Raw genomic sequence first — 57,098 nt, forward strand, 5'->3', positions numbered from 1 at the left:
ATCCCCGACCTCATCCGGTTCTTCCTGGGCGAAGAGCCGATTTTGAAGAACGTGCCGACCTGGCGCTGCCGCGAGGCCGAGCATCTCCAATACGTGCTCGATCACCTGGGCGAGCTGGTGGTGAAGGAGACCCACGGCTCCGGCGGCTACGGCATGCTCGTCGGCCCGCATGCGAGCAGCGCGGAGACCGAGGCTTTTCGCGCTCGCCTCAAGGCCAATCCCGAGGGTTACATCGCGCAGCCGACCTTGTCGCTTTCGACCTGCCCGACTTTCGTCGAGAGCGGGGTGGCGCCACGCCATGTCGACCTGCGCCCCTTCGTGCTGAGCGGTTCCGACGGTGTGCGGATCGTGCCGGGCGGGCTGACGCGCGTCGCCATGCGCGACGGATCCCTGGTGGTCAATTCGAGCCAGGGCGGCGGGTTGAAGGATACCTGGGTGATCGAGTGCTGAGCCGGACCGCCGACAGCCTGTTCTGGCTCTCCCGTTACATCGAGCGCGCCGACTACCTGGCCCGCACCATCGAGGCGGCGGCGCGGCTTTCTTCGCTGCCGACCTCCTATGTCGGCGAGAACAACGAGTGGGAGAGCGCCATCGCGACCGCCGGCTGCGGTCCGATCTTCCACGAGCATCACGAGATCGCGACCGGCGAGACGGTGGCGCAGTTCCTGATCAATTCGCCGCACAACCCGGCCTCGATCGTCAAATGCTTCGAGATCGCCCGCACCAATGCCCGCGCGGTCCGCACCGCGCTCACCAGCGAAATGTGGGACGCGATCAACGGCGCCTGGCTTGAGCTCCAAAGCCTTAAGCCCGCCGCGCTGGCGCCGAACGCGCTGCCGAAATTCCTTGCCTGGGTGAAGCAGATCTCGCTGCTGGTGGACGGGTCCGGCTATCGCACCATGCTGCGGAACGACGCCTATTGGTTTTCCCGGCTTGGAATCTTCATCGAGCGCGCCGACAACACCGCCCGCATCCTCGACGTGAAGTATCACATCCTGCTGCCTGACGACACCACAGTCGGCGGCGGCATCGACTATTCGCAATGGGCGGCGATCCTGCGCGCGGTCTCGGCACTCACCTCCTATCACTGGGTCTACCGCGAGAGTCTCAAACCGTGGCTGATCGCCGACCTCTTGATCCTCAATCAGCAGATGCCGCGCTCGCTCGCCGCCTGCTATTCGAACATCGTCGCCAACCTGGACGAGATCGCCGGCGCCTATAACCGCGCGGGGCCGGCGCAGCGCTCGGCGCGCGCCATCAACCGCCAGCTCGGCGCCACCAGGATCGAGCAGGTGTTCCAGAGCGGTCTGCACGAGTTCATCACCAACTTCATCGGGGACAACAACAAGGTGGGCTCGGCGATCAGCTCCCAATACCTGGCTTAGCATGGATAGAATCATTGCGTGGCACCCCCACCCAACCTCCCCCGAAGTCGGGGGAAGGGAATCATAAGCATGCGCATTCGCATCCATCACGAAACCGCCTATACCTACGACCGTCCGGCGCAGTCCGTGATCCAGATCCTGCGCCTGACGCCGCGCGATCACGAAGGCCAGTATGTCCGGCGCTGGCGGATCGACCTCGACCATGGCGGCGTCTTGCGGCAACGCGAGGATGCTTTCGGCAACATCATCCATGTGCTCTCGGCCTCGGGCGAGTTCGCCCAGTTCAGCCTGTCGGTCGATGGCGAGGTCGAGACCCAGGACACCGCCGGCATCGTGCGCGGCGCGACCGAGCATTTCCCGGCGGCGCTGTATCTCCGCGAGACCGCGCTCACCAAGCCCGATGCGGCGATCATTGATTTCGCCCGCACGGCCGCCGGGAAGGCCAGGAACGGTCCGCTCGACCGGCTGCACAAGCTGCTGGTCGACCTCCACGACCATATGATCTTCGAAGTGGGCGCGACGGATTCCGGGACCTCCGCCGTCGAGGCCTTCCAGGCCGGCCGCGGGGTCTGCCAGGACTTGAGCCATGTGTTCATCGCCGCCGCGCGGGCGATCGGGATTCCCTGCCGTTATGTCGCCGGCCATCTGTTCCGCACCGACATGGCGACGCCGCAGGAGGCGGGACATGCCTGGGTCGAGGCGCATGTCGGCGAGTTGGGCTGGGTCGGCTTCGACCCAGCCAATGGGATCTCGCCGACCGATTCCTATGTCCGGGTCGCGATCGGGCTCGATTACCTGGGGGCGGCGCCGGTCCGGGGCGCCCAGGTCGGCGGGTCCGACGAAAAGCTGGCGGTCGCGGTCACGGTCGATCAAACTGCGCAGCAACAGCAACAAGGCTAGAGTCGATCCGGCTATGACCTACTGCGTCGGCCTCCTGGTCAAGGAAGGCTTGGTCCTCATCTCCGATACCCGCACCAATGCCGGCATCGACAACATCGCCTGCTTCCGCAAACTGCACCTGTTCGAAGGACCGGACCGGATGCTGGCGATCTCGACCTCGGGCAATCTCTCGATCTCTCAGGCGGTGCTGGGGCTCTTGAGCGAAGGTTTCTCGAATCCCGAGACCGGCGAGACCGAAACTCTCTCCAAGGCGACCAGCATGTTTCATGCGGCGCAGATGGTGGGGCAGGCGGTGCGCGAGGTCTACCGCGTCGATGGCCCGAGCCTCGAGCAGCATAACTCCAACTTCGACATCGCGCTGCTGTTGGGCGGCCAGATCAAGGGCCGCCGCCTGCGCCTGTTCATGATATACGCCGCCGGCAATTTCATCGAGGCCACCGCCGACACGCCCTACCTGCAGATCGGCGAGCATAAATACGGCAAGCCGGTGCTCGACCGCGCGGTCACTTATGACAGCGAGCTCTACGACGCGCTGAAGATCGGGTTGATCTCGATGGATTCCACCATGCGCTCCAACCTCGGCGTCGGGCTGCCGATCGACGTCTTGGTGCTGCGTCGCGACACCTTGAAGCCGGAATTGAATTACCGGATCGACGCGGAGGATCACTACTTCTCCGATCTCCGCCACCGCTGGTCGGAGGCGCTGCGCGAGGCGCATCTCGCCATTCCCAAGCCGCCCTATAGAAACTAGCGCAGATAGGGATCCAGCACCGGCAGGCTGACCACAACCGCGAGCGCGATCAGCACTACGGCCACGCGGCGGAAGAGTTTCGGATCCGCCTTGCCGAAGAAGCGGCCGCCGATCGCCAGTCCCACCGCATAGCACGGGATCATCGGCACCAGCACCGGGATCAGGTCCCGGGTGAAGACGCCGGCCAAGGCGTAGGAGACAACCGCGACGAGGCTGGTCACCGCGAAATAGACGAAGATGTTGGCCCGGATGGTCTGCGGCGGGAACGGCCCTGACATCCACAGCACCACGACCGGCGGACCGGAGAGCTGGATCAGGCCGGAGAGGAAGCCGGAGGTGGCGCCGGTTGTCAGCGAGACACCGACTTTTGGGATGCCGTGATAGCGCCAGCCGGAAAGCGTGATCGCGAGCAGGCCGGCGATGATCGGCACCATGGCCCAGCGGATCGGCGTCGGGTCAACCGTGGTCAGCAGATAGGCGCCGACCGGGATCATCAGCACGGCGCCGAAGGCGACCGGTGCCACCGTGCGTGGCTCGCAGATCCGGATCGACTTCAGGATATAGGGGATGGTGAGGATGCCGTCGGCGACCAGAATCGAGGTGGCGCCGATCTTCGGGCCGTAGAGCGCGCTGACGAAAGGAATCATGATCATGCCCGCACCGAAGCCGACGAAGCCGCGCACCGCGCCGGCGATCAGCGCGAGGCCGGCGACGATCCAGAAGGCGTGATCCAGGCTGGGCAGGAAATCCATCACGACGGCACTCTTTTCATTTCCCTCCCCCGAGATCGGGGGAGGGTGGGGAGGGGGTTGATGCAGCCGTGAAGGCTGTCTTCGCAGATGCGATGGGTGATCCCAGATTCTTTTTTCATCATGACGTGACAGCGCTGGATCATCCAGATGTGTCTCGGTTATCCACAGCGCTGCTGCATCAACCCCCTCCCTAGCCCTCCCCCAATCTTGGGGGAGGGGATAAGATCGATCATCAAACTGATTGCTCGAGTCCCCAATGCCGCACGCCGATTTTGTCCATCTCCGGGTCCATTCCGCCTATTCGCTGTCGGAGGGCGCGATCACGCCCAAGGCCCTGGCGGAGCTGGCGAAGCGGGGCGAGATGCCGGCAGTGGCGGTGACCGACACCGGTAACCTGTTCGGGGCCATGGAATTCGCCGGTTACGCCAAGGATGCCGGCGTGCAGCCGATCACCGGTTGCCTGCTGGGGATCGCGCGGCCGGACCAGGACAAGAATGCGATGAGGCAGCCGGCGCCGGACCGGCTGCTGCTGCTGGCCCAGAACGAGGCCGGCTACGGCAACCTGATGAAGCTTTCCTCCAAGGCCTTCATCGCCAGCGAGCCGGGCACCGTCGCGCATATCGCGCTCGCCGATCTCGCAGGTCATACCGATGGCTTGATCGCGCTGACCGGCGCTCCTTCGGGCCAGGTCGGTCGGCTGCTGGGAGACGGGCAGGGGGAAGCGGCCGAGGCGGCCTTGCAGCACCTGATGACCCTGTTCCCGGGCCGGCTCTATGTGGAGCTGATGCGCCATGGCACCGAGATCGAAGAGCGGATTGAAGCGGCGCTGATCGACCTCGCCTACAAGCTCGATCTGCCGCTGGTTGCGACCAACGACGTCTACTTTTCCGACGAGGGAATGTATCTCGCCCATGACGCGCTGCTCTGCATCGCCGAGGGGACCTATGTCGGCGAGAGCAACCGGCGACGCGTGACCCGCGAGCACCGCTTCAAGTCGGCGGGCGAGATGCGGCGGCTGTTCCGCGACATCCCGGAGGCCTGCGACAACACGCTGATCATCGCCCGGCGCTGCGCCTTCATGCCACCCAGCCGCAAGCCGATCCTGCCGCCCTTCTCGGACAAGGGCGACGAGATCGAGATCATGCGGCAGAAGTCGCGCGAAGGCCTCGATGCGCGGCTCCAGGTGATGGGGCTCGACGAGGCGGCGGCCAAGCCCTATCGCGAGCGGCTGGAATTCGAGCTCGGCGTCATCATCCAGATGGGCTTTGCCGGCTACTTCCTGATCGTCGCCGACTTCATCCAATGGGCCAAGGCGCAAGGCATTCCCGTAGGCCCCGGCCGCGGTTCGGGCGCCGGCTCGGTGGTCGCCTGGGCACTCACCATCACCGACTTGAACCCGCTGCAATGGGGCCTGCTGTTCGAGCGCTTCTTGAATCCAGAACGCGTCTCCATGCCGGACTTCGACGTGGACTTCTGCCAGGACCGCCGCGACGAGGTGATCCGCTACGTCCAGCAGAAATACGGCCATGATAGGGTCGCGCAGATCATCACCTTCGGCAAGCTGCAGGCCCGCGCGGCGGTGCGCGACGTCGGCCGCGTGCTGCAGATGCCCTATGGCCAGGTGGACAAGCTTTGCAAGCTGATCCCGAACAACCCGGCCAACCCGGTCAAGCTGAAGGACGCGATCGCCGGCGAGCCGGCGCTGGAACAGGCGATCAAGGAGGATTCCGCGGTTGCCAACCTGATGCAGACCGCGGTCAAGCTCGAAGGCCTCTATCGACACGCCTCGACCCATGCGGCGGGTGTCGTGATCGGCGACCGGCCCTTGGACGAGCTGGTGCCGCTCTACCGCGACCCCCGTTCCGATATGCCGGTCACCCAGTTCAACATGAAGGACGTCGAGAAGGCCGGCCTGGTCAAGTTCGACTTCCTCGGCCTGAAGACGCTGACCGTCATCCAGACCGCGGTGAAGCTGCTGAAGCGGCGCGGGATCGAGCTCAATATAGACCACATTCCGCTCGACGACGCGAAGACCTACCAGCTCCTGGCCAGCGGCGAGGCGACCGGCATCTTCCAGCTGGAAAGCTCGGGCATGCGGGACGCGATCCGCAAGCTGAAGCCCGACCGCTTCGAGGACATCATCGCCATGGTGGCGCTCTACCGCCCCGGCCCGATGGACAACATCCCGAGCTTCATCAACCGCAAGCACGGCAAGGAAGAGCCGGACTATCTCTACCCGAGCCTGGAGCCGATCCTGAAAGAGACCTACGGGATCATGATCTACCAGGAACAGGTGATGCAGATCGCCCAGGTGCTGGCCGGGTATTCGCTGGGCGGCGCCGACCTGCTGCGCCGCGCCATGGGCAAGAAGATCAAGGAAGAGATGGAGGCGCAGCGCAAGACCTTCGTCGACGGCTCGGTCGGGAAGGGCGTCAAGTCCGAGAAGGCCGGCGAGATCTTCGATCTCGTGAACAAGTTCGCCGGCTACGGCTTCAACAAGAGCCATGCCGCGGCCTATGCGCTGGTCGCCTACCAGACCGCCTGGCTGAAGACCAACCACCCGGTCGAGTTCTTCGCCGCCTCCATGACCTACGACATGGGGAACACCGACAAGCTCAACGTCTTCCGCCAGGAATTGCAGCGGCTGGGCATCAAGCTGCTGCCGCCAGACGTCAACCGTTCGGAGCCGACCTTCGCGCCGGAAGAACTGCCGGACGGCAGCTTCGCCGTGCGCTATGCGCTGGCCGCGATCAAGAATGTCGGCGCCGGCGTGGTCCAGGGGATGTTCGAGACCCGCCAGAAAAGCGGCGCCTACAAGTCGCTCGAGGATTTCTGCGAGCGGATCGACCCCAAGGGCTTGAACAAGCGCCAGTTGGAGAACCTCGTTCTCGCCGGCGCCTTCGACAGCCTCAACCGCAACCGCCGGCAGGTCTACGATTCCGTCGAGCAGATGCTGCGGCAGTCGAACGCCGCCCATGACGCCAAGGGCTCGGACCAGAACAACCTGTTCGGCGATGCAGCCTCGGTGCGGCTGACCCTGCCGTCCGTCATGGACTGGCCGCCGATGGAGCGGCTGCAGCAGGAATTTTCGGCGATCGGCTTCTACCTCTCGGCCCATCCGCTGGATTCCTACGGCATGGGGCTGAAGCGGCTGCAGGTCGTCTCCTATGCCGAGCTGCTGCAGCAGCGCGGCGTCACCCGCGCGAAGATGGCCGGCATCGTGGTCGGCAAGCAGGAGCGCACCTCGCAGAAGGGCAACCGCTATGCCTTCGTGCAGATGACCGACGCCTCCGGCATCTACGAGGCGACGATCTTCTCCGAGCGGCTGGTCGAGTATCGCGAGCTGCTGGAACCCGGCCGTGCCCTGCTGCTGACCGTGGATGTGCGGAGCGAAGAGGAGAATCTCCGGCTGATGGTGGCCGAGGCGCAGGGGCTGGACAATGCAGTCGCCGCGACCGCAGCCGGCCTCAAGATCTTCCTGCGCGACCCGACCCCGGTCTCGGGCATCAAGCAGATTCTCGACCGGGCCGGGAAGGGGAAGGGCAAGGTGCAGATATCCCTGGATCTGGCCGATCTCGGCTGGGAGACGGACCTGACCATCAAGGGCGGATTCGCCATCTCCGGCGCGGTCCGCAGTGCGATCAAGGCGGTGCCCGGGGTGATGGATATTCAGGACGCTTGAGCGCCGGCTGTCGCGAGTCGGAGTAGGAAAATTCTCACAACCAGCAAGTCCGCCCGCGGTCCGGAAGAATCCCTTCAAAATTGCGGCGTCGAAAGCTATAAAGCTGCACAACTTGCAATTTTGTTCAGCCGAACATGCGCATCCGATACATTTACTCGGCTTGCATCGCCATAGAAACGCCGGATGTGAGGATCCTGTGCGATCCTTGGTTCACGCAGGGCGCCTATGACGGCTCCTGGTATCAGTATCCGAAGATTGAAGATCCCGTGGCCACGATCGGGCCGGCTGATCTCATCTATGTTTCCCACATCCATCCGGACCATTACGATCCGGCTTTCCTGCATCGATACCTTGACGCCTATCCGGCAGCGCGTTTGGTCATCGCCGAACAGGAGCCGGCCTTCCTGCTGCGGAAGATGCGACGAGACGGCTTCGAGCCCCTGATCGTCGACGAAATGGCATTCGGCGGAACGCGGGTCGGTATCGTTCCGAATACCAGCGCCATCGTGAACATCGATACCGCGATGGCGGTGACACATCGCGGTCAGGCGATCGTCGCCATGAACGACAATCCCTTCGACCCGGTTCAGATCGAAGCGCTGCTGAAATTTTGTGCCGGCTCCACCATCGAGGTTGCGCTGATTCCGCATTCCGGCGCGGGGCCGTTTCCGCAGACCTTTGCCTTCGAGAACCAGGCCGAACTCGAGCGCGCAGTCGCGGGCAAGCGCGAGCAGTTCCTCAACCTGTATACGCGGTACGTGCGCGCGCTCGATCCGCGCAAGGTCATCCCCTATGCCGGCCAGTATTACCTCGGTGGTCCATTGGCCGGGCTGAATCACCTGCGCGGCACGACCGACGCCACCGAGGCGGCTGCGCTCTACCCTGACAAAAGCGTCGTTCTCGCCGATGGTGGGCAGGCCTACTACGATACCGAAACCGGCGAGGCATCGGCGGTCCGCACAAGGCCATATGACCCGGCGGAGGTCGAAGCCTATCTGACCGCGCTGCCGTTTGCCGGCTATGACTACGAACGGGAGCTGCATTTCACGGAAGGCCGGCATCTGCCGCTCCTGCCGCTCCTGGAAACCGCACAGCGGGCAGCCAAGCGCCGGGTTCCGGTGCGTCAGCCCTATTGGCTATGCTTCGCGCCCAGCGACCAGGACGGTTATTTGTGCTTCAATGTCGCGGAAGACGGACCCGTCCAGCGCTTGAAGGACGTATCCCATCTCCAACCCCGGTGCGAGATCGAGATCGACGTGCGCTATTTCTTCGGGCTGCTGAGCGGCCTCTACCACTGGAACAACGCGGAAGTCGGATCGCACTATCGATCGCGGCGGACGCCGGAGGGGTATCGCCCGGAAGTCTACCGCCTGCTCGACCGCCTGCACGTGTGACGGCCGACTGAAGCGATGCTTTTCAATTCGATTGAGTTCATCTGCGTCTTCCTGCCGGCAACGGCGCTTGCCTTCTTCCTGCTCGGCCGGTTCGCCGGGGCTTCCGCCGCGAAGCTGGTCCTGATCGCCGCATCCTGCATCTTCTATGCCTGGTGGATGCCGGTCTACCTGCTCCTGATTCTGGCCGAGATCGTGTTCTGCTACATCGTCGGCCAACTGCTGTTGTCCGCGCGCTGGAGCGACACCGCCCGCAAAGCCATCGCCGCGGCGGCCATCGCCGTGATCCTGTTCGTGCTCGGCTACTTCAAATACGCGCATTTCCTGGTCAACACGGTCAACGCGCTCGGCGGCACCGAGTTCGTCCTGGCCGCGATCATCCTGCCGCTCGGCATCTCGTTTCATTCCTTCCAGCAGATCGCCTATCTGGCCGACTGCTATCGGCGGAGGGCAGAGCGGACCAGCCTGCTCGACTACTGCCTGTTCGTGACCTTCTTCCCGCAGCTGATCGCCGGCCCGATCGTCCATCATAACGAGATGCTGCCGCAGCTGCGGCAGGCCGGGCTAAGTCGCCCGGTCTTCCTCAACATCGTGACCGGCGTTTCCATTTTCAGCCTCGGCCTGTTCAAGAAGACGGTCATCGCGGATGCTCTGTCGCAGATCACCGTGCCGATCTTCACGGCGGTCAACGCCCACGAACCGCTGACCTTCTCCGAGGCCTGGCTGGGTGCGCTGGCCTTCACCTTCCAGCTCTACTTCGACTTCTCGGCCTATTCGGACATGGCGGTGGGGCTGGCGCGGATCTTCAACCTGAAGCTCCCTGTCAACTTCTTCTCGCCCTACAGGGCCGCATCGATCACCGAGTTCTGGCGCCGCTGGCACATGACCCTGTCCCGCTTCTTGCGCGACTACGTCTATATCCCGCTCGGCGGCAACCGCCATGGCCGGACCCGGCAGTTCATCAACCTGATGCTGACCATGCTGATCGGCGGACTGTGGCACGGCGCCGCCTGGACCTTCGTGGTCTGGGGCGGGCTGCACGGCCTCTTTCTGGTGGTGCACCGGCTCTGGGTGCTGGCGCTGGGCGAGCGGCGGCCGAAGGGGAGGGCCTGGACCCTGTTCGGCTGGCTCCTGACCATGCTGGCCGTGACGATCGGCTGGGTGTTCTTCCGCGCCGCCGATTTCACCGGGGCCAGCAACATGATCGCCTCGATGTTCGCGCCGTGGAGCGAAGGCGCCTTCGACATGCCGCGCTTCCAGGAGTTGCTGCTGGACGGCTGGTGGCCGGTGGTGATTGCCGCGGTGATTGCCTTCCTGGCTCCCAACACGACCGAGCTCTTCGCCCGATACCAGCCCTCGCTCTTCCCCTCGGAATTGCAGCTCCGGGAATGGATCGTGGCACGGGCACTGCGCTGGCGGCCGCAGCTGCGCTGGGCGTTTGCCTACGCGTTGCTGTTCGGGCTTGCCTTCATTGCCATCTTCGGGTGGCAATCCGAATTCCTGTACTTCCAGTTCTAGGCCGGGGCATGGCGTATCAGCAGGCTGCCAATCCGGAGAACGTCACCGCCGAGATCCCGTCGCGGCGTCGGCTGGTGGGCTATGCGGCCCTGTTCGCCCTCGTTGCGGTTGCGGTTATCGGCGCGGTCGGCGGAATCAACTATTTCATCGACGTGAACGACGTCTTCCAGCGCGGCAATCGTGCCTCGGATCGCGTGGTCCGCGCCTATGTCGAGGCCGCCCGCGGGGCCGAAATCGGCGTCCCCTTCTCGGAGGAGGATAGGCCGGTGAAGCTGCTGCTGGGCAGCACCTCGACCGCCGACTGCCTGATGATCGGCTCCAGCCATGTGATGATGTTCCGCCGGGACAACAATCCGATCCTCGCGGCCGATTGCAAGCGGATGGACAATCTCGCCCTGATCAGCGCGTCCTACGAGGACCTGCTGACCATGCTGGGCGTCGCCGCCGCCAATCCCAACACCAAGCATGTCTTCATCAACATCGACGCCTTCACCTTCCAGCGCGAGATGCACAAGAAGTGGCAGAAGAACGCCGGTGCCTTCCTGAAGGCGCGAGAGACCTTCGGCCTCTCGCCGGACGTCTATGCAAAGATCGGCGCCGTCCCGATCGACAACTTCTTCTCGCCGCTGTTCAGCTTTCGTTACTTCGACAACAACCTCAAAGGCCTGAAGCGGCTGTTCAAGACCGGGCAGAAGGACTTCGATCTGAAGCCGTTGACCGAGGCCGATCTCCAGACCACCACGGTGCTGCGTCCTGACGGGAGCATGGGCCTGCCGGCGGAGTTCAAGCCCACGCCGGACGATGCCGAGATCGGAGCCGGGGCCGCCCGGATCAAGGAGCCTTTTATCGACCCGGCCGTAAGTCAGGAAATGATGCAGGCCCTGATCGGTCTCAGCGGGATGGGCAAGAAGGTCACGGTCGTTATGACGCCACTCCATCCCAAGGTGTGGGAATGCGGTGCCCCCCTGGTCTGTGAATGCCTGAGGGAGGTCGAGCCGGCCATTCGGCGACTGGCCGCGGCCGCCCGCGCCGACGTCATGGGCTCGTTCGATCCCAAGGCCTTCGGTCTCAGCCGCAGCGATTTCACCGACGACCAGCACCTGCGGTCCGGCTCGGTCCACAAGGTGGGCGTTGCCACGGCCGCGGCGGCTCCGTAAGTATTGGTATCAACTAATTGTTTCTAAAGCATTACGGCAGTCGCGTAAGAGCTGGTCAACAGCCTGCCGCAGTGCGGGAATCCCGCTGGACTTCCCGGCACTTATCCACTACTTAGGCCGCGCTTGAAAACGCATGCGGGTGCGCGCGCTGTCGGGGAGAAATCCCGGCAGACCACGCTCCGGTGCTCAGTCATTGACTGGGTCACTCCACCCGCAGAGGCATAACCGGAAAAGGACTAAAACAATGGCTTTGCCATCCTTCACGATGCGCCAGCTGCTGGAAGCTGGCGTGCACTTCGGTCACCACACCCGCCGCTGGAATCCCAAGATGGCGCCCTATCTGTTCGGCGTCCGCAACGGCATCCACATCATCGACCTCGAGCAAACCGTCCCGATGCTGGACCAGGCCGTCAAGGCCGTGCGCGACGTCGCCGCCTCCGGCGGCCGCGTGCTGTTCGTCGGCACCAAGCGGGCGGCTTCGGACAAGGTTGCTGACGCGGCCAAGCGCTGCGGCCAGTACTACGTCAACCACCGCTGGCTGGGCGGCATGCTCTCCAACTGGAAGACCATCTCCAACTCGATCAAGCGCCTGCGCGACATCGACGAGAAGCTGGAGAGCGGCGAAGTGGGCGGCCTGACCAAGAAAGAGCAGCTCATGATGACCCGCGACCGCGACAAGCTCGACCGGGCGCTGGGCGGAATCAAGGACATGGGCGGCCAGCCGGACATCCTGGTGGTGATCGACACCAACAAGGAAGCGATCGCGGTCCAGGAAGCCAACAAGCTCGGCATCCCGGTGGTGGCGATCCTGGACAGCAATTCCTCGCCGGCCGGCATCACCTTCCCGGTTCCGGGGAACGATGACGCGATCCGCGCCATTCAGCTCTATTGCGACCTGTTCTCCGGCGCGGTGCTGGACGGTCTGCAGCAGGAGGCGATCTCCACCGGCCGGGACATCGGCGAGTCGGCAGAGTTGCCGGCTGAGCAGCTCCCGCCTGCGGAATCCGCCGGTAGCGAAGCCGCCGCTGCGAACTAAATATGTCGTCATCAGCGGCGGATTCGGAGCGCTTGATGAGGCTCCGGTCCGCCGCTTCTGACGTGATCAACATCGAGATTTGAGGAGATAAACCATGGCCGAGATCACCGCCGCGCTGGTCAAGGAACTGCGCGAAGTTTCGGGCGCCGGCATGATGGACTGCAAGAAGGCGCTGGCCGAGAACGGGGGCAACCTCGAGCAGGCGGTCGACTGGCTCCGGAAGAAGGGCCTTGCCGCTGCCGCCAAGAAGGCCGGCCGCGTCGCCGCCGAGGGCCTGGTCGCCGTCGTTTCCGGCGACAAGAAGGGCGTGCTGCTGGAGGTCAATTCCGAGACCGATTTCGTCGCCCGGAACGACCAGTTCCAGGGCTTCGTTTCGGCCGCCGCGGCGCAGGCGCTCAACGCCGGCGACATCGAGGCGCTGAAGAACGCCAAGCTTTCGGACGGTCAGACCGTCGCCGAAAAATTGACGCATTTGGTGGCCACGATCGGCGAGAACATGAACCTGCGCCGGATGGCGACGGTTTCCGTGAAGGACGGCGTGGTCGCGACCTACATGCACAACGCCACCGTCCCGAACATGGGGAAGATCGGCGTGCTCGTCGGATTGGAATCGACCGGTGACAAGGCGAAGCTGGCCGCACTCGGCAAGCAGATCGCCATGCATGTCGCCGCTGCCAACCCGTCGTCGCTGGACATCAAGTCGGTCTCGCAGGCCGAGCTCGACCGCGAGCGCGCGGTCTTGTCCGAGCAGGCCCGCGCCAGCGGCAAGCCGGAAGAGATCATCGCCAAGATGGTCGAGGGCCGGCTGCGGAAGTATTACGAGGACGTGGTGCTGCTGGAGCAGCTCTACGTCATCGACGGCGAGAGCCGCGTGAAGCAGGTCGTCGAGAAGGCCGCCAAGGAGATCGGCGCGCCGGTTGCGATCACTGGCTTCGCGCGCATGGCGCTCGGCGAAGGCATTGCGAAGGAGCAGGCGGACGCCGCCTAAGCGGCGTCTGCGGTCCTTCGAGTCGGCGGGTCCCGTGGTATAAGGGAGCCCGAAGCGGGACTCGGCGCCGGCGGCAGTTCACGCCGGCGCCGGCTTAACGGTGGAGATGGGGCAGCGATGGCAGGGCCAGCAAAACCGGGACTTCTCTACAAACGGGTGCTTCTCAAGATTTCCGGAGAAGCCTTGATGGGAAGCCGGGAGTTCGGCCTTGATCCCCAGACCGTCAATCGCGTTGCCGAGGAAGTGAAGCAGGTCGCCGAGATGGGCGTCGAATGCTGCCTGGTGATCGGCGGCGGCAACATCTTCCGCGGCATCGCCGGCGCCTCCCAGGGGATGCAGCGCGCCTCGGCCGATTACATGGGCATGCTGGCGACGGTGATGAACGCGCTCGCCATGCAGAACGCGCTGGAGCAGGCCGGGGTCGTGACCCGGGTGCAGTCGGCGATCTCGATGCAGTCGATCTGCGAGCCCTATATCCGGCGCCGGGCGATCCGGCACCTGGAGAAGGGTCGGGTGGTGATCTTCGCCGCCGGCACCGGCAACCCCTATTTCACTACCGACACCGCGGCGGCTTTGCGCGCTTCCGAGATGGGCTGCCAGGCGCTGCTGAAGGGCACGAAGGTGGACGGCGTCTACAGCGCCGACCCGAAGCTCGACCCCAAGGCCGAGCGCTACGAGACGTTGACGCATCACGAGGTGCTGTCGCGCGATCTGAAGGTGATGGACGCGGCCGCGATCTCGCTCGCCCGCGAGAACCGCATTCCGATCATCGTCTTCTCGATCCACACGCACGGCATGATGGCCGAGGTGTTGCAGGGCCGGGGTCGCTGCACCACCATCGGCGAGCCGATGAAGGGCGCCGCTTGAACCATGGAATCCTTGTGCCCGCGATGATTGGGGGATAACCGGAAATGGCTGACGCGAGACTGAACGAATTTAGCCGCCGCATGGACGGCGCCCTGGAAGCGCTGCGCAAGGAGTTCGCCGGACTGCGCACCGGCCGGGCTTCGGCAAACCTGCTGGAGCCGGTGCATGTCTCCGCCTATGGCCAGGACATGCCCTTGAACCAGGTCGGCACCATCAACGTGCCGGAGCCCAGGATGATCACGGTCCAGGTCTGGGACCGCGGCATGGTGGGGGCGGTGGAGAAGGCGATCCGCGATGCCGGTCTCGGCCTCAATCCCGCCGCCGATGGGAACACGGTGCGCGTTCCGATCCCGGAATTGTCACGCGAGCGCCGTCAGGAACTCTCAAAGATCGCCCACAAATATGCGGAGCAGGCGCGGGTCGCCGTCCGCAACGTGCGGCGCGACGGCATGGACTCCCTGAAGAAGCTCGAGAAGGACGGGAAGATCTCCCAGGACGAGCATCACGGATTGACCGACCAGATGCAGAAGCTCACCGACGAGCATGTGAAGAAGGTGGACGACGCCCTGGCCGCCAAGGAAAAAGAGATTCTGCAGGTCTGACGTGAATCAAACCGGCACGGCCAAGCCGCTTTCCGCCACCAGCAAGGAGACCGACGCCGAATCCGGCGTGCGGGGCACGCCGACCCACGTCGCGATCATCATGGACGGCAACGGCCGCTGGGCGCGCGCCCGGGGCCTGCCGCGCACGGCCGGCCACAGCCGCGGCGCGGAAGCGGTGCGGCGCACGGTGAAAGCAGCGGCAGAGGCGGGCGTACGCTATCTGACGCTGTTCGGCTTCTCCTCGGAGAACTGGAAGCGGCCGGCCTCCGAGATCGACGATCTCATGGGCCTGCTGCGCCACTACCTGAAGCGCGAGATCGAGGAGCTGCACAAGAACGGTATCCGTCTCAACGTGATCGGCGACCGCGACCGGCTGGGCGCCGACATCGTTCGCCTGATCTCCGATGCCGAGCGGCGCACCGCCAACAACCAGCGCCTCAACCTCACGATCGCCCTCAGCTACGGCAGCCGCGACGAGATCGTCGCCGCGGCGAAGAAAGCGATGCAGGCGGCGCTCGACGGCAAGCTGAAGCCCGAGCAGTTGAACGAGCAGAGCTTCTCGCAATTCCTGCTGACCGCCGACATGCCGGATCCCGATCTCCTGATCCGCACCAGCGGCGAGAAGCGCATCTCCAACTTCCTGCTCTGGCAATGCGCTTATGCCGAGTTCATCTTCCTCGATCGCCTGTGGCCGGATTTCGACGCGGACGATTTCAACTCGGCGATTCAAGAATATCTCGGTCGGACGCGGCGCTATGGCGGCGCCGGCTGATCCCTCCACCCACTGGTCGAAGAAGCCGCTGACCCTGCGGATCCTCTCCGCGGCGGTGCTGATTCCGATCGTGGTCGCCGTGGTCTTTGCGGGCGGCGTTGCCTGGACGCTGCTGGTGCTGGTGTTTGCCGGCGTGATGATCGTCGAATGGTGCAAGATCGCGTCGCGGAAGCCGGGTGCGATGCCGTGGTATGTGCTGGGCATCGCCTATGTCTTCTTTCCCTGTGCCGCGCTGATCTGGCTCCGCAACGATCCAACCGTCGGGCTGCAGCAGATCTTCTGGATCGTGGCCCTGGTGATCTTCGCCGATACCGGCGCTTACATCGCCGGCCGCAGCATCGGCGGCCCGAAGCTGGCGCCGCGGATCAGCCCGAACAAGACCTGGGCTGGTTTGGGCGGCGCGGTCGTTTCAGCCGGCATCGCCGGCGCCATCACGGCCCTGCTGATGGACCTGCCTTCCATCGCGACCCTGACAGCGATCAGCGCCGGCCTCGCGATCGTCGAGCAGGCCGGGGACCTGGCCGAATCGGCGTTCAAACGGCACTTTGGGGTCAAGGACGCCAGCAATATAATCCCCGGCCATGGCGGGGCCATGGACCGGGTCGACGGACTGGTCGCCGTCGCGGCCGCGGTGGCCGGGATCAACACTCTGATTGGGAGTAGCGTGCTGACATGGCTGTGACGGAAGCAAGGAGCGAGACGCGTCCGCGCGCCCAGAAGGATGGGCCGCGCTGGGTGACCGTCCTTGGCTCGACCGGCTCGGTCGGCAGCAACACGATCGACGTCATCGAGCGCTATCCGAACGACTATCGGGTCGATGCGCTGACCGCGCAAAGCAATGTCGATAAGCTGATCGAGCAGGCCCTGCGGCTGAAGCCGCGCTTCGTCGCGATCGGCGACGAGAAGCTCTTCGGCAAGCTGAAGGACGGTCTCGCCGGGTCCGGCATCAGCGTTGGTGCAGGGCGATCCGCGGTGATCGAGGCGGCGGCACGGCCGTCGGACTGGGTCATGTCGGCGATCGTCGGCGCGGCCGGTCTGGAACCGACGCTGGCCGCGGTGCGCCGCGGCGCGATGATCGGCCTCGCCAACAAGGAGACCCTGGTCTGCGCCGGCGCGCTGATGATGCGCGAGCTGACGGAACATGGCGCCGTCATGCTGCCGGTCGACTCCGAGCACAGCGCCATCTTCCAGGTCTTCGACTTCGACAAGATCGAGGCGATCGAGAAGATCATCTTGACCGCTTCGGGCGGCCCGTTCCGCACCAAGTCGGTCGCGGAGATGAAGGCGGCGACCCCGGCCCAGGCGGTGGCGCATCCCAACTGGTCGATGGGCGCGAAAATCTCCGTCGACTCGGCCTCGATGATGAACAAGGGGCTGGAACTGATCGAAGCCCATCACCTGTTCCGTCTGCCGGAACAGCAGATCGAGATCCTGGTCCATCCGCAGTCGGTCATCCACAGCATGGTGGCCTACAGCGACGGTTCGGTCCTGGCCCAGCTCGGGACCCCGGACATGCGGACCCCGATCGCCTACGCGCTCGGCTGGCCGAACCGAATTGCTGCCCCCTCGGCCCGACTCGACTTCGCCAAGGTCGCCCAGCTCACCTTCGAGGCACCGGATCCGGTCAGGTTCCCGGCGCTCCGGATCGCCCGGGAAGCCCTCCAGGCCGGGGGCACGGCGCCCGCCATCCTTAACGCTGCCAACGAGGTCGCCGTGGCGGCCTTCCTGGCGGGCCGAATCGGCTTCATGGACATCGCCGCCCTATCGGAATCGGTCCTGGAAGCCTTGCCCCAGAGCGATCTCGGCTCGATCGACGACGTGATCGCCGCCGATGCCGAGGCGCGCCGGCTGGCCGAAGCCAAGATCGCGACCCTTCGCCACAATTAGCGACCGAATTTTGTCAGCTAACACGTTGGCGTGACGACCTTTTCTGGGCTATTTCAGGGCACCGGACTGTGCTAGACAGAGCCGGCCGGCAACTGGGGGAAAACCCCGGGGCGACGCCGGAGCAGGCCCGGACCGGAAATGGAAATTCTCAGTCAGATTCAGCACTACGGCTTCTGGTTTCTCGTCGTACTGACCGTCTTGGTCTTTATCCACGAACTCGGCCATTTCGCCGTCGCGCGCTGGTGCGGCGTGCGGGTCGAGGTGTTCTCGATCGGATTCGGGCCGGAGCTGTTCGGCTGGACCGACAAGACCGGCACGCGCTGGAAGATCAGCTGGCTGCCGCTCGGCGGCTATGTGCGCATGTTCGGCCAAGCCGACAGCGCGCTGGAAGGCGAAGCCGCGCGGCCGATGTCCGACGCCGAGCGCGCCGTTTCCTTCAAGGACAAGAACGTCGGCCAGCGCATGGCGATCGTGGCCGCCGGGCCGGCCGCCAACTTCCTCTTCGCGATCGTCGTCCTGGCGGTTCTCTACCTCGCCATGGGCCGGCCCTATACGGATCCGGTTGTGGGCATGCTGACGCCGGGCTCGGCGGCGGCGGAGGCGGGATTGCAGACGGGCGACCGAATCCTGGCGATGAACGGCGCGGCGGTGACGGAGTTCGGCGACATCGAGCCGATCGTCCAGCTCAATCTCGAGAATCCGCTGACCATCACGGTCGATCGCGCCGGAAAGCAAATCGAGCTGACGGCGCACCCGAAAATCGAAACCATCAAGAATCTCTTTGGCGACAGCGTTCGCATGGCGCAGCTCGGCATCGCCCCGCATCTGGAGCCGGTGCTGGGCGAAGTGGTGAGCGAGTCTGCTGCCGCAGCGGCCGGCCTCAAGGCCGGCGACCGTCTAATGGCCCTGAACGGCAAGCCGGTGATCGATTTCGGCCAGGTCGTCAGGATCGTGCGGGAAAACGGCGACCAGCCGCTCGCAATCACGGTTGACCGTGCCGGCACCCGGCTGGAGCTGACGGCGCGCCCGACCATGGTCGAGGGCAAGGACGAGTCCGGCAAGACGGTCCGGGTGCCCAGGCTGGGCGTTGCAGCCGAAGCGCCGCAAACCCGCATCGACGTCGGCCCGATCGAGGCAACCATCGCCGCCGGGCGGGAAGTCTGGAACCAGTCGACCATGATGCTGACCGGCCTCTGGCAGATGCTGACATTGCAGCGGTCGAGCGAGGACATCCGCGGTGTCATGACGATCGCCAAGACGGCCGGCGACGTCGCCTCGCTGGGCTTCGTCTCCTTTATCGGCTTCTCGGTGATGCTGTCGATCAATCTCGGGCTGATCAATCTCTTCCCGGTGCCGATGCTGGATGGCGGCCATCTGGTCTACTACGCGGCCGAAGCAATCCGCGGCAAGCCGCTGAGCGAGCGGGTCCAGGAGTTCGGTCTCAAGGTTGGGCTCGCCCTGGTGCTCAGCTTGATGCTGTTTGCCACTTGGAATGACTTGGTTTATTTGAAAGTTGTCGATTTCGTGAAATCCCTGTTTACGTGATTGGAAGTCGGGGGAGATGGGGTTTCTGCGTCTAGCTTGCTTCGGCCTGTTGTTGGGGCTGTGCTTTGGGGGCGTGTTCGGGGCGGGAGGTCATTCCGCCCTGGCGCAGACCATTACCAGTGGCGATCCGATCCAGCAGGTCGTGATCGAGGGCAACCAGCGTATCGAGGCCGACACGATTCGTTCCTATATGGAAATTAACCCCGGCGATCCGTTCGACGCCGCAAAGGTGGACCGGGCGCTGAAGAACCTGTTCGCGACGGGCCTGTTCGCCGACGTGCACCTGCGCCGCGACGAGAACAACCTGGTCGTTTCGGTGGTCGAAAACCCGATCATCAACAAGCTCGCCTTCGAGGGCAACGACAAGATCAAGGACGACCAGCTCAGCAGCGAAGTGCAGCTGAAGCCGCGCCAAGTCTATACCCAGACCCGGGTCCAGGCCGACGTGAAGCGCATCCTCGATCTCTATCGGCGCAGCGGGCGCTTCGCCGCGACCGTCGATCCCAAGGTCATCAAGCTCGATCAGAACCGCGTCAACCTGGTCTTCGAGATCAACGAAGGCGACGTGACCCAGGTCGAGCGCATCGACTTCGTCGGCAACAAGCAGTTCGCCGACAGCACGCTACGCGATGAGATCGCCACCAAGGAAAGCGCCTTCTATCGCTTCCTCAGCACGACCGACACCTACGATCCGGACCGCCTGACGGTGGACAAGGAGGAGCTGCGGAAGTTCTACCTCTCCGAAGGCTATGCCGATTTCCGCGTGCTCTCCGCGGTGGCCGAGCTCTCGCCCGACCAGGAGGCTTTCTTCATCACCTTCACCGTGGAAGAGGGCGAGCGCTACAAGCTCGGCAAGGTCGATGTGAAGACCACCCTGAAGGATCTCGACCCGAAGACCCTGATGGGCGACGTCACCACCAAGGAAGGCGATTGGTACAACGCCAGCAAGGTCGATGAGACGGTCCAGGCGATGAGCGATCACGTCGGCAGCCTCGGTTATGCCTTCGTCGATGTTCGGCCGCGCATCGACCGCGATGCCAAGACCCACACGCTCAACCTGACCTACGACATCCAGGAAGGCCCGAAAGTCTATGTCGAGCGCATTGACATCTCGGGCAACGTGCGCACCCAGGACAAGGTGATCCGCCGCGAGTTCCGCCTCGCCGAGGGCGACGCCTTCAGCACCGAAAAGCTGCACCGGACCGAGCAGCGGCTTCGCAATCTGGGCTTCTTCGAGACGGTCGACATCACGACGGTACCGAGCACCGCACCGGACAAGACCATCGTCAAGGTGAAGGTCAAGGAGCAATCGACCGGCGAGCTCTCCTTCGGCGCCGGCTACTCGACCAGCCTCGGCCCCTTGGGCAGTATCGGCCTGCGCGAGCGGAACCTGCTCGGCAAGGGACAGGACGCCCGCATCGATCTCACCATTTCCGGCAAGCGGTCGTCCGGCTCGATCAGCTTCACCGATCCCTATTTCCTCGACAAGGACGTGAGCGCCGGCGTCGATCTGTTCTATCGCCGCCTCACGCCGGACGCCAACGACGAGGACCAAGCCGGCTTCGGTCTGCGCATGGGCTACGACATCAGCGAGTACCTGCGCAACACGCTGTCTTATCAGTTTCGCGCCGACCGCATTCACAACGTCGATGACAATGCGGCGCAGGTGATCCGCGATGAAATCGGCTGGAAGTATTATTCCATCATCGGCACGACGCTCTCCTACGACAAGCGCGACAGCACCATCGATCCGCGCGAGGGCTATAACATCCAGCTCGAGGCGCACTATTCGGGCCTCGGCGGCGACGTCAAATACGTGAGCGGCCAGCTTTCGGGTGGCTATTACTATCCGTTGACCAAGGACGTGACGCTGTCGACCGTCCAGGAAGTCGGGTATATCCAGCCGCTGTTCGGCGATTACCTGCACTACCCGGACGGCTTCTTCCTCGGTGGCCCGGGATCCTTGCGCGGCTTCGACGACCGCGGCGTCGGCCCGCGTGAGCGTGGCGCCGACAAGAGCGACGGCTCGATCGGCGGCCAGTTCCTGTGGGACGGCAACGTGCAAGCCAGCTTCCCGCTGGGGCTGCCCGAGGAATACGCGATCCGCGGCCGCGTGTTCAGCGATTTCGGCGTCTTGACCGGGTATGACACCAAGGACCGCGATGAAGACATTATCGACGATGGCAGCATTCGCGCTTCGGCCGGTTTCGGCCTGACCTGGGTTTCGCCCTTCGGTCCCTTGGCCATCGATCTTGCCTATCCGTTCCTGCGGAAATCCCAGGACGAGAAAGAGTATTTCAGCTTCAGCTTCGGAACCAACTTCTGACCGAGCCGGTTACCACCTATTTCTCGGTCGAAAACCCACCTTCCTTGGAGATTCCCTACGTGAGCCAGCAATCTTTCCCCATTATCCGTTTCGCCCGCACCGTCGCCGCGGCGGCCGCACTTTGCGCCTTCGCGGCTGCAGGTACGGCTCTCGCCCAGACGACGGCGCCCGCGCAGCCGGCCCAACCGGCTCAGCCCGCCAACCCGGTCCCGGCCAACCAGATTCCCGTGGTCGTCGGCGTCCTCGATACCCAGGCCATTCTGAACACCTCGTCCGCCGGCAAGTCGCTGAACACCCAGTGGAATGCGGCGATGAAGGCGATGAACGACGACCTGGCCAAGAAGGAAGAGGGGTTGCGCGCCCAGGCCCAGCAGCTCGAGGCCCAGCGGAGCGCCAACCCGCCGATCGCGCAGGCGGACTACATCGCCAAGCGCAAGGCGTTGGAGCAGAAGGACGTCGAGTATCAGCAGGCCTTCGCCAAGAACAAGCAGGCCTGGGACGCCCGGCTGAACAAGGCGCGCGATTCAATCGCCGTTACCGCCCGCAAGGCGATGCAGGACGTGGCCAAGCAGCGCGGGCTCACCCTCATTCTCGACCGCGCGGCGGTGCCGTATTCGCCGTCGCCCTGGAACATCACCGATGAGGTCATGACCCGCTTGAACAAGGCCATGCCGAACGTCAAACTCTAAAGCGGCGCCTGCCTCTCGAGATCGGTTCATGGAACACCAAGGAAATCCTGACGCCGGCGCGCAAGCGTCGGCCGAAACTATCGCCGTCGATGTGAAGGGCATCATGCGGATGATCCCGCATCGGCCGCCTTTCCTGATGATCGAGCGCATCGAAGGGATGCGCACCGACATCGAGGCGACCGGGATCAAGATGGTCTCGGTGAGCGAACCCTATTTCGCCGGGCATTTTGCCGGCGATCCGGTGATGCCGGGCGTGCTGATCGTCGAGGCCATGGCGCAGACCGCTGCGGTGCTCGTGGTCCATACCCTGGGTGAGGCGTTCCAGGGCAAGCTGGTCTACTTCATGAGCATCGACGACTGCCGCTTTCGCAAGCCCGTGGTTCCAGGCGACGAGCTCCGGTTGCATGTCACCAAGGACCGCAGCCGCGGCATGATCTGGAAGTTCAACGGCGTCGGGCTGGTCAACGGGCAGAAGGTCGCCGAGGCGACCTTCGCGGCGATGATCCGAGACGAGAAGATGGGGGAGTGATCATGGCAAATCAGCTGCTGCACACGATGATCCGCGTCTTCGACATGGACAAGTCGATCGACTTCTACACGCGGCATCTCGGGATGAAGCTGCTGCGCCGCAAGGACTATCCGAGCGGCGAGTTCACGCTCGCCTTCGTCGGCTACGGCGACGAGATCGACCACACGGTGATCGAGCTGACTCACAACTGGGGTCAGAAGACGCCGTATGACAAGGGCAATGCGTTCGGCCACCTGGCCGTGGGTGTGAGCGATATCTACGGCACCTGCGAGCAGCTGGCCAAGGAAGGCGTCCCGATCCCGCGTCCGCCCGGACCGATGAAGCATGGCGGCTCGGTCATCGCCTTCATCGAGGACCCGGACGGCTACAAGATCGAGCTGATTCAGAAATAGCCGGCTAGGCTTCGGCTGGTTGCAAGAAGGGCGGCCAGAGGCCGCCCTTTTCATTGGTCCCGAAGCGGCGCTACTTCCGCTTCTCGATCGGCAGGTAGGGGCGCTCGCCGTAGCCGGTGTAGAGCTGGCGGGGGCGGCCGATGCGCTGCGTCGGATCCTCGATCATCTCCTTCCACTGCGCCACCCAGCCGACGGTGCGGGCGACCGCGAACAGCACGGTGAACATCGAGGTCGGGAAGCCGATCGCCTGCAGGATGATGCCGGAATAGAAGTCCACGTTCGGGAATAGCTTGTGCGAGATGAAGTAGTCGTCCTCCAGCGCGACCCGCTCGAGCTCCATGGCGAGATCGAGCAGTGGCTCGTCACGCTTGCCGAGGGCATCCAGCACGTCGTGGCAGGCTTGGCGGATGACCGCGGCGCGCGGGTCGTAATTCTTGTAGACCCGATGGCCGAAGCCCATGAGGCGCGTGTTGTCCTCCTTGTTCTTCACCCGCTTGATGTAGTCCTTGACCTTCGACTTGTCGCCGATCTCGGCCAGCATCTTCAGCACGGCCTCGTTGGCGCCGCCATGGGCCGGGCCCCAGAGCGAGGCGATGCCGGCGGCGATGCAGGCGAAAGGATTGGCGCCCGACGAGCCGGCGATGCGCACGGTCGAGGTAGAGGCGTTCTGCTCGTGGTCGGCATGCAGGATGAAGATCAGGTCCATGGCCTTGGCCACGACCGGGTTGATCTTGTACTCTTCCGCCGGCACCGCGAAGGTCATGCGCAGGAAATTCTCGGCGTAAGAGAGATTGTTCTGCGGATAGATGAAGGGCTGGCCGGTCGCATACTTGTAGGCCATGGCGGCGATGGTCGGGACCTTCGCAATCAGGCGATGCGACGCGATCATGCGCTGGTGCGGATCGTGGATGTCGGTGCTGTCATGGTAGAAGGCCGAGAGCGCGCCGACCACCGAGACCATCACCGCCATCGGATGCGCGTCGCGGCGGAAGCCCTGGAAGAAGCGGGCGATCTGCTCATGCAGCATCGTGTGATAGGTGATGTCCTTCTCAAACTTCTTCAGCTGCTCCTTGGTCGGCAGCTCGCCTTCGAGCAGCAGGTAGCAGACCTCGATGAAGCTCGAATTGGCGGCGAGATCCTCGATGCGATAGCCGCGATGGGTGAGGATGCCCGCGTCGCCGTCGATATAGGTGATCGACGACTGGGTCGAGCCGGTCGAGCCGTAGCCCGGGTCGTAGGTGAAGTAGCCATGCTCGGTATAGAGCTTGCGGACGTCGATGACGTCGGGGCCGACCGTGCCCTTGAGCACCGGCAAGTCCCAGGACTTGCCCAGGCGCTCGTCCTTGACCGCGACCTTGGCGAAAGGCTTCGGCGCTGCCGGCTTGATGCCACTGTCCTTGACCTTGATCTGCGGCTTGCCGGAATTTCCCGAGGATTTCTTCGCCGCCTTCGAGGCCGGCTTCGACTTCTCCGCCATCCGCTTCTTGGTCTTCTTGCTGTTCGCCGCGATCGTCGTCATGAGACACCTCGTTGTGGTCCCGCGCGTTCTGGGGCGCGGGGCTTCGGCTGGGGGCTAGATCGGCGATGTTGCACCGCCGCAAACTGGCCACACGCTAACAGAAGGATGGTTAAGGGTCCATGACTCCGGAGGCCGAAAAGCCACCTTTGGGATGACCCCCTACTGGACGTCGCCGAGGCGTCCAAGGCACTCGGATCGGCCAAGGATTTCCATGACTTCGAAGATTCCGGGCGAAGTCGTGGAACCTGTCAGGGCGGCCCGCAAAGGCTGCGCGATCTGGCCCAGCTTCACCTTTTCCTGCTCGGAGAATTGACGCACCGCGGCCTCCAAGGATGCGGCCGTCCAATCTGCGCCGGACCCAAGCGCCTCGGCGAGCTTGCCGAGCAGCGTCTTGGCCTCGGGGGTCAGCAGGGCGGCGGCTTTCTCGCCGATCTGGACCGGGCGCGCGGTGACGTAGAGCTGCGCATTTTCGGCCAGTTCCTTCAGGGTCTTCGCCCGCGCCTTCAGCCCGGGCATGCCGCGGCGGACACGATCGATCGCCGCGGGATCGGCGACCCCGAGCCGCTCCGCAACGTCCTTTGCGAGGCGCGCGTCATCGGCCTCGCGGATGTAATGGCCGTTGAGGTTGTCGAGCTTGGTGTAGTCGAAGCGCGAGGCCGAACGCCCGACCTGCGGCAGGTCGAACCATTCGACTGCCTGCGCGGTCGAGATGATCTCGTCGTCGCCATGCGACCAGCCGAGGCGCAGCAGGTAGTTGCGCAGGGCCTCCGGCAGGTAGCCCATCTCGCGATAGGCATCGACCGCCAGTGCGCCATGGCGCTTCGAGAGCTTGGCGCCATCCGGGCCGTGGATCAGCGGGATATGCGAGAACGAGGGATGTTCCCAGCCCATGGCGTCGTAGATCATGACCTGGCGGAAGGTGTTGGTCAGGTGGTCGTCGCCGCGGATCACATGGGTGATCCCCATATCGTGGTCGTCGACCACGACCGAAAGCATGTAGGTCGGCGTGCCGTCGCTCCGGAGCAGCACCATGTCGTCGAGCTGCTCGTTGCCGACCTCGACCTCGCCCTGGACCTGGTCCTTGACCACGGTCCGGCCGGTCTGCGGCGCCTTGATGCGGATGACGGGCTTGACGCCGGCCGGCGCCTCGCTGGGGTCGCGGTCGCGCCAGCGGCCGTCGTAGCGCATCGGCTTGCCCAAAGTCATCGCCGTCTTGCGCATCTCCTCCAGTTCCTCGACCGAGCAATAGCAGCGATAGGCCTTGCCCTCGGCCAGGAGCTGTTCCGCGACCTCGGCGTGGCGGGCCTGCCGCGCGAACTGCATGACGACCTCGCCGTCCCAGTCGAGCTCGAGCCACTTCATGCCGGCGATGATCGCGTGGATCGCATCCTCGGTCGAACGCACCCGGTCGGTGTCCTCGATCCGGAGCAGGAACTTGCCGCCGTTATGCCGGGCGTAGAGCCAGTTGAAGAGGGCGGTCCGGGCCCCGCCGATATGCAGGTAGCCGGTCGGCGAGGGGGCGAAGCGGGTGACGACACTCATGATTGCAGAAATCCGGATAAATTCGTGGTGATATCGGGGACGGGAGACAGGTCTAACACATCCGCCCCCGGCCTTGGCAATGCGCGGGGCAAGGTGGGGCGGGGGACGGGCTGCGTTGGATTTGGGGACGATCCGGGACCGGTGCGAGGCCTTCCTCGCCGAGGAACGGCCGAACTGGCCGGGCTGGCTGGCGGTGGCGCTCGGCCTCGGGATCGCCGTCTATTTCGCGCTGCCAAAAGAGCCGCCACTCTGGCTGGGCGCTGCATTGGCGGCGGGCGGCCTGGTGCTGGCGACGCTGCTGCGACGGAACCCGCTGGCGGCACTGCTCATGCTGGCACTGGTGGCAGGCGCGGTCGGCTTCGGCGTATCCCAGGTCCGCACTGCCGTGGTCGCCGCGCCGCAGTTGCAGGATCCGGTCCGCTTCGCCCATGTCACCGGCCGCATCGCCGAGATCGAGCCCTTTCCGAATGCCGCCCGCGTGGTGTTGGACCAGGTCACGATCGCGGAACTGCCGGCCGAAGCAACGCCGCTGCAGATCAAGATCAGGGTCAACAAGGACGCCGCCACGTTGAAGCTCGGCGACCGGGTCGATCTGCTGGCCAACCTCACGCCGCCTTCGCCGCCCTTGGCGCCGGGCGCCTTCGACTTCCGCCGGCGGGCGTATTTCGAAGGCGAGGGCGCATCGGGATTTGCGCTGGGTGCGGCGCGCGTCCTGCCGCCGCTGGGCGACGAGACCTGGCGCGAGCGGCTCGGCCTCTGGATTGGCCGGCTGCGCGCGACGATCGGCCAGCGCATCGCCACCCTGGAGCCGGAGGCCGCCGGCGCCATGACCCGCGCACTTACGGTCGGCGACCAGACCGCGCTGACCAAGGCCGATACCGAGGCGATGCGTACCTCCGGCCTCGCGCATCTGCTGTCGATCTCCGGGCTGCATATCGGCATGGCGGCGGGCCTGTTCTTCGTCGGCCTGCGTTCGCTGTTGGCGCTCGTGCCGACGCTCGCCCTCAACTTCCCGATCAAGAAATGGTCGGCGGCAGCGGCGATCGGTGCGGCCGGATTCTATGCGCTGCTCGCCGGCGCCACGGTGCCGACGCAACGCTCCTTCATCATGATCGCCATCGTCTTCATGGGCGTGCTGGTGGATCGTTCGCCCTTCTCGTTCCGGATGGTGGCCTGGGCGGCGATCGCGGTGCTGCTGCTGACCCCGGAAGCGCTGATCGGCGCCAGCTTCCAGATGTCCTTCTTCGCCGTGCTGGGGCTGATCGCCGTGTTCGAGGCGCTGCGAACGCGGATCGCAGGCTGGCGCGGCGGCCGTGCACTGGAGACCGACTGGTTCGGCCGCGTCTCCGATACCCTGCGCGGCGCCGGTTTCTGGCTGGCGACCACGATGCTGACCAGCGTGGTCGCCACGCTGATGACGGCGCCGTTCGCGATGTATCACTTCGATCGCCTGAGCACCTACGGCGTCGTCGCCAACCTGATCGCCGTGCCGCTGACCGGCTTCTGGGTGATGCCGATGGAGATGATCGCGCTGCTGCTGATGCCGCTCGGCCTCGACGCGCCGTTCTGGCATCTGGCGGCGCGCGGTTGCGACGGCATCCTCTGGGTGGCGCACACGGTCACCGCCTGGCCCTATGCCAACCTGGTGACGCCGGCGATGCCGGCCGCGGCCATGACGGCGATCGCGCTCGGCCTGGTCCTGCTCTGCCTGCTGAAGAGCCGTTGGCGCGTCCTCGGCTTGGCGCCGGTGCTGGGCGGACTCGCCAGCCTGTTCTTCGTCACCACGCCGGACGTGCTGGTGGGCGGCGACGCCAAGCTGCTGGCGATCAAGGACGGAGAGGGGCTCTACCAACTGAACTCGCTGCGCGCCAGCAAGCTCGCCGCCGAAACCTGGCTGCGGCGCAACGGCCAACTCGAAGCGGTGCGCTTCCAAGACTTGGACGATGGGGGTTGGGACGACAACGCCATCCCGGATCTCTCCTGTGACCCGCGCGGCTGCATCTATCGACGAAACCATCGCACGATCGCACTGACGCTGAGCGAGGAGGGGCTGGAGGAAGACTGTGCGAACGCGGACCTCGTCATCAGCGCGGTGCCGATCCGGCGCGGCTGCAGGAAGCCGGCCACCATCGATCGCTTCGATCTATGGCGCGGCGGCGCGCATGCGGTGTGGATCGAAGCGGACGGCCGTTTCAGCATCCAGAGCGTCGCAGCGACCTTGGGCGACCGGCCCTGGGTGCTCGATCGGATGCGCAAAGCTATTCGGCAAGATCGTCTGATCGGCGATCCTGACCTGGACGAAACTGATGCGGTCGCGGCGGAGACCGCCGACGACGCGGACTGAGCAGGCCCGACGCCGCGTGCATTTACGGCCGCCTCAGCCTCAGCCTCAGCCTCAGCCTCAGCCTCAGCCTCGAAAAACCCGATAAGCCGCTGATATCAAAGCATTCCAGCGTCAATTTCCGCGGGGCGATCCTGCGTCCCGTCAATGCTGGGTCCATGCAGTTGGCCGCGCAGGCCCCGGTTCGGATGGAGAACCCGGGCTTCCTAGTACTTCCGCATCAGGCCGATCAGCTTGCCCTGCAGCTTCACCCGGTCGGGGCCGAAGATGCGGGTCTTGTGGGCCTGGTTGGCGGGTTCGAGGGCGATCGAATCGCCCTTGCGGCGCAGCCGCTTCAAGGTGACTTCGTTGTTGTCGATCAGCGCCACGACGATGGTGCCGTTCTCGGCATTCTCGCAGCGCTCGATCAGCACGGTGTCGCCGTCATGGATGCCGGCCTCGATCATCGAATCGCCTTCGACGGTGAGGGCGTAGTGCTCGCCGCGGCCCAGCATGCTGGCCGGAATGTCGACCGCGTTGCTGTTGTCGCGCAGCGCCTCGATCGGCGTGCCGGCCGCGATCTTGCCGTAGAGTGGAAGCTGCACCGTCTCCGCCGCCTGGGCGACCATGGCTCCGGGCAGGCTGGGCGTGAAATCGCCGCGAATGACATGGGCCGAGAAGCCGCGCCGTCCGCCGTCGGAAGCCGCCGCGGCCCCGCCCTTCGCATGGTCGCCGCGCCCCATCTGGTCATCGGAGAGCCGGGTGACTTCCAGGGCGCGCGCCCGGTGCGGCAGGCGGCGGATGAAGCCGCGCTCTTCCAAACCGGTGATCAGGCGATGCACGCCGGACTTGGACTTCAATCCCAAGGCGTCCTTCATCTCGTCGAAGGACGGGGAGATTCCGGTGTCGGCGAGACGCTCCTGGATGAATTGCAGCAGCTCGCGTTGCTTCCTGGTCAGCATGGCCTTGTCCTTTCTCCGGTTCCGCTGCCCGGTCTTCGGGCGAGTCGGCACCTGTCAGAGCAAGTGTCGACGCGGAACAAAGCAAAAACTGTGCCCATGTTCTAGTTTGGTTCGTGTGGAAAAGTCAAGCGAGTCTCGACTTCCCGACAGGAATTGTCAGGAGACATCGGGACCCGGACCTGAATTCTGCCCTGCTTGGCGAGCGGCTAAGGAACTCGCTTGATTACGAGTATGGGGTCGCGCACCACGCAAGCCGCCGGATCGAGTGACTTGAGCTCGTCGGGTGACTTACTAGGTGCAGTCGACGCTTGCTCTATTTCTCCTGGGTCTGGGCTCAGAGGCGGCAAGCCAGCGCGCTGCCGACAAACAGCGACGATATCGCTCAAGCTCGCCAGGGAGGAAGTCTGTGGCTGGCTCTCGTACGCATCCTCGAAGCACTTCGTATAGACCTCGTATGGACGACAAGGGTCGTCGGCCCATCCCCACTGTGCGGGCAACGACAACATCAGTGCGACAAGTGCGCCTATGGTCTGGCGATTGATCATCACGGAATGATAGAACAATAGGCTGGCGTTGCCAGTTATCTTTGACCGAGAAGGACAAGGTCTGCGGTGTCGCCCATCCGAACGGCGGGGGCGTGGGGCGGGCGGATCACCAGGCCGCCGGAGCGCGAGAGCGCGGAGAGCATGGCGCTGTCCTGCTTCCCGAACGGTGTGGCGACGAAGCCGGTTTCGTCTTCGATCACCGACGCGCGCAGATAGTCCTGCCGGAGATCGTTGGCGGGAAGGTCGATCGCCAGCCGCGCCTTCACGATATGCGGGCCGACCTCGGTTTCGCCCAGCATGCGGGCGATGGCCGGGCCGACGAACAGGGTCGAGGTCACGATGGCCGAGACCGGGTTGCCGGGGAGGCCGATCACCTTAAGGGCGCCGGCGGCGGTGCCGAGGGTGCCGAACATCAGCGGCTTGCCCGGACGCATGGCGATCTTCCAGAAGTCGAGCGCCATGCCTTTGGCTTTGAGCACGCTCTGCACCAGATCATGCTCGCCGACCGAGGCGCCGCCGCTGGTCAGCAGCAGGTCGGCGCCGGCCGCGCGGTCGATCAGGTCGGCGAGGGCGGATTCCTCATCGCGGGCGATGCCGAGATTGATCGCCTTGCCGCCGCATTGGGTGACGAAGGCGGCGAGGGCGAAGCCGTTGGAGGCGATGATCTGCCCTGGCGCCAAGGCCTCGCCGGGCTGCACCAACTCGTTGCCGGTGGAGATGATGGCGACCCGCGGCTTGCGGGTCACGGTGAGCCAGGGCCAGTTCATCGCCGCGGCAAGCCCGATATCGGAGGGCGTCAGCCGGCGGCCGGCGGGAATGCCGAGCTGGCCCTCGGCGAAATCATTGCCGGAGCCCCGGATATGCTTGCCCTGGATCGCGGCGCCGCCGTCGACAATGCGGACGTGGTCGCCGTCCTTCTCGGTGTTCTCCTGGATGACGATGGCATCGGCACCCTGCGGCAGCGCGGCGCCGGTGAAGATCCGCGCCGCTTCGCCGGCGCCGACCGCACGCGACGGCAAGGTGCCGGCGGCGATCGATTCCACGACCTTGAGGCGCACGGGAAGCTGCTGCACGTCGGCGGCGCGGACGGCATAGCCATCCATCGCGGAGACGGCTTGCGGCGGATGCGCGAGGCGCGCGGTCACCGGCTGTGCGAGCACGCGGCCGAGCGCCTGGTCCAGCGCCACGACCTCGGGGGCGAGCGGGGCGAAGGCGGCGAGGATCCGGGCGGTCGCTTCCTGCACCGAGAGCATCAGTCGGCCTCGAAGGTGCCGGACTTGCCGCCGCTCTTATGGGTCAGGCGGATATCGGTGATGCGCATGGTCTTATCGACCGCCTTCACCATGTCATAGACGGTGAGTGCCGCGACCGAGACGGCGGTCAGCGCTTCCATCTCGACACCGGTGCGGCCCTTGAGCTTGCAGGTGGCTTCGATCGCGACGGCGGATTTCGCCGCGTCGATCGAGAGCTCGACCTTCACCGAGGAGAGCGAAAGCGGGTGGCAGAGCGGGATGAGATCGGGCGTCCGCTTGGCGCCCATGATGCCGGCGAGCTGGGCGACCGTCAGCACGTCGCCTTTCTTGACGTGGCCATCGCGGATCAGCGCCAAAGTCGCCGGCGCCATGACGACGGCGCCCTTGGCGACGGCGACGCGCTCGGTCTCCGACTTCTCGGAGACGTCGACCATGCGGGCATTGCCCTCGGCGTCGAAATGGGTGAGGCGGGTCATTTGAGTTGCCACGGTGTTGGGCAAGAATCTTCACGCGGAGAGGTCAACCCCCTCCCTCGCCCTCCCCCATCTTGGGGGAGGGGACTCTCAGAAAAAGCTGTAGCAAGTGACGGTTCAATCCTGCCCCCGCCCCCAAGATGGGGGCGGACAGCGGACGAATGTCCGCCTTCGCGGACGGTGGTGGGGGTTGACGGTAGAGTGACCCTCACGGCCAACCGACTAAGCAACAGCCAGCTGCGGCGCACGCGTACCCAGCAGCGTGCGGGTGGCGGCGGTGACGTCGGGCTGGCGCATCAGGCTTTCGCCGACCAGGAAGACCGAGGCGCCGACGCGGTGCATGCGTTCGAGATCGGCGGTGACGTTGAGTCCGCTCTCGGCGACCAGGATGCGGTCGCGGGGGACGCGCGGCGCCAACTGCTCCGTCACCGCGAGATCGACGGTGAGGGTCTTGAGATTGCGGTTGTTGATGCCGAAGAGCTTCACGTCGAGCTGCAGCGCGCGGTCGAGCTCGGCGGCGTCATGCACCTCGACCAGGACGTCGAGGCCGAGGTCGTCGGCCAGCGCGGCCAGCTCGGCGGCCTGGGCATCTTCCAGCGCCGCCATGATGAGCAGGATGCAGTCGGCGCCGAGCGCGCGGGATTCATAGATCTGGTAGGGTTCCAGCATGAAGTCCTTGCGCAGCAGCGGCAGATCGACGGTCGAACGCACCGCGGTGAGGAAGCCGTCCTCGCCCTGGAAATAAGGAAAGTCGGTCAGCACGCTGATGCAGGTCGCACCGCCGTCCCGGTAGGCGCGCGCCAAAGCCGGCGGATCGAAATCGGCGCGGATCAGGCCCTTCGACGGCGAGGCGCGCTTGATTTCGGCAATCAGGCCGAACTTGCCGGAATCCACCACCTGCTCCAGACGCTTGGCGAAGCCGCGCGGCGGGTCGATGCGGTTGCGGCCCTCGGCCGAAGCGATGATCTCCGACGGGGAGACGGCGCGTTTGCGCGCGGCGATATGCTCGCGCTTATCGGCGCAGATCTTCGCCAGGACGTCGCTCATGCCCGACCCGATTCCTTGGGGCTCGAATTGGTGACGCGGACGAGCGCGGCGAGCGTCGCTTTCGCCTTGCCGCGGTCGAGGGCGTCGGCGGCTAGCTGGATGCCGGCCGGCATGTCGGAGGCGCGCTCGGCAATCACCAGTGCGGCCGCAGTGTTCAGCAGCACGATGTCGCGATAGGGTCCTTGGACGCCTTCGAACAGGCCGCGGATCGCCTGGGCGTTGGAGGCGGCATCGCCGCCCTTGAGCGCCGCGCCGTCCGAGCGGGCGATGCCGAAATCCTCCGGCGCGAGGGTGAAGCTGCGGATCGCGCCATGGCGGAGTTCGACCACCCGGGTCGGGCCGGTGGTGGTGATCTCGTCGAGGCCGTCGCTGCCATGGACCAGCCAGGCATGTTCGGTGCCGAGGTTGCGCAGGACCTCCGCCATAGGCTCCAGCCAGTCACCGGAGAAGACGCCGAGCAGCTGGCGCTTGACCCCGGCCGGGTTGGACATCGGGCCCATCAGGTTGAAGATCGTGCGGGTGCCGAGCTCGGCGCGGGTGGGGCCGACATGGCGCATGGCGCTGTGATGCTTCTGCGCCCAGAGGAAGCAGGTGCCGATCTCGGCGAGCGCGCGCTCGAGCACCGCCATGTCGGCCTCGATATTGACGCCGAGGGCGGCCAGCACGTCGGCGGCGCCGCTCTTCGAGGAGGCCGCACGGTTGCCGTGCTTGGCGACGGTGACATCGCAGGCGGCGCAGATGAGCGCGACCGGGGTCGAGATGTTGAGCGTGCCGGCATGATCGCCGCCGGTGCCGCAGACATCGATCGCATTGGCCGGGCCGGAAATGCGCGTCATCTTTTCGCGCATCACCTTCACCGCCGCGGTCATTTCCTCGACGGTCTCGCCGCGGACTCGCAGGGCCATCAGGAAGGCACCGATCTGCGCCGGCGTCACTTCGCCGGCCATGATTGCGCCGAAGGCGGTTTCGGCCTGGGACTGGGTCAGAGCCTTACCTTGGGCAACGATCCCAAGGATGCTCTTGAAGTCGACGGAAGTCGGCGCAGGGACGACGTTAGCCAAAGGCGGGGCCGCGTTCATCGTTACGCCACCTTGTCCATGCGGAGATTGGTGCCGCAGTCCTGCAGGAAGTTGGCGAGGATCTTGTGGCCGTGCTCGGAGGCGATGCTCTCCGGGTGGAACTGGACGCCGAAGATCGGCAGGGTCTTGTGCTGCAGGCCCTGGATCACGCCGTCGTCGCTCTGCGCGGTGATCTCCAGTTCCGCCGGGAAGGTTTCGGGCTCGACGGTCAGCGAGTGATAGCGCGTCGCATTGAAATCGTTCGGCACGTCGCGGAACACGCCCTTGCCGGTGTGGTGCACCTTCGAGAGCTTGCCGTGCATCGGCTTCGGCGCGCGAATCACCTTGCCGCCGAACACCTGGCCGATCGCCTGGTGGCCGAGGCAGACGCCGAACAGCGGCACCTTGGCCGCGGACGCGCGCTTGATGAGGTCGAGGCAGATGCCGGCGGTGTCGGGCGTGCAGGGGCCGGGCGAAAGAATGATGCCTTGCGGATGCTTGGCCATCACCTCATCGACGGTGATCTTGTCGTTGCGATGGACTTCGAGCCTGGCGCCCAGTTCCCCCAGATAGTGGAACAGGTTGTAGGTGAAGCTGTCGTAGTTGTCGATTAGGATGAACATCGTTAAAGAGGCCAATTCAGCAATCGGGCGAGAAGTTTAGCAGGCGATGTTGGAGGAGGGAAGCAAGCCGCGTCCAGAAGCGGCGGCGCCGGGAAGTACGTCCCGGACGCCCTCTTCCTGGGCCAAGAACCCCCAGGTGACCCAGGCGATCGGCGTCACGGGGGCGCTGCTGGGCTTCCTGGCGCTGGCCGGCCTGGTTCTGTCCGCAGCCGCACCCGGGACCGGGCTCGACCTCTGGCCGGAGCTCCGGCGGCACTATTGGCTGATCGCCGCCGTTTCCGTCCTGGTCTGTCTCGGCTTCGGCAAAAGGGTGCAAACCGACGCGCTGACCGACATCCTGAACGTGCGGGTCTCCGGCCGCTTCCTGCTCGCCTTGGGTGCCGATGCCGGGCTGGTGGCGGGGCTGATGCTGGGCATCAACCGCGACGATTTCTGGCATCTGGAATCCGGGCTTGCGGCCCTGGTTCTGGCCGACGGGATCGTCGCCGGCGCAGTCTGGGGCCGGCGCCTGCTGGCCGGGCCGGGCCGCAAGCCGCAAGCGCCGCCGAGCCCGGCGGTCGCCGCGGTCCATGTCGAGCCCGGCGCGTCGATCCCATTCGACGGTTTCGTGATCGGCGGCCGGTCGGAGGTCGATGACGGCTCGGTCGGCGGCTCGCCCCTGGGGAGTCTGCGCGGTGCCGGCGATATCGTGCATCGGGGCGCGCGCAACGGCGACGGCCGACTCACCATCGATCCCATGGTCGAGGCGCCGGCGACCACGCCGGGCTTCACCGCGGCCCCTTTGTTTCCGAGAATGATTCATGCCAAGGCACTGCTGATCTTCATCGGCCTGGTGGTGCTCGCGGTCGCGCTGTCGACCATCGGCACGGCGCTGCCGTCGGCGCAGCTGGCACTAGGTCTCCTGGTGCTGGCAGTGGCGACGCCGGCGGCCCTTGGCCTGGTGCGGCCGATGATCCATGCCAAGGTGGTGCGCCGGGCGCGCAAGCTCGGCTGGGTCTTGAACGGCACGGCGGTGATCGACGCGCTGGCGGACATCTCCGCGCTGGTCTGCGGCCGCGGTGGCGTGGTGACCAAGCCGGAGATGGAGATCGTCGCCATCCATCCGGCGATCGATGTCGAGGCGGTCGAGCTGGTGGCGGCCGCCGCCACCATCGCGCAATCGAGCCATGGGGTCTGGGCGCGCGCCCTGCTGCGCTATGCGGTTGCGCGCAAGCTGCGCCTGGCGCCGCTGGCGGAATGGACCGACGAGATCCTGGAAACCGGATACGGCATCCGGGCGCTGACCCAGGGCGGGCAGGGGCTGATCGCCGGCACCCGCGACTGGGTGGCGGAGCAGGGCATCCGCATCTCGCTGCTGGAGGCCCAGGAGCGCGAGAGCCTCACCGCTGGTCGCAGGGCGCTCTGGGTGGCGCAAGTGACCCCGGCGCCGGTGCTGATCGGCGTCATCATCGGCGGGGAGCGGCTGAAGCCCGGCGCCTCGGAGATGTGCAAGAATGCCAAACGATTCGGCCTGACCGGTGCGCTGCTGGATCGGCGCGGCGCGGAAGGCGGCGGAGAGATCGCGCGCTATCTCAACCTGCGCTTTGTGGAGGACGATACGCTGGCGAGGAAAGCCATGGCGACCGAGTGGAGCACGCTCGGCCTGAAGCCTGTGATCGTGCAGCATCGCGGCGACCCGGTGCCGGATGCGCCGGTCGGGCCGCGGCTGCTGATGGGGATGAAGGTGGCCGGCGACGCGGCGCCCGCCGTGGCCGGCGACTGGGCGGCGGCGACATCGCGTGAGGACCCGCGGCTCGTCATGGATCTGCTGCGCCTGTGCCGCGACACCCGGCGGCGCGAGAAATTCGGCTATCTGCTGGCGCTCGTCTTCACCGTGCCCGGGCTCTGGCTGATCGCGACCGGGCAGACCTCGGCGGCGATCCTGGTGCTGGCGGCGCTGATCGGCATGCTCGGCGTCATCGCCAATGCGCAGCTGCTGGGCCTGGTGACGACGACCGCGACAGAGATCGACGAGGAACATTAGATGGCGCGGCGCCGCTCGAAAAAATCCCCCTGGGCGCGCCGCGTTGCGGCTTGGCGCAAGCTGCCGATGAAGCGCCTCGGCAAGCTGCTCGGCTGGCGCCCGCCGCATTCCTCGGTCTTCGTGATCGGCATCGGCATCGGACTTGCCGTCGGCCTGAGCATCGGCGTCGGCCTCACCTGGCTCGATGGGAAGCGGGCGCCGGTCCACAGCCAAGTCACGCAAGTCGCACCGGCGCCGGTCGCGGAAACGCCGCCCCCCGTGCCGCCGGCCTATGTCGAGCGCACCGAGCCCGCGCCGGCCGAAGAGGGGATTCCCGAACCCACGCCGCCCGCGGTCGTCGACAACCGGCCGGTTCCGCAAGCGGTCGAGCCGCAGGCGATGGAACCGCTGCCGGCGCCTGCGCCGAATCTGGAGCCGACGCCGCTGCCGGCCGAGCCAAGTCCCGCGGCCGAGCCGGCCTGGCTGAAGAACGCCGTCGCCTCCGTCGATCCGGGCAACCGGCCGATGATCGCGATCGTGCTGGACGACGTGGGGGCGACGCCGGGCGACGTGCCGGGGGCGCTCGGCCTGCCGGGGCAGGTCACGCTCTCGATCATGACCTATGCGGCCAATGCGGCGAAGATCGCGGCGGAGGCGCATCGGGCCGGGCATGAGATCATGGTCCATGTGCCGATGGAGCCGATCAACCGCGATGCCGATCCCGGCCCAAACGCGCTGCTGGTCAACCTCGATGCCGCTGAGATCGCCAAGCGGCTCGACTGGGGCCTCGCGCAGTTCCCGGGCTATGTCGGCATCAACAACCACATGGGCAGCAAGTTCACCCAGAATGCGCCGGGCATGCGCGTGGTGCTGGAGCAGTTGAAGGCGCGCGGGCTGCTGTTCCTTGATTCCCGCACCATCGCCAATTCGGTCGGCGATGCCCTCGCGGCCGAACTCGGCGTCACCCATCTGCAGCGCGACGTCTTCCTCGACGACGTGATCGACGAAGCCGACATCATGAAGGAACTCGCGCGCACCGAGGCGATTGCGCGGAAGCACGGCGTCGCCATCGCGATCGGCCATCCGCACCGCGACACGGTCGAGGCGCTGCGGCAGTGGATCCCGGAAGCCGAGGCCAAGGGCTTTGTGCTGGTGCCGATCAGCGCGGTGGCGAAAAAACGGAACGGGGTGACGGGATGAGCAAGCAGTGGATGATCCGCTTCGCCTTGATCGGTGCCTGGCTGGCGGCGTCGCCGGCCTCGGCCGAGCCGGTGCAGCCCGAAGGCCTGCCGGCGACGCCGGGGCAGTACTCGGGCTATGAGGACTGGCTGACGAAGCAGAAGTTCACCAAGAAAGACATGCCGGACGACGTGGTGAACGACTACGTGCAATGCGCCTACCGCGCGGTGTATGAGGTCACGACCCCGACCGAGCGCGATGTGCTCGACCAGGCCGCGCGCGGCAACGGCATGACCGCTCCCGAACTGCGCGCCTTCGAACGCGCCGTCGCGCGCCGCTTCGACAGCGGCACGGCGACCGTGACCGCGCATATCCTGGCCACCTGCAAAGCGCCCTACGAGCGCTTCCTGGCGGAGAAGGCCAAGGCCGAGCAGGGTTGAGCGGGAATCGCTTTTTCCGATCTGTCTTTGACTTGAGTCAAAGCGGGGTCCGCTGAAGACCGGGCACAGGATCGGGATGACCGCAGCAAACCCGGCGACACGGATTCTCCTCGATTGGTGGCATGCCAAGCGCGGGGCGCGGGCGATGCCGGCGCGGGCCGATCTCGACCCCCTCGAGCTGAAGCCGATCCTGCCGCAACTGCTGCTGGTCGACGTCGCCGCCGCGCCGGAACCGCAGCGCTATGTGTTCACCTGCCGCCTGGCCGGAACCGAGGTCGACAGCCGCTTCGGCGTCAACCTGACCGGCACGACCCTCGATCAGGCGCCGTTCGGCGAGGCACGAGCGGCGATCCGGCAGGAATATGAAACCGCCGTGACCGAGCAGCGGCCGGTCTTCTGCAGCCACAGCGTGGTGGTGAGCGGCAACCGCTATGTCGAATATGACCGCCTGGTGGTGCCCTTGAGCGGCAAGGACAACGCGGTGACCGCCCTGGCGGTGGCCATCGACTTCAATTGCGCCCACCTGCTGGAGAGCGGCCGCCCGCCGGTCTGCACCAGCCCCGGCCACTGCGACCGCATCGACTTCTGCCTGATGCGACCCGCCGCGCCGACCGAGCGGGTCTAGGCGGCAGCCGCGCGCCGCCGGCGCCAGCGCAGGAAGCCGAGGCCGCCGAGCGCCGAGGCGAACAGCGGCAGCGCCGCCGGGATCGGCGTGGTGGCGACAAGGGCGATGTCGAAATGAACCGCGCCATAATCGTTGAGCGTGAACACCCCGAACGCGAGCGGCGAAGCGCCGCCGAGCAGCGCAATCAGCCCCTCCGGCGTGTTCGGCAGACCGGCGAGGCTCATCAGCGGGCCGCCGGTGACGTCGGTCCGAAAGGCGAGCGCCAAGTTGGAGACGGCGTTGCCGAGGCCGAAGCCGATGCTGCTGACGGCTCCCGGAGCGCCATCGGTGATGACGAAGCCAGCCCCGGAATTGGCGTAGTCCAGGTTGAGGGTTCCAGGGTGTTCCAGATGGAAGGTGAAAGACGTCGCGGACTGATTGAAATAGACGGCCTTGGGAAGGACGTTGCTCACGTTCTCATTCAGATTGTCGATGGTCAGTGTGCCCGACACGGTGTCGCCGGCCGCAAGGCCGAGTGCCTGGAACACACCACCGGGCGATCCGCTGGGGTCGTTGACGGTGGCGGTGACGGTGCCGGTGAAAGCCAGGGTGTAGCTCGCCGCCAAGCTCGGCATCGGTGCCGCAACCAGCAAGGTCGCGAAAGTCAGCGCGGCGACTGCGACGGCGCGCAGCCCGCCCGTTCCGAAGATCCGATTCATGCCGTCCCCCAAATTCGGCCCGGACCCATCCCGGCCTGTGACAGCAAGCTAACGGATCGGCCACCGCCGGTGCAAATGGCTTTAAGGTTAGCAGCCGGGGATCGCAGCTCTAATCCGACAGAATTCCTCGCCGGCGGCGCCGTTACCGGTTCGCCCCGCCCTGGGCGAAGCGCACGGCTTCTTCGGCGGCGCGGATCAGCGCGCGGGCCTTGTGCTGGCATTCCTGGTGTTCGCTCTCGGGCACGGAGTCAGCCACGATCCCGGCGCCGGCCTGGACATACATGACCTGGTCTTTCACCACCGCGGTGCGGAGCACGATGCAGGTGTCCATGGCGCCGTTGGCGGCGAAATAGCCGATGGCGCCGCCGTAGATGCCGCGCTTCTCCGGCTCCAGCTCCTCGATGATCTCCATGGCGCGGACCTTGGGCGCGCCGGAGACGGTGCCGGCGGGGAAGCCCGCCATCAGCGCGTTCATCGCGTCGTATTGCGGGTCGATCTTGCCATCGACGTTGGAGACGATGTGCATGACGTGGGAATAGTATTCGATGATGTTGCGCTCGGTGACCTTGACCGAGCCGATCCGCGCCACGCGACCCACATCGTTGCGCCCAAGGTCGAGCAGCATCAGATGCTCGGCGAGCTCCTTCTGGTCGGCGAGGAGATCGGCGGCGAGGGCGCGATCCTCTTCCGGCGTCTTCCCGCGGGGCCGCGTGCCGGCGATCGGTCGGATGGTGACCGTGTCGTCGCGCAGGCGCACCAGGATCTCCGGCGAGGAACCGATGATCGAGAAGCCGCCGAAATCCAGGAAGTAGAGGAAGGGCGAGGGGTTGAGCCGACGTAGCGACCGATAGAGCGCGAAAGGCGGCAGGCTGAAGGGCAGGCTGAAGCGCTGCGACAGCACCACCTGGAAGATGTCGCCGGCCAGGATGTATTCCTTGGCCTTGTCCACCATGCCCTTGTATTCGTCGGGCGTCATATTGGAGCTGGGCGCGGGGAGCTCCAGCCGCGGGTCGATGTCGCTGCGCTGCTGCGGGAGACTCCGGTCGAGGTCGTTGACCACGTCGCCGATCCGCTCGACCGCCTGGTTGTAGGCGGCGCGCGCGGAGAGGCCGATCCGCGGCCAGACCGGGGTTACGATGATCACGATGTCCTCGACATTGTCGAAGATCGCGATAACCGTCGGCCTGAGGAAGATGCTGTCCGGCACGCCGAGCTTGTCGGGATTCTGCTGCGGCAGGTTCTCGACCAGCCGCACCATGTCATAGCCCATATAGCCGAAGACGCCGGAGGCCATCGGCGGCAGGCCCTGCGGCACCTCGATGCGGCTTTCGCCGATCAGCGCGCGGAGACTGTCGAGCGACGGCTTCTCCTCGGCCGTGAAGGCATCGGGATCGGAACGGGCGTTGCGGTTGATCTCGGCCTTGTCGCCGCGGCAGCGCCAGATCACGTCGGGTTTCAGGCCGATGATCGAATAGCGGCCGCGCACTGCGCCGCCCTCGACCGATTCCAGCAGGAAGGCATTGGCGCGCCCGTCGGCGAGCTTCAGCATCGCCGAGATCGGAGTCTCGAGATCGGCGACGCGTTTTGTCCAGACGAGTTGCGGCCGGCCGCTGGAATAGCGCGCGGCGAAATCGTCGAAAGCCGGCTCGGTGCGCATGCTATTCCGAGATCCCTATTCAGAGATTAGGGAGTTGATCACGTCCTCGTTGACCTGCGGCTTGATCTCCTGCCGCAAGGCCTCGCTGAACTGCGCGGCGAGGTCGCCGCGGATCTGGTTGCTGATGCCCTGGGTCAGGGTCGCGACGTCGTCGGGATGCGCCTTCGGGTCCGGCGGCGTGATCGCGGTGACCTTGGCGACGACCGGACCGTCCTTGCCCTCGCCGACCGCGGTCTCGCCGAGCTTCACGGCAAAGAGGCTGGCGGCGAGGCCCTGGCTGATGCCGTTCTCCGGATCACCCTTGCCGCGGGTGAAGGAAGCGGACTTCTTGACCGTGAGGCCGAGCGCGGTCGCTTCCGCCGCGAGGTCGCCGGTCTTGGCCTTCTCGGCGATCTCCTTGGCCTTGGCGTCGGCGGCTTCGTGCTGCTTGTCGGTCATCCAGTCGGCGGTGAGCTGTTCCTTCACCTGGTCCATCGGCTTGTCGGCCGGCGGCGTGGTGGCGGTGGTCTGCACCACGGCATAGGAGCCGTCGTCGAACGGCGTCACCGAGCTCTGGTTGCCGGAATCGGTGCTGAAGATCAGCCGCACCACATCGGGCTTCAGGCCGGTCTCGGCGCCCTTGTCGTCCTTGCCGGTGGAATCGACCGCGGCGACCTTGGTGACCTTCATCTTCAGCTTGGTGCCGGTCTCCTCGAGCGTGGCGCCGCCGGCCAGGGTATCGTCGAGCTGCTTGATGATCGAATCCAGGGATTCGGTTGCCTTGGCGAGCGCGATGTTGTGCTTCAGCTGGTCCTTCACCTCGTCGAGCGTCTTGGTGGTCGCGGGCTCGGACGAGATCACATGCACGATGTGGATGCCGAAGGGACTCTTCAGCGGTTCGGAGACGGCGCCGGCCGCCAGCGCGAAGACCGGCTCGGCGATCTCCTGCGGCAGGCCTTGCTTCTGCAGCTTGCCGAGCACCACCGGCGCGCCGCCGGTGACCTGTTTCACGGCATCGGCGAAGGCGGTGCCGCCCTTGACCGCTTCTTCGACTTTGTCGGCCTGGGCCTGGTCCTGGACTACGACCTGCTCGACTTCGCGGATGTCGGGGGTCGAGAAGTTGGCCTTCTGCGCCTCGTATTCCGCGGCGATCTCGTCGTCGCCGACGGCGATGTCGGCAATCAGGTCCTCGGGCGAGACCGTGAGCACCGTGGCGGCGCGGTATTCCGGCGCCTTGTAGCGGTCGGCGTGATCCTTGCGATACTGCTCGAGCGCCGCGTCGTCCGGCATCGCGATGTCGGTCATCGCGGTGGCCGGAATCTCCAGCACGTCGGCGGTGCGCTCTTCGGCCTGGCTGAGATAGATCTGCTCGGCGACGGTCTGCGGCACGGCGATGCCGGAAAGCGCCGCGCGGTAGAGCGCCTGGTTGATGAGATCGGCCTGCACCTCGCTGACATAGCCGGCCTCGCTCAGGCCAAGGCGATCCAGGGACACCAGGAAGCGGTTGCGGTCGAACTGGCGCTGCTCGTTCTGGAACTGCGGGTCGGCTTGGATCTCGGCCACCGCGGTCGCCTGGCTGACGCCGAGGCCATGCTCCTGGGCGAAGACCTTCAGCGAGTTGCGGTTGACGGCGCCGGCAACGACCTGGGCCACGCCGCCGAACTGGGCGAATTGCTGCGCGGTGAAGGTGACACCCTGCATCTGGGCGGCAAAGCGGTCCATCGCCTGTTTCAGGTCGCGGCGGAATTCGTTCTGCGAATACTTGATGCTGCCGATGGTGGCGACCGGCTTCTGCGCCTGGTCACCCCGGAAGATGTCGCCGATCCCCCAGAGGGCGAAGGCCACAATCAGGAGGCCGAACAGAATCTTGGCGACGAGGCCGGTGCTCTTGCTTCGGATCGAAGTCAGCATAAGAAGGTCAGGTCCATCACATTAAAGAACCCCGGCAGAAGGCCGGAAATCGGGCCGCATCATAGGGATGCACCCTTTTGACCGCAACCCGGCGCACCACCAGATGGTTGTCCAGCCGGGCGGCCGGATCAGGGCGCCCGAAAAGCTTGGGAGGAACCATGAAGATTACGCCGGGACTGATCTGGATCGGGTGGATAACCCTGGTCACTTTGGTCTTCTACCTCAGCCTCGCCATGCACACGGCAATCCTGCGGGGGCGGCACAAGGTCATGGCGCCAGCCGCCGCCGGGCATCCGGATTTCGACCTCGCCACGCGGATCCATGCCAATACCCTGGAATACCTGGTGCCGTTCCTGGCGGCGCTCTGGATGTGCGCCGTCTTCTATGAACCGCTGCCGGCGGCGATCCTCGGCATCGTCTGGCTGTTCGGCCGGATCGTCTATGTCTTGGGCTATTGGAGCGCGCCGCCGCGGCGCCAGCCTGGGTTCATCCTGGCTATGTTCGCCCTCATTCTGCTGCTGGTCCTCACGGGCTATGGGCTTTTCCGCATGGGACTGGTAATGGGCGTCTGACGACGCATCGAGGGGAGTGAGGAATGGCCAAGCTGCGGCATCTGGTGGCGGGGAACTGGAAGATGAACGGCAGCCGCGCCATGGCGGCGCAGCTGATCGCGGAGCTGAAGGCCGCGAGTGCCGGGCTCAACGCCGACCTGCTGGTCTGCCCGCCGTTTCCCTACCTGATTCATGCCCATGAATTCCTGACCGGCAGCACCATCGCCCTGGGGGCGCAGGATTGCGCGCCGCAGGAAAACGGCGCCCATACCGGCGATGTCGCCCCGATGATGCTGAAGGATTGCGGCGCCACGCATGTGATCCTCGGCCATTCCGAGCGGCGCAGCGATCACGGCGAGAGCAGCGCCGAGGTCGCCGCCAAGGCCAAGGCGGCCCAGGCAGTCGGTCTCGTCGCCATCGTCTGCGTCGGCGAGACCGACAGCCAGCGCGTCGCCGGCGAGACCCTGAGAGTGGTCGAATCCCAGATCGTCAATTCGATCCCGCAAGGCTCGACCCCGGCCAACCTGGTGGTGGCCTATGAGCCTGTCTGGGCGATCGGTACCGGCAAGACGCCGACCGCCGGCGATGTCGAAGTGGTGCATGCCCATATCCGCAAGCTGCTGATTTCCAGCCTGAAGGACGGGCAGGGGGTGCGGATCCTCTATGGCGGCTCGGTGAAACCCTCGAACGCAGCCGAGCTCATGGCGGTGCCGGAGGTCAACGGCGCCCTGGTCGGCGGCGCCAGCCTGAAGGCGGCGGACTTCCTGGGGATCGCCGCGGCGTGTACCTAGCCGTGTCGAGGTGAATCGTACCCCCATCCCGGCCCTCCCCCGTATCGGGGGAGGGGGAAGAGGGCGGGCACGGTACAGTCCCCGCCCCCGAAGCGGGGGCGGGTTAGGGTGGGGGTGCGAAACACCCTAAGAACGCGGTGCGCTAACCCTCAGAATGTGCACTGGAAATCGCTGCTGGAAATCCCATCTCAAACGGTTTAGAAACCCGGCCGCAACCGTTCCGGACCCAAAAGCGCAGCCAATGCCCGAGATCATTTACACCGTCTTCCGCGTGATCCAGGTTTTCCTGGCTATCGGCCTCGTCGGCATCATCGTCCTGATGCAGCGTTCGGAAGGCGGGCTGGGTGGCCTTGGCGGCGGCGGTGGCGGCGGTGCCGGGGGCATGGGCGGCTTCCTGACCGGTCGCGCCCAGGCCAACGTGATCACCCGTACCACCGCAATCCTGGCGGCGGGCTTCCTGGCGAGCACCCTGATCCTGGCCTATGGCGACCACGCCGGCCGGGGCAAGCCGACCACGCTGGTACCCGCGACCTCGACGGCACCGGCGGCGCCCACCAACAACGCGCCGGCCAATACCGGTCCGGAGATTCCCGCGGGGTCGTCCTCCGGGGGCGACTCGGGCGCGACAGCGCCGTCCGCACCCGCGACGCCGGCCGAACCGGCCGCGCCCGCCGCACCGACCGGCCAGTAATCCCTTGAAAAGGAACCTCCCTCACCCGGCAAGTCAGCAGCACTTGCCGGGGTGTCCCGACTCGTTCCATAAGGACCGCCCATGACGCGTTTCATTTTCATCACCGGCGGCGTGGTCTCCTCTCTCGGCAAGGGTCTTTCTTCAGCGGCACTCGGTGCTCTGCTGCAGGCACGCGGATTCAAGGTCCGCCTGCGGAAGCTCGACCCCTATCTCAACGTCGATCCGGGCACGATGAGCCCGTATCAGCACGGCGAGGTCTACGTCACCGACGACGGGGCCGAGACCGACCTCGATCTCGGCCATTACGAGCGCTTCACCGGCATCTCCGGCCGCCGTTCGGACAGCATCACCACCGGGCGCATCTACCAGAACGTAATCACCAAGGAGCGGCGCGGCGATTATCTCGGCGCGACCATCCAGGTCATTCCCCACGTCACCGATGCGATCAAGGACTGGATCAAGGCCGATCTCTCCGACGAGGATTTCGTGCTCTGCGAGATCGGCGGCACGGTGGGCGACATCGAGAGCCTGCCGTTCCTGGAAGCGATCCGCCAGCTCGGCAACGAGCTCGGCTCGGAGCGCACGATGTTCGTGCACCTGACGCTGATCCCCTGGATTCCGGCGGCCGGCGAGCTGAAGACCAAGCCGACCCAGCATTCGGTCAAGGAGCTGCAATCGGTCGGTATCCAGCCGGATATCCTGCTCTGCCGTTGCGACCGCGAGATTCCGGCCGAGAGCCGACGCAAGATCGCGCAGTTCTGCAACGTGCGCCCGAGCGCCGTCATCCAGGCGCTGGACGTGGACACGATCTATGCCGTCACCGGCGCCTACCATAACGAAGGCTTCGACGACGAGGTCTGCCGCCACTTCAATCTCAACGCGCCGCCGCCGGACCTGAAACCCTGGAACGACACGGTCGAGCGCATCCGCCACCCCGAGGGCGAAGTGAACATCGCGATCGTCGGCAAGTACACCTCGCTGCTCGACGCGTACAAGTCGCTGGCCGAGGCGCTGCGGCATGGCGGCATCGCCAACAACATGAAGGTCAACCTGAACTGGATCGACAGCGAGATCTTCGAGCGCGAGGACGCGGTCCAGCATCTGGACGGCGTGCACGGCATCCTGGTGCCCGGCGGCTTCGGCGAGCGCGGGGCCGAGGGCAAGATCCAGGCGGCGCGCTTCGCCCGCGAGCGCAAGGTGCCGTATTTCGGCATCTGCTTCGGCATGCAGATGGCGGTCATCGAGGCGGCCCGGAATCTGGTCGGCGTGAAGAATGCGAGCTCGACCGAGTTCGGTGAGACCAGCGAGCCCGTGGTCGGCCTGATGACCGAATGGCTGCGCGGCAACATGCTGGAGAAGCGCAAGGCCGGCGGCGATCTCGGCGGCACGATGCGCCTCGGCGCCTATGAATGCGACGTGACACCGGGCAGCCTGATCGCCGGCATCTACGGCAAGACCCGGATCAGCGAGCGGCACCGCCACCGCTACGAGGTCAACATCAACTACAAGGACCGGCTGGAAAAGGCGGGGCTGAAATTCTCCGGCATGTCGCCGGACGGCGTGCTGCCGGAGATGGTGGAAATCCCCGACCATCCCTGGTTCGTCGGCGTCCAGTTCCATCCGGAGCTGAAATCGCGGCTGTTTGAGCCCCACCCGCTGTTCACGTCGTTCATCGGCGCGGCTTTGACGCAGTCGCGGTTGGTGTAGTTCCCCAAGTCGTCATGGCCGGGCTTGACCCGGCCATCTGCGCGACGCCTGATACAGATGCCCGGGTCAAGCCCGGGCATGACGGAGTTTCAAATGCCCAAACCACGTCACGTCCGCATCGGCAATCTCACCCTCGGCAATGACCGGCCGCTGGCGCTGATCGCCGGGCCCTGCCAGCTCGAGAGCCGGGCGCATGCGCATGAGATGTGCCATGCCTTGACCGAACTCACCGGCAAGCTCGGCATCGGTCTCATCTACAAGACCAGCTTCGACAAGGCCAACCGCAGCAGCATCACCACCGCGCGCGGCTTGGGGCTGAAGGAAAGCCTGCCGATCTTCGCGGAGCTCCGCGACAGGTACGGCGTGCCTGTGCTGACCGACGTCCATACCGAGGAGCAATGCGCCCAGGCGGCCGAAGCGGTCGATGTGCTGCAGATCCCGGCCTTCCTCTCGCGCCAGACCGATCTGCTGATCGCCGCCGCCAAGACCGGGCGCGCGATCAACATCAAGAAGGGCCAGTTCCTGGCGCCCTGGGACATGAAGAACGTGATCGCCAAGTGCTCGGCCGCGGGCAACGACAATGTGCTGGCCTGCGAGCGCGGCGTCTCCTTCGGCTACAACACGCTGATCAGCGACATGCGGGCGCTGCCGATCATGGCCGAGACCGGCTATCCGGTGGTGTTCGACGCCACCCATTCGGTGCAGCAGCCGGGCGGGCAGGGGACGACCTCGGGCGGCCAGCGCGAGTTCGTGCCGGTGCTGGCCCGCGCCGCCGTCGCGGTCGGGGTCGCGGCGGTCTTCATGGAGACGCACCAGGATCCGGATCACGCACCGTCCGACGGACCGAACATGGTGCCGCTGAAGCACCTGCCGAAGCTCTTGGAGACCATCATGGCCTTCGACAAGCTCGCCAAGGACCGGCCGGTCGAGAGCATCCAGCCCTGACCCAGCGCATCGCCGCGCTGGCACTGCTGGTCGACGACTACGACCGCGCCATCGCCTATTACACCGGGGTATTGGGCTTCCGGCTGGTCGAGGACACGCCGCAAGGTTCCGGCAAGCGCTTCGTGCGCGTGTCGCCGCCCGGTGGTGAGACCTCGCTGTTGCTGGCGAAGGCCAAGGCTCCGGAGCAGGTAGCAAGGGTCGGTGACCAGACCGGCGGCCGCGTCTTCCTGTTCCTGAACACCGACGATTTCCGGCGCGATTACGAGTCCTACAAAGCCAAGGGCGTCGACTTCACCGAGGCGCCGCGCGAGGAGAGCTACGGCACGGTCGTGGTGTTTCGCGATCTCTATGGTAACCTCTGGGACCTCGTGCAGCACCGTTGAGGGGATCGCGTGCCGCGCTTCTCGATCGTCACCACCTGTAAGGGTCGGTTGCATCACCTGAAAGAATCGCTGCCGCGCTTCCTGAAGCAGCGCGACACCGAAGTGATCGTGGTCGACTACGATTGCCCCGACGGGACCGGGGATTATGTGCGGCGCGTGCATCCCGAGGCCAAGGTCGTGGCCGTCGCCGATGCCCCGATCTTCAACATCTCGCATGCCCGCAACCTCGGCGCTGAAGCCGCGACCGGAGACTGGCTGGCCTTCCTGGATGCGGACGTCATGGTCGCGCCCAACATGCTCCAGCGCATCGCCACGACGCTCAAGCTGCAGGGGATCAAACCGCAAGCGCGGACGTACTACCGGTTCAAGTCCGGGATGCTCAGCCTGTTCGGCAGCTGCCTGGTGCGGCGGGAGGATTTTCTCGCCGTGCAAGGGTATGACACGGTGATCCAGGGTTACGGCGGCGAGGACAACGACCTCTATGCCCGGCTGGAGCGGAACAAGGTCGCGCGCGGCAGTCTCGACGGCAAGCTGATCGAAACCTGCCTGGACCATGGCCAGGAAGAGCGGGTGCAGTTCTTCAAGCGCAAATCCGTTCCCGACAGCATCCGCATCAACACCGCCTACCGCGTGGTGAAATTGGCCTTGCTGCAGCAATACGGCATACCGGAGCTGCCGGAGGAGATGCGGCAGTCGCTCTACGTCCTGGTCCGGCGATCGGTCAAGTCGGCGCTCCGATCGGGCCGCACCGCTTTTCGCCTCGCGCTGCCCTTGCCCGATCTGCACGGCCATATGCCGTTCAGCGAATGGGAGGTGAAGCGCCAGCTGGTCCTCGATCTTACACTGAAGCAGACTGCGACCGAGGCGGAGATCAAGAGCGGCGGCGGCCTGCAGAAGTTCCTCCGGCAATAGATCCCGCAATCGACCAAGGGGGCAGGGTGCCGCGCTTCTCCATCATCATTCTCTGCAAGGATCGGCTGGAACACCTGCGGCAATCGCTGCCGCGCGCCCTGGCGCAGCCGGATGCGGAGACCATCGTCGTGGACTACGACTGCCCGGCCGGGACAGCGGCGGCGGTAGCCCGCGACTTCCCGGCCGCACGTGTAGTGAAGATCGCCGACGCGCCGCTCCTCAACATCGCGATAGGCCGCAACCGTGGCGCGGCGGCGGCGCGCGGTGAGTGGCTGATATTTATCGACGCGGATATCCTGCCCGCGCCCGACTTCCTGGCAAACATCGCGCCTCAGCTGCGAAACGGCAGGTTCTTTCGTTTCGGTCCGGCCAAGGTCGGCATCATCGGCACCAACGGCAGCTGTATCCTGCACCGCGACGATTTCAGGCTGGTGGACGGATATGACGAGGCGTTCGAAGGCTATGGCTGCGAAGACACCGATTTCTACCTACGCCTGGATATGCTCGGCATCCAATCCGAGCGGCTCAGCCTCGATTACATCGACATCATCGCGCATGATGACGCGACGCGGGTTCGCTATACCCGCTACCCGTCCAAGCTGCGCAATCAGCGGGTGAACGGCGCCTATCTGATCGTAAAGACCACACTGCTCCGAAGCCTCGGGCCTAAGAGCATGGCGCCCGAGCAATGCAAGCAGCTCTACGGGTTGATCCGGGACGTCGTGGAGCAGGCCGACGAGACGTCCGACAAGCCGATCCATTTCACCCTGGACCTTCCGCCCGATCACAGCTTCATGCCGGTACCGGGCTGGGATTGCGTGCGGCGTCTGACCTTCGACCTCAGCCCTCAGGCGGTGACCCGGGGCGTGGTGAACTCGGTCTAGCGCCGAACCGGCGCTTCAGCCCATCGAAGCCCGCTTGAAACACCGCCTGGGCGCGCGTGCGGACGATCGCTTCCTCGTCAGTCTCCAAGGTCGCGCGCCAGGCGATGAAGCAGCTGTCGCCGTCGACCACCGGCTCGAGCCGAATCACGGCGCGATAGTCGCGCATCGGGATCTTCGTTCCCGGCGGCGTTCCAACGATGGCATAGCCGACAGTCATTTCGGCATCGGAGAGCTGCGTCAGCTCGTGGGTCCAGACGCTGCCGTCGTCGAAGGTCAATACCCGGCGGCAGCCGATGCGGTCGGCCGGACCGTTCTCGATCGCCGAGCTACGGATCGTCGCATTCCAGCCGGGCATAGCGTTGAAGTCCCGCACCAAGGCCCAGACCTGCTGCGCCGGGGCGGGAATGACCGAGCTGCGATAGATCTCGATCATTCGACCACCAGGCTCATCCGCAGATTCTCGTCGAAGACCTCACCGCCGATCCCTTTGTAGAAGTCGATCGCCAGCGGATTCTTGCGCCAGACTTCCCAGACGATGCGCTGGGCCCGCTGCGCCCGGGCGACGTCCTTGACCGCATCGATCAACGCCCGGCCGGCGCCGGTGCCGCGGGCCTCGGCGCGGACGAAGAGGCTGATCACGTAGAGCGAGCGCCAGATCTCCCAGACCCCGGGGTGATAGCCCACATAGCCGACCGCTTGACCGGCGCGCTCGGCGATTAGGGTCGCGCAGACCGGGTCGGGTCCGAAGGACTGATCCACCAGGAAGTCGAGATCGGCTTCATCATCCGATGGCTCGATTGCATTGAGATACTCGACGAACTCGCCGAGCATGCGCTTGACCGCCGCGCGGTCCCCGGGTCGCGCCGGCCTGACAGTAACTGCCATAAAGACCTCGATTCCGTTTCCGGTCCGACTCTAGGCATTGACGGAGGAAATCGGAACCTGTCTTCGGTCCAGATGGAAGAAGAGCCCCCGCGATGTGTAGCGCGGGGGCTCTCGTTTTGGACGAAGCGATCAGTTGCCGCTGCCGCCACCGCCCGATCCGCCACCGCCGCCCGAGCCCCCACCGCTGGAGCCACCGCCCGCACCACCGGTTCCGTCGCCGGTACCGCCGCCACCGGCGCCGGTTCCGGTGCCGGAGCCTGTTCCAGTTCCGGTGGCCGGATTGTTGGCGCCGCCAACACCGTTGTCGCCGCCGCCGCTGTCGGGAGAGGTCGCGCCGGTGTTGGAGTTGTTGTTGGTGCAGTTGGCTTGGTTGGCGCCGGAGCCGGAGCAGTCGGCTCCGTTATCCTGCGGCGTCGTGTTGGACTGAGCGACGACCGGCATGGCGGAGGCCGCGACGATGAGCGCGACCGCTGCCGCACCGGCGATGCCGTTGCGCGTGGCCTTGAGGATGATCATGGTTACTCCTTCGGATTTGATTTGAGCGAGTGAAGGGGCAACCTGAGCTCCCAGGGGGAGTTCCGAGGCTCCCGCTTGAGTCGGACCGTCTCCCGCTTTGCTCGGGAACAGATGGGTGATCCCGCGATTCAGCCGTGACCCATGGCTTGGTCCCTTTGGTTGACCGGGACTCTTCCGCGAGCGTAGCTTTCAGATGCAGGGAAGAGCCGGCGGGGAACCGGGATGGCCGAGAATGTCGAGCATCGACAGGTGAAGCTGGCCGCGGCGCATCATGCGGCCGAGCGGGCGCGGGCCATCGCCGGCCGCACTTCCAAGGCGACGCCGAGCTTCCTGCGCTATCTGCTGGCCCGCTTCCAGAGCGACGGCTGCACCACAGCGGCCGCCGCTCTCGGCTACACCTCGCTGCTCGCGATCGTGCCGATGCTGACGATCGCGCTCTCCATGTTCGCGGCGTTTCCGTTTTTTGCCGGCATGCGCGAGGAGATGATCCAGACCCTGTTCAACAACCTCGCACCGAGTCTCGGCGTGACCGTGAACACCTATCTCAACACCTTCATGGACAACGCGGGGAAGGCCACCGGCGCCGGCATCGTCGGCCTGGCCGTCACGGCGATCCTGCTGATCCACACGATCCAGACCGCGTTCGACCGGATCTTCGGCTCGACCACGGGCAAGACCCAGTGGAACCGCTTTCCGATTTACTGGGCGCTGATCACCCTGGGACCGATCCTGTTCGGCGTCAGCTTCTCGATCTCGACCTATTTCTTCCAGATGGGCGCCGAGGCCGATTTCTACGGCGTCAGCACCGGCGTGCAGATCCTCGGCAACATCCTGCCCTTCGTGCTCGAGGCGGCGGGCTTCGCGCTGTTCTATCGGCTGATGCCGACGCGGCCGGTGCTGAACGTCGATGCGATCTGGGGCGGGCTCGCCGCGGCCTTCCTGTTCGAGGCGGTGAAACGGCTGTTCGGGCTCTACCTGACCTACGCGCCGACCTATCAGGCGCTCTACGGCGCGCTGGCGGCGATCCCGATCTTCATGGTCTGGATGTATCTCGCCTGGGTCATCACCCTGATCGGCGCCGAGATCACCGCGGCCTTGCCGGAATGGCGCGCCGGCCGGCGCGCCTTCGTGGCGCATCACCGCCGCGGCGACCAGCTGAGCTTCAGCCTCGGCGCCCTGGCGCTGCTCCGCCAGGCGCGCAGCCATGGGGCCGGGGTGCGGACCCAGGATTTCGTCCAGGAACTGCACGCCGATCCGGTCCTGATGCACACCCTGCTGGAGCAGCTGCAGCGCGCCAACATCATCGCGCACAGCGACCGCGGGCGCTGGGTGCTGACCCGCGACCTTTCCGCGATGACCATGCATTACCTCTGCCGCGTGCTCGGCGTCACCCTGGCCGGCGGGGAGAGCGGGAACGTGCCGCGGGTCAGCCCGCTGATCGAGCGACTGGACAAGGAGGAGCAGGGGATGCTGGCGCAGTCGGTCGAGGCGGCGCTGGGCGCGCTGGACAAGCCGCCCGAAGCCGCGGCCAAGGAAGCCGCCAATTCGCGGTAGAAGGCCCCGACCGGCGCCGCTATAACTTCCGCTCCAACCCCGAATGAGCCGAGGAAGAGGCGGAATGAGCGCGATCATCGACATCCACGCAAGACAGATCCTGGACAGCCGGGGCAACCCGACCGTGGAGGTCGACGTGACCTTGGAGAGCGGGGCCATGGGCCGTGCCGCCGTGCCGTCCGGCGCTTCGACCGGCGCCCATGAGGCGGTCGAGCTCAGGGACGGCGACAAGTCCAAGTATGGCGGCAAGGGTGTCTTGAAGGCGGTCGATGCCGTCAACGGGGAGATCTTCGACGCGGTCTCCGGCCTCGACGCCGCCGGTCAGCTGCATATCGACAAGACCATGATCGAGCTCGACGGCACGCCGAACAAGGCGCGGCTCGGGGCCAACGCGATCCTCGGCGTCAGCCTCGCGGTCGCCAAGGCCGCGGCGCAGGAGGCGGGCCTGCCGCTCTACCGCTATATCGGCGGGACCCAGGCCTCGACCCTGCCGGTGCCGATGATGAATATCATCAACGGTGGCGCCCATGCCGACAACCCGATCGACTTCCAGGAATTCATGGTCCTGCCCTGGGCGGCGCCTTCCTGTGCCGAGGCGATCCGCTGGGGCGCGGAAGTGTTCCATGCGCTTCGCGCCGAGCTCAAGAAGGCCGGCCACAACACCAATGTCGGCGACGAGGGCGGCTTCGCCCCCAATATCGCCAGTGCCGAGAAGGCGCTCGAGTTCGTGGTGAAGTCGATCGAGAAGGCCGGATTCAAGGCCGGCGACGAGATCGCGCTCGGCCTCGACACGGCATCGACCGAGTTCTTCAAGGACGGCAAATACGTCATGGAAGGCGAGGGCAAGACCCTCGATTCCGACGGCATGGTGAAGCTCTATGCCGACCTCGTCGCCAAGTTCCCGATCGTGACCATCGAGGACGGCATGGCCGAGGATGACTGGAAGGGCTGGAAGTCGCTGACCGACGCGATCGGCAAGAAGGTGCAGCTGGTCGGGGACGACCTCTTCGTCACCAACCCGAAGCGCCTCGCCGACGGCATCTCGAAGGGCGTCGCCAACGCGATCCTGGTGAAGGTCAACCAGATCGGCAGTCTCTCGGAGACCCTGGAAGCGGTGGAAATGGCGCATAAGGCGGGCTACCGCGCGGTCATCTCGCACCGCTCCGGCGAGACCGAGGATTCGACCATCGCCGACATCGCCGTCGCCACCAATGCCGGCCAGATCAAGACCGGCTCGCTGTCGCGCTCCGACCGCAACGCCAAGTACAACCAGCTGATCCGCATCGAGGAGCAGCTGGGGCCCTCCGCGCGCTACGCGGGGAAGGGTGTGTTTCGGCGGTAGCGGACACGCGGCATGAGATCGCCGGGCCAAGCCCGGCGATGACGTACTTCTTTGAGCGTCATGCGCGGGCTTGACCCGCGCATCTCGTGCCGTCGCTCAAATACGCCGTTCGACTCACGAAAAATGAATCTCTTCTAACCTGTTGAATCGATTTCTGTTGACGGCGGGAATCGCGATGTGATTCGCTCTTGCTATGGACCTACGCCGCGACATCAAGCGTCGACTCGCTCAAGTGACCTGGCCGATGCTGGGCGCCTGCCTTGCGGGCTACTTCGTCTATCACGCGGTGCAGGGCGATCGCGGCATCGTCGCCTGGATGCAGTTGAACCAGCAGATCCGCGTCGCCGAGGACGAGCTCGCCAAGACCGATCGCGAGCGGCAGGAGATGGAGCAGCGCGTGGCGTTGCTCTCCAACACCAGCCTCGATCTCGACATGCTCGAGGAGCGGGCGCGGGTCATGCTGAACTTTGCGCATCCCGACGACCTGGTGATCTTCTACAACGCCCAGCAGAAGCCCGGCGCCGCGCCGCAACCCGCGCTCAACTGATCCTGTTCCCCCGAGGTCCGGTTAACTCTAATCCAGTTAACTGTCATTTTTTGTTTTAGATTCAGCGAAATAAGCGCGATTGAACTTTTATTGCGCTGAGCCTAATTTACCCCCTGCGGCGGCTTCCTCGACCCTGCTCGAACCCGGGAGAACCGGGCGAGTGATGGCGGGTTTTCCAAGAAGTCCGCCCGCCCAATAAAACCCAACAGGGGGTCTCATGGCCAAAACCGCCACCAAGCCTGCCGCCAAATCCGCCGCCCAGCCGGCCAAGATCCCCTCAGAAGAGCTCATCCGGCATTACCGCGACATGCTGCTGATCCGCCGGTTCGAGGAGAAGGCGGGCCAGCTCTACGGCATGGGGCTGATCGGCGGCTTCTGCCATCTCTACATCGGCCAGGAAGCCGTGGTGGTCGGCATGCAGGCGGCCTCGGAAGAGGGCGACACCGTCATCACCAGCTACCGCGACCACGGCCATATGCTCGCCTGCGGCATGGACCCGAAGGGCGTCATGGCCGAATTGACCGGTCGCGCCGGCGGCTATTCCAAGGGCAAGGGCGGCTCGATGCACATGTTCAGCGCCGAGAAGGGCTTCTTCGGCGGCCATGGCATCGTCGGCGCCCAGGTGCCGCTCGGCACCGGCCTCGGCTTCGCGCACAAGTACAAGAAGGACGGCAAGGTCGCGATGGCCTATCTCGGCGACGGCGCCGTCAACCAGGGCCAGGTCTACGAAGCCTTCAACATGGCCGCACTCTGGAAGCTGCCGGTGGTCTATGTGATCGAGAACAACAAATACGCCATGGGGACCTCGGTGCAGCGCTCCGCCGCCGGCACCAAGCTCTGCGACCGCGGCCTCGCCTACGGCATTCCGGGCGAGCAGGTCGATGGCATGGACGTCGCCACCGTGCGCGCCGCCGCCGCCCGGGCGCTGGGCCATGCCCGCGACGGCAACGGCCCCTACATCCTCGAGATGATGACCTACCGCTACCGCGGCCATTCGATGTCCGACCCGGCGAAGTATCGCACCAAGGAAGAGGTCGCGAAGATGCGCCAGGAGCACGACCCGATCGATCGCCTGCGCGAGCGCCTCCTCTCCGAGAAGCATATCGACGAGAACGGCCTCAAGAACATCGACCGCGAAGTGAAGGACCTGGTCTCGCAGGCGACCGAGTTCGCCCAGGCCTCGCCGGAGCCCGATCCCGCCGAGCTCTACACCGACGTCCTGGTCGAAGCGAAAGCGTAAGGGGAGCGCAAGATGTCCGTACAAGTCCTGATGCCCGCGCTCTCGCCGACCATGACCGAGGGCAAGCTGTCGAAATGGCTGAAGTCGAAGGGTGACGCGGTCAAGGCCGGCGACATCCTGGCCGAGATCGAGACCGACAAGGCGACCATGGAAGTCGAAGCCGTCGATGAAGGCGTGCTCGACCAGATCCTCGTTCCCGAGGGGACGGAGAATGTCGCCGTCAACACGCCGATTGCGGTGCTGCGCGGCGACGACGAAGCCGCCGGCGCCGCGCCCGCACCTGCAGCACCCAAGGCTGAAGCGCCGAAAGCGGACGCGCCGAAGGCTGCCGCCCCGTCGGCCGCCAAGCCGGCCGCGGCGCCGGTCGCCGCCGAGCCGGAGTTCAGCGGCCCGACCGTGACCCAGACCGTGCGCGAAGCCTTGCGCGACGCCATGGCCGAGGAGATGCGGCGCGACGAGACCGTGTTCCTGATGGGCGAGGAAGTCGCCGAATACCAGGGCGCCTATAAGGTGAGCCAAGGCCTGCTGGAAGAGTTCGGCCCGAACCGGGTCATCGACACACCGATCACCGAGCATGGCTTCGCCGGCCTCGCGGTCGGCGCGGCCTTCACCGGGTTGAAGCCGATCGTCGAGTTCATGACCTGGAACTTCTCGATGCAGGCGATCGACCAGATCGTCAACTCGGCGGCCAAGACCAACTATATGTCCGGCGGCCAGATGGGTTCGCCGATCGTCTTCCGCGGCCCTAACGGCGCCGCGGCGCGGGTCGCCGCCCAGCATTCGCAATGCTATGCCAGCTGGTATGCGCATATTCCGGGCCTCAAGGTTGTCGCCCCCTGGTCGGCGGCGGATGCAAAGGGCCTGCTGAAATCCGCGATCCGCGATCCCAATCCGGTGATCTTCCTGGAGAACGAGATCCTCTACGGCCAGAGCTTCGAGGTGCCGCAGGACAAGGACTGGATCGTGCCGATCGGCAAGGCCAAGGTCGTACGCAAGGGATCGCAGGTTACGATCACCGCCTTCTCGCGCATGGTCGGCGTCGCCCTCGAGGCGGCCGAGCTGCTGGCGAAGGAGGGGATCGACGCGGAAGTCATCGATCTCCGCACCATCCGGCCGCTCGATACCGCGACCATCGTCGCCTCGGTGCA

Annotated in this window: 53 protein-coding genes (2 of these 53 only partly in view); 38 read left to right on the top strand and 15 right to left on the bottom strand. The window is 65.5% G+C overall.

All coding sequences use genetic code 11. The features are described 5' to 3' along the window. The 4 genes from ACYQ4T_RS22375 to ACYQ4T_RS22390 all read left to right on the top strand — a co-directional run. Window positions 1-450, top strand: partial view of a circularly permuted type 2 ATP-grasp protein gene (locus ACYQ4T_RS22375; RefSeq protein ID WP_459858817.1) — the end only. Its footprint begins 963 nt before the window's first position; the window shows 450 of its 1,413 coding nt (coding positions 964-1,413); the start codon falls outside the window, past its left edge; the stop codon is at window positions 448-450. After that, window positions 444-1,385, top strand: coding sequence for an alpha-E domain-containing protein (locus tag ACYQ4T_RS22380; protein ID WP_459858818.1), 942 nt, complete (start codon window positions 444-446; stop codon window positions 1,383-1,385). The genes ACYQ4T_RS22375 and ACYQ4T_RS22380 overlap by 7 nt, the downstream gene beginning before the upstream one ends. Before the next feature lie 69 nt (window positions 1,386-1,454). Beyond that, the gene (locus tag ACYQ4T_RS22385; protein WP_459858819.1) at window positions 1,455-2,285 is read left to right on the top strand and encodes a transglutaminase family protein; all 831 of its coding nucleotides are present in this window, start codon (window positions 1,455-1,457) and stop codon (window positions 2,283-2,285) included. A gap of 13 nt (window positions 2,286-2,298) precedes the next feature. Further along, on the top strand, window positions 2,299-3,036 hold the full coding sequence (locus ACYQ4T_RS22390; RefSeq protein ID WP_459858820.1) for a peptidase: 738 nt from the start codon (window positions 2,299-2,301) through the stop codon (window positions 3,034-3,036). Here the strand turns inward: ACYQ4T_RS22390 and ACYQ4T_RS22395 are convergent. Beyond that, window positions 3,033-3,788 carry a sulfite exporter TauE/SafE family protein gene (locus tag ACYQ4T_RS22395; RefSeq protein ID WP_459859202.1) on the bottom strand — a complete coding sequence of 252 codons (756 nt, stop codon included), beginning with the start codon at window positions 3,786-3,788 and terminating at the stop codon, window positions 3,033-3,035. The genes ACYQ4T_RS22390 and ACYQ4T_RS22395 overlap by 4 nt on opposite strands. Window positions 3,789-4,044: 256 nt before the next feature. Here ACYQ4T_RS22395 and dnaE point away from each other — a divergent pair, with 256 nt between their 5' ends. The 16 genes from dnaE to gloA all read left to right on the top strand — a co-directional run bounded on the left by dnaE (window position 4,045) and on the right by gloA (window position 23,169). Then, window positions 4,045-7,470 carry a DNA polymerase III subunit alpha gene (gene dnaE, locus ACYQ4T_RS22400; RefSeq protein WP_459858821.1) on the top strand — a complete coding sequence of 1,142 codons (3,426 nt, stop codon included), beginning with the start codon at window positions 4,045-4,047 and terminating at the stop codon, window positions 7,468-7,470. Window positions 7,471-7,604: 134 nt separating this feature from the next. Further along, window positions 7,605-8,864, top strand: a complete 1,260-nt coding sequence (locus ACYQ4T_RS22405; RefSeq protein WP_459858822.1) for an MBL fold metallo-hydrolase — start codon at window positions 7,605-7,607, stop codon at window positions 8,862-8,864. A 15-nt stretch (window positions 8,865-8,879) separates the two neighbouring features. Continuing rightward, window positions 8,880-10,379, top strand: a complete 1,500-nt coding sequence (locus ACYQ4T_RS22410) for an MBOAT family O-acyltransferase (RefSeq protein ID WP_459858823.1) — start codon at window positions 8,880-8,882, stop codon at window positions 10,377-10,379. Between the two features lie 8 nt (window positions 10,380-10,387). Beyond that, window positions 10,388-11,536 (top strand): hypothetical protein, encoded by a 1,149-nt coding sequence (locus ACYQ4T_RS22415; protein WP_459858824.1) that lies wholly within the window; start codon window positions 10,388-10,390, stop codon window positions 11,534-11,536. A 244-nt stretch (window positions 11,537-11,780) separates the two neighbouring features. Then, window positions 11,781-12,572 (top strand): 30S ribosomal protein S2, encoded by a 792-nt coding sequence (gene rpsB, locus ACYQ4T_RS22420; RefSeq protein WP_459858825.1) that lies wholly within the window; start codon window positions 11,781-11,783, stop codon window positions 12,570-12,572. Between the two features lie 94 nt (window positions 12,573-12,666). Then, window positions 12,667-13,560, top strand: a complete 894-nt coding sequence (gene tsf, locus ACYQ4T_RS22425) for a translation elongation factor Ts (RefSeq protein WP_459858826.1) — start codon at window positions 12,667-12,669, stop codon at window positions 13,558-13,560. 117 nt (window positions 13,561-13,677) lie between these two features. After that, complete coding sequence (pyrH, locus tag ACYQ4T_RS22430) at window positions 13,678-14,427, top strand: UMP kinase (protein WP_459858827.1); 750 nt, start codon at window positions 13,678-13,680, stop codon at window positions 14,425-14,427. A gap of 44 nt (window positions 14,428-14,471) precedes the next feature. Next, window positions 14,472-15,029 carry a ribosome recycling factor gene (frr, locus tag ACYQ4T_RS22435; RefSeq protein ID WP_459858828.1) on the top strand — a complete coding sequence of 186 codons (558 nt, stop codon included), beginning with the start codon at window positions 14,472-14,474 and terminating at the stop codon, window positions 15,027-15,029. 100 nt (window positions 15,030-15,129) lie between these two features. Beyond that, window positions 15,130-15,801, top strand: coding sequence for a polyprenyl diphosphate synthase (gene uppS, locus ACYQ4T_RS22440; RefSeq protein ID WP_459859203.1), 672 nt, complete (start codon window positions 15,130-15,132; stop codon window positions 15,799-15,801). Next, window positions 15,785-16,483: a phosphatidate cytidylyltransferase gene (locus tag ACYQ4T_RS22445; RefSeq protein WP_459858829.1), complete on the top strand. Its 699-nt coding sequence runs from the start codon at window positions 15,785-15,787 to the stop codon at window positions 16,481-16,483. Before uppS ends, ACYQ4T_RS22445 begins: the two co-directional genes overlap by 17 nt. Further along, window positions 16,474-17,688 carry a 1-deoxy-D-xylulose-5-phosphate reductoisomerase gene (locus ACYQ4T_RS22450; RefSeq protein WP_459858830.1) on the top strand — a complete coding sequence of 405 codons (1,215 nt, stop codon included), beginning with the start codon at window positions 16,474-16,476 and terminating at the stop codon, window positions 17,686-17,688. The genes ACYQ4T_RS22445 and ACYQ4T_RS22450 overlap by 10 nt, the downstream gene beginning before the upstream one ends. Window positions 17,689-17,826: 138 nt before the next feature. Then, window positions 17,827-19,233, top strand: a complete 1,407-nt coding sequence (gene rseP, locus ACYQ4T_RS22455) for an RIP metalloprotease RseP (RefSeq protein WP_459858831.1) — start codon at window positions 17,827-17,829, stop codon at window positions 19,231-19,233. A gap of 73 nt (window positions 19,234-19,306) precedes the next feature. Continuing rightward, the gene (gene bamA, locus ACYQ4T_RS22460) at window positions 19,307-21,559 is read left to right on the top strand and encodes an outer membrane protein assembly factor BamA (protein WP_459858832.1); all 2,253 of its coding nucleotides are present in this window, start codon (window positions 19,307-19,309) and stop codon (window positions 21,557-21,559) included. Window positions 21,560-21,618: 59 nt separating this feature from the next. Further along, complete coding sequence (locus ACYQ4T_RS22465) at window positions 21,619-22,248, top strand: OmpH/Skp family outer membrane protein (protein WP_459858833.1); 630 nt, start codon at window positions 21,619-21,621, stop codon at window positions 22,246-22,248. 28 nt (window positions 22,249-22,276) lie between these two features. Next, a complete protein-coding gene (gene fabZ, locus ACYQ4T_RS22470; protein ID WP_459858834.1) occupies window positions 22,277-22,777 on the top strand; it encodes a 3-hydroxyacyl-ACP dehydratase FabZ in 501 nt (166 codons plus the stop codon). Between the two features lie 2 nt (window positions 22,778-22,779). After that, entirely contained in the window at window positions 22,780-23,169 is a 390-nt protein-coding gene (gene gloA / locus ACYQ4T_RS22475; RefSeq protein WP_459858835.1) for a lactoylglutathione lyase, read from the top strand. 70 nt (window positions 23,170-23,239) lie between these two features. On the opposite strand, the gene gltA is transcribed toward gloA, so the two are convergent. Continuing rightward, window positions 23,240-24,688, bottom strand: a complete 1,449-nt coding sequence (gene gltA / locus ACYQ4T_RS22480) for a citrate synthase (RefSeq protein WP_459858836.1) — start codon at window positions 24,686-24,688, stop codon at window positions 23,240-23,242. A 159-nt stretch (window positions 24,689-24,847) separates the two neighbouring features. Next, window positions 24,848-26,230, bottom strand: coding sequence for a glutamate--tRNA ligase (gltX, locus tag ACYQ4T_RS22485; protein ID WP_459858837.1), 1,383 nt, complete (start codon window positions 26,228-26,230; stop codon window positions 24,848-24,850). A 115-nt stretch (window positions 26,231-26,345) separates the two neighbouring features. On the opposite strand from gltX, the gene ACYQ4T_RS22490 reads away from it, so the two are divergent. After that, the gene (locus ACYQ4T_RS22490) at window positions 26,346-28,574 is read left to right on the top strand and encodes a ComEC/Rec2 family competence protein (RefSeq protein ID WP_459858838.1); all 2,229 of its coding nucleotides are present in this window, start codon (window positions 26,346-26,348) and stop codon (window positions 28,572-28,574) included. A gap of 203 nt (window positions 28,575-28,777) precedes the next feature. On the opposite strand, the gene lexA is transcribed toward ACYQ4T_RS22490, so the two are convergent. The 6 genes from lexA to ACYQ4T_RS22520 all read right to left on the bottom strand — a co-directional run bounded on the left by lexA (window position 28,778) and on the right by ACYQ4T_RS22520 (window position 34,511). Continuing rightward, window positions 28,778-29,512 (bottom strand): transcriptional repressor LexA, encoded by a 735-nt coding sequence (gene lexA / locus ACYQ4T_RS22495; RefSeq protein ID WP_459858839.1) that lies wholly within the window; start codon window positions 29,510-29,512, stop codon window positions 28,778-28,780. 580 nt (window positions 29,513-30,092) lie between these two features. Next, entirely contained in the window at window positions 30,093-31,310 is a 1,218-nt protein-coding gene (locus tag ACYQ4T_RS22500; protein WP_459858840.1) for a molybdopterin molybdotransferase MoeA, read from the bottom strand. After that, entirely contained in the window at window positions 31,310-31,786 is a 477-nt protein-coding gene (gene moaC, locus ACYQ4T_RS22505) for a cyclic pyranopterin monophosphate synthase MoaC (protein ID WP_459858841.1), read from the bottom strand. The genes ACYQ4T_RS22500 and moaC overlap by 1 nt, the downstream gene beginning before the upstream one ends. A gap of 219 nt (window positions 31,787-32,005) precedes the next feature. Next, window positions 32,006-32,830: an indole-3-glycerol phosphate synthase TrpC gene (gene trpC / locus ACYQ4T_RS22510; protein WP_459858842.1), complete on the bottom strand. Its 825-nt coding sequence runs from the start codon at window positions 32,828-32,830 to the stop codon at window positions 32,006-32,008. Further along, complete coding sequence (gene trpD, locus ACYQ4T_RS22515; RefSeq protein WP_459858843.1) at window positions 32,827-33,909, bottom strand: anthranilate phosphoribosyltransferase; 1,083 nt, start codon at window positions 33,907-33,909, stop codon at window positions 32,827-32,829. The genes trpC and trpD overlap by 4 nt, the downstream gene beginning before the upstream one ends. Window positions 33,910-33,911: 2 nt before the next feature. Further along, window positions 33,912-34,511: an anthranilate synthase component II gene (locus ACYQ4T_RS22520; protein WP_459858844.1), complete on the bottom strand. Its 600-nt coding sequence runs from the start codon at window positions 34,509-34,511 to the stop codon at window positions 33,912-33,914. Window positions 34,512-34,647: 136 nt separating this feature from the next. Between ACYQ4T_RS22520 and ACYQ4T_RS22525 the strand changes: the two genes are divergently transcribed. From ACYQ4T_RS22525 to ACYQ4T_RS22540, 4 genes are all read left to right on the top strand, one after another. Continuing rightward, complete coding sequence (locus tag ACYQ4T_RS22525) at window positions 34,648-36,534, top strand: hypothetical protein (protein ID WP_459858845.1); 1,887 nt, start codon at window positions 34,648-34,650, stop codon at window positions 36,532-36,534. Continuing rightward, entirely contained in the window at window positions 36,535-37,713 is a 1,179-nt protein-coding gene (locus tag ACYQ4T_RS22530) for a divergent polysaccharide deacetylase family protein (RefSeq protein WP_459858846.1), read from the top strand. Beyond that, the gene (locus tag ACYQ4T_RS22535) at window positions 37,710-38,132 is read left to right on the top strand and encodes a hypothetical protein (RefSeq protein WP_459858847.1); all 423 of its coding nucleotides are present in this window, start codon (window positions 37,710-37,712) and stop codon (window positions 38,130-38,132) included. Before ACYQ4T_RS22530 ends, ACYQ4T_RS22535 begins: the two co-directional genes overlap by 4 nt. Before the next feature lie 76 nt (window positions 38,133-38,208). Then, window positions 38,209-38,757 (top strand): PAS domain-containing protein, encoded by a 549-nt coding sequence (locus tag ACYQ4T_RS22540; protein WP_459858848.1) that lies wholly within the window; start codon window positions 38,209-38,211, stop codon window positions 38,755-38,757. Here the strand turns inward: ACYQ4T_RS22540 and ACYQ4T_RS22545 are convergent. The 3 genes from ACYQ4T_RS22545 to ACYQ4T_RS22555 all read right to left on the bottom strand — a co-directional run bounded on the left by ACYQ4T_RS22545 (window position 38,754) and on the right by ACYQ4T_RS22555 (window position 43,002). Beyond that, a complete protein-coding gene (locus tag ACYQ4T_RS22545; RefSeq protein ID WP_459858849.1) occupies window positions 38,754-39,455 on the bottom strand; it encodes a hypothetical protein in 702 nt (233 codons plus the stop codon). The two genes, ACYQ4T_RS22540 and ACYQ4T_RS22545, sit on opposite strands and share 4 nt — an antisense overlap. A gap of 142 nt (window positions 39,456-39,597) precedes the next feature. Continuing rightward, window positions 39,598-41,112: an anthranilate synthase component I gene (gene trpE / locus ACYQ4T_RS22550; RefSeq protein WP_459858850.1), complete on the bottom strand. Its 1,515-nt coding sequence runs from the start codon at window positions 41,110-41,112 to the stop codon at window positions 39,598-39,600. 15 nt (window positions 41,113-41,127) lie between these two features. Next, entirely contained in the window at window positions 41,128-43,002 is a 1,875-nt protein-coding gene (locus tag ACYQ4T_RS22555) for a peptidylprolyl isomerase (RefSeq protein ID WP_459858851.1), read from the bottom strand. Window positions 43,003-43,160: 158 nt separating this feature from the next. On the opposite strand from ACYQ4T_RS22555, the gene ACYQ4T_RS22560 reads away from it, so the two are divergent. From ACYQ4T_RS22560 to ACYQ4T_RS22595, 8 genes are all read left to right on the top strand, one after another. Beyond that, window positions 43,161-43,574, top strand: coding sequence for an MAPEG family protein (locus ACYQ4T_RS22560; protein WP_459858852.1), 414 nt, complete (start codon window positions 43,161-43,163; stop codon window positions 43,572-43,574). 23 nt (window positions 43,575-43,597) lie between these two features. Next, complete coding sequence (tpiA, locus tag ACYQ4T_RS22565) at window positions 43,598-44,344, top strand: triose-phosphate isomerase (RefSeq protein WP_459858853.1); 747 nt, start codon at window positions 43,598-43,600, stop codon at window positions 44,342-44,344. Between the two features lie 241 nt (window positions 44,345-44,585). Further along, the gene (gene secG, locus ACYQ4T_RS22570; protein ID WP_459858854.1) at window positions 44,586-45,035 is read left to right on the top strand and encodes a preprotein translocase subunit SecG; all 450 of its coding nucleotides are present in this window, start codon (window positions 44,586-44,588) and stop codon (window positions 45,033-45,035) included. An 81-nt stretch (window positions 45,036-45,116) separates the two neighbouring features. Beyond that, complete coding sequence (locus tag ACYQ4T_RS22575; RefSeq protein ID WP_459858855.1) at window positions 45,117-46,742, top strand: CTP synthase; 1,626 nt, start codon at window positions 45,117-45,119, stop codon at window positions 46,740-46,742. A gap of 93 nt (window positions 46,743-46,835) precedes the next feature. Beyond that, the gene (kdsA, locus tag ACYQ4T_RS22580) at window positions 46,836-47,687 is read left to right on the top strand and encodes a 3-deoxy-8-phosphooctulonate synthase (protein WP_459858856.1); all 852 of its coding nucleotides are present in this window, start codon (window positions 46,836-46,838) and stop codon (window positions 47,685-47,687) included. A gap of 17 nt (window positions 47,688-47,704) precedes the next feature. Next, window positions 47,705-48,070 carry a VOC family protein gene (locus ACYQ4T_RS22585; protein WP_459859204.1) on the top strand — a complete coding sequence of 122 codons (366 nt, stop codon included), beginning with the start codon at window positions 47,705-47,707 and terminating at the stop codon, window positions 48,068-48,070. 9 nt (window positions 48,071-48,079) lie between these two features. Then, the gene (locus ACYQ4T_RS22590) at window positions 48,080-48,982 is read left to right on the top strand and encodes a glycosyltransferase family 2 protein (protein ID WP_459858857.1); all 903 of its coding nucleotides are present in this window, start codon (window positions 48,080-48,082) and stop codon (window positions 48,980-48,982) included. A 26-nt stretch (window positions 48,983-49,008) separates the two neighbouring features. Then, on the top strand, window positions 49,009-49,866 hold the full coding sequence (locus tag ACYQ4T_RS22595; protein WP_459858858.1) for a glycosyltransferase family 2 protein: 858 nt from the start codon (window positions 49,009-49,011) through the stop codon (window positions 49,864-49,866). Here ACYQ4T_RS22595 and ACYQ4T_RS22600 read toward each other — a convergent pair. The 3 genes from ACYQ4T_RS22600 to ACYQ4T_RS22610 form a co-directional block, all read right to left on the bottom strand. Beyond that, window positions 49,823-50,299, bottom strand: coding sequence for an SRPBCC family protein (locus tag ACYQ4T_RS22600; RefSeq protein WP_459858859.1), 477 nt, complete (start codon window positions 50,297-50,299; stop codon window positions 49,823-49,825). The genes ACYQ4T_RS22595 and ACYQ4T_RS22600 overlap by 44 nt on opposite strands. Then, window positions 50,296-50,751, bottom strand: a complete 456-nt coding sequence (locus tag ACYQ4T_RS22605) for an N-acetyltransferase family protein (protein WP_459858860.1) — start codon at window positions 50,749-50,751, stop codon at window positions 50,296-50,298. The genes ACYQ4T_RS22600 and ACYQ4T_RS22605 overlap by 4 nt, the downstream gene beginning before the upstream one ends. Window positions 50,752-50,880: 129 nt before the next feature. Beyond that, the gene (locus tag ACYQ4T_RS22610; RefSeq protein ID WP_459858861.1) at window positions 50,881-51,267 is read right to left on the bottom strand and encodes a hypothetical protein; all 387 of its coding nucleotides are present in this window, start codon (window positions 51,265-51,267) and stop codon (window positions 50,881-50,883) included. Between the two features lie 222 nt (window positions 51,268-51,489). Here ACYQ4T_RS22610 and ACYQ4T_RS22615 point away from each other — a divergent pair, with 222 nt between their 5' ends. The 5 genes from ACYQ4T_RS22615 to ACYQ4T_RS22635 all read left to right on the top strand — a co-directional run. After that, on the top strand, window positions 51,490-52,821 hold the full coding sequence (locus tag ACYQ4T_RS22615; RefSeq protein ID WP_459858862.1) for a YihY family inner membrane protein: 1,332 nt from the start codon (window positions 51,490-51,492) through the stop codon (window positions 52,819-52,821). Between the two features lie 64 nt (window positions 52,822-52,885). Beyond that, on the top strand, window positions 52,886-54,163 hold the full coding sequence (eno, locus tag ACYQ4T_RS22620) for a phosphopyruvate hydratase (protein ID WP_459858863.1): 1,278 nt from the start codon (window positions 52,886-52,888) through the stop codon (window positions 54,161-54,163). A 193-nt stretch (window positions 54,164-54,356) separates the two neighbouring features. Further along, window positions 54,357-54,710 carry an FtsB family cell division protein gene (locus ACYQ4T_RS22625; protein ID WP_459858864.1) on the top strand — a complete coding sequence of 118 codons (354 nt, stop codon included), beginning with the start codon at window positions 54,357-54,359 and terminating at the stop codon, window positions 54,708-54,710. Between the two features lie 217 nt (window positions 54,711-54,927). Beyond that, on the top strand, window positions 54,928-55,950 hold the full coding sequence (gene pdhA / locus ACYQ4T_RS22630) for a pyruvate dehydrogenase (acetyl-transferring) E1 component subunit alpha (protein WP_459858865.1): 1,023 nt from the start codon (window positions 54,928-54,930) through the stop codon (window positions 55,948-55,950). 12 nt (window positions 55,951-55,962) lie between these two features. Further along, window positions 55,963-57,098, top strand: partial view of a pyruvate dehydrogenase complex E1 component subunit beta gene (locus ACYQ4T_RS22635; RefSeq protein WP_459858866.1) — the 5' portion only. It continues 226 nt past the right edge of the window; 1,136 of the gene's 1,362 nt are visible here — the first part of the coding sequence; the start codon lies at window positions 55,963-55,965; the stop codon falls past the right edge of the window.

This window comes from Dongia sp. agr-C8, assembly GCF_054658695.1.

Coding starts and splice junctions, on each gene's coding strand:
- ACYQ4T_RS22385 (WP_459858819.1), top strand. CDS start 1,455: ATGCGCATTCGCATCCATCACGAAACCGCCTATACCTACGACCGTCCG.
- ACYQ4T_RS22390 (WP_459858820.1), top strand. CDS start 2,299: ATGACCTACTGCGTCGGCCTCCTGGTCAAGGAAGGCTTGGTCCTCATC.
- ACYQ4T_RS22395 (WP_459859202.1), bottom strand. CDS start 3,788: ATGGATTTCCTGCCCAGCCTGGATCACGCCTTCTGGATCGTCGCCGGC.
- dnaE (WP_459858821.1), top strand. CDS start 4,045: ATGCCGCACGCCGATTTTGTCCATCTCCGGGTCCATTCCGCCTATTCG.
- ACYQ4T_RS22405 (WP_459858822.1), top strand. CDS start 7,605: ATGCGCATCCGATACATTTACTCGGCTTGCATCGCCATAGAAACGCCG.
- ACYQ4T_RS22410 (WP_459858823.1), top strand. CDS start 8,880: ATGCTTTTCAATTCGATTGAGTTCATCTGCGTCTTCCTGCCGGCAACG.
- ACYQ4T_RS22415 (WP_459858824.1), top strand. CDS start 10,388: ATGGCGTATCAGCAGGCTGCCAATCCGGAGAACGTCACCGCCGAGATC.
- rpsB (WP_459858825.1), top strand. CDS start 11,781: ATGGCTTTGCCATCCTTCACGATGCGCCAGCTGCTGGAAGCTGGCGTG.
- tsf (WP_459858826.1), top strand. CDS start 12,667: ATGGCCGAGATCACCGCCGCGCTGGTCAAGGAACTGCGCGAAGTTTCG.
- pyrH (WP_459858827.1), top strand. CDS start 13,678: ATGGCAGGGCCAGCAAAACCGGGACTTCTCTACAAACGGGTGCTTCTC.
- frr (WP_459858828.1), top strand. CDS start 14,472: ATGGCTGACGCGAGACTGAACGAATTTAGCCGCCGCATGGACGGCGCC.
- uppS (WP_459859203.1), top strand. CDS start 15,130: ATGGACGGCAACGGCCGCTGGGCGCGCGCCCGGGGCCTGCCGCGCACG.
- ACYQ4T_RS22445 (WP_459858829.1), top strand. CDS start 15,785: ATGGCGGCGCCGGCTGATCCCTCCACCCACTGGTCGAAGAAGCCGCTG.
- ACYQ4T_RS22450 (WP_459858830.1), top strand. CDS start 16,474: ATGGCTGTGACGGAAGCAAGGAGCGAGACGCGTCCGCGCGCCCAGAAG.
- rseP (WP_459858831.1), top strand. CDS start 17,827: ATGGAAATTCTCAGTCAGATTCAGCACTACGGCTTCTGGTTTCTCGTC.
- fabZ (WP_459858834.1), top strand. CDS start 22,277: ATGGAACACCAAGGAAATCCTGACGCCGGCGCGCAAGCGTCGGCCGAA.
- gloA (WP_459858835.1), top strand. CDS start 22,780: ATGGCAAATCAGCTGCTGCACACGATGATCCGCGTCTTCGACATGGAC.
- gltA (WP_459858836.1), bottom strand. CDS start 24,688: ATGACGACGATCGCGGCGAACAGCAAGAAGACCAAGAAGCGGATGGCG.
- gltX (WP_459858837.1), bottom strand. CDS start 26,230: ATGAGTGTCGTCACCCGCTTCGCCCCCTCGCCGACCGGCTACCTGCAT.
- lexA (WP_459858839.1), bottom strand. CDS start 29,512: ATGCTGACCAGGAAGCAACGCGAGCTGCTGCAATTCATCCAGGAGCGT.
- ACYQ4T_RS22500 (WP_459858840.1), bottom strand. CDS start 31,310: ATGCTCTCGGTGCAGGAAGCGACCGCCCGGATCCTCGCCGCCTTCGCC.
- moaC (WP_459858841.1), bottom strand. CDS start 31,786: ATGACCCGCCTCACCCATTTCGACGCCGAGGGCAATGCCCGCATGGTC.
- trpC (WP_459858842.1), bottom strand. CDS start 32,830: ATGAGCGACGTCCTGGCGAAGATCTGCGCCGATAAGCGCGAGCATATC.
- trpD (WP_459858843.1), bottom strand. CDS start 33,909: ATGAACGCGGCCCCGCCTTTGGCTAACGTCGTCCCTGCGCCGACTTCC.
- ACYQ4T_RS22520 (WP_459858844.1), bottom strand. CDS start 34,511: ATGTTCATCCTAATCGACAACTACGACAGCTTCACCTACAACCTGTTC.
- ACYQ4T_RS22530 (WP_459858846.1), top strand. CDS start 36,535: ATGGCGCGGCGCCGCTCGAAAAAATCCCCCTGGGCGCGCCGCGTTGCG.
- ACYQ4T_RS22535 (WP_459858847.1), top strand. CDS start 37,710: ATGAGCAAGCAGTGGATGATCCGCTTCGCCTTGATCGGTGCCTGGCTG.
- ACYQ4T_RS22540 (WP_459858848.1), top strand. CDS start 38,209: ATGACCGCAGCAAACCCGGCGACACGGATTCTCCTCGATTGGTGGCAT.
- ACYQ4T_RS22545 (WP_459858849.1), bottom strand. CDS start 39,455: ATGAATCGGATCTTCGGAACGGGCGGGCTGCGCGCCGTCGCAGTCGCC.
- trpE (WP_459858850.1), bottom strand. CDS start 41,112: ATGCGCACCGAGCCGGCTTTCGACGATTTCGCCGCGCGCTATTCCAGC.
- ACYQ4T_RS22555 (WP_459858851.1), bottom strand. CDS start 43,002: ATGCTGACTTCGATCCGAAGCAAGAGCACCGGCCTCGTCGCCAAGATT.
- ACYQ4T_RS22560 (WP_459858852.1), top strand. CDS start 43,161: ATGAAGATTACGCCGGGACTGATCTGGATCGGGTGGATAACCCTGGTC.
- tpiA (WP_459858853.1), top strand. CDS start 43,598: ATGGCCAAGCTGCGGCATCTGGTGGCGGGGAACTGGAAGATGAACGGC.
- secG (WP_459858854.1), top strand. CDS start 44,586: ATGCCCGAGATCATTTACACCGTCTTCCGCGTGATCCAGGTTTTCCTG.
- ACYQ4T_RS22575 (WP_459858855.1), top strand. CDS start 45,117: ATGACGCGTTTCATTTTCATCACCGGCGGCGTGGTCTCCTCTCTCGGC.
- kdsA (WP_459858856.1), top strand. CDS start 46,836: ATGCCCAAACCACGTCACGTCCGCATCGGCAATCTCACCCTCGGCAAT.
- ACYQ4T_RS22600 (WP_459858859.1), bottom strand. CDS start 50,299: ATGATCGAGATCTATCGCAGCTCGGTCATTCCCGCCCCGGCGCAGCAG.
- ACYQ4T_RS22605 (WP_459858860.1), bottom strand. CDS start 50,751: ATGGCAGTTACTGTCAGGCCGGCGCGACCCGGGGACCGCGCGGCGGTC.
- ACYQ4T_RS22610 (WP_459858861.1), bottom strand. CDS start 51,267: ATGATCATCCTCAAGGCCACGCGCAACGGCATCGCCGGTGCGGCAGCG.
- ACYQ4T_RS22615 (WP_459858862.1), top strand. CDS start 51,490: ATGGCCGAGAATGTCGAGCATCGACAGGTGAAGCTGGCCGCGGCGCAT.
- eno (WP_459858863.1), top strand. CDS start 52,886: ATGAGCGCGATCATCGACATCCACGCAAGACAGATCCTGGACAGCCGG.
- ACYQ4T_RS22625 (WP_459858864.1), top strand. CDS start 54,357: ATGGACCTACGCCGCGACATCAAGCGTCGACTCGCTCAAGTGACCTGG.
- pdhA (WP_459858865.1), top strand. CDS start 54,928: ATGGCCAAAACCGCCACCAAGCCTGCCGCCAAATCCGCCGCCCAGCCG.